Origin of the sequence: Nocardia aurantiaca, from assembly GCF_009708175.1 — a bacterium.
GTDB classification, from domain to species: Bacteria; Actinomycetota; Actinomycetes; order Mycobacteriales; family Mycobacteriaceae; genus Nocardia; species Nocardia aurantiaca.
On record NZ_WMBB01000001.1, the window covers coordinates 1 to 55,908 of the forward strand.

Here is a 55,908-nt window from a genome sequence, read left to right on the forward strand (position 1 = left end):
GGTCCTTCTCACCGGGGATGATCACCAGCCGCGCGGCGAAATCGTCCATACGCAGATACAGCGCGTCGGGGTTGGCCCCGTCGCCCTCCATCATGCCGAGCACCTTCAGGCCGTACTCGCGCCAGGCTGCCATATCGGTGGCCTCGATGCGCATGTAGCCGAGCGCCTTGATACTCATGCTCACTTCTCCTTGACGCCGAGCAGGAAGTCGGTTGCCAGGCGGTTGAATTCGTCGAACTTCTCCAGTTGTGCCCAGTGTCCACAACCGCCGAAGACGTGCAACTGCACGCGCGGCACCATCTTCAGGGCGACCAGGGCGCCGTCGATCGGGTTCACCCGGTCCTCCCGGCCCCAGATCATGAGAACCGGCTGGCGCAGCTTGAACGCGTCGCGCCAGATCATGCCCTTGGCGAAATCAGGTCCGGCGAAGGACTTGCCCATGGCGCGGGTCGCGGCCAGCGACTCCGGCTGCGAGGCCGAGGCGAAGCGCTCCTCGACGAGTTCCGGGGTGATGAGCTTCTGGTCGAAGACCATGATCCGCAGGAACGCCTCCAGGTTCTCCTTCGTGGGTTCGAAGTTGAACTTGGACAGCAGCTTCACGCCCTCGGTGGGGTCCGGCGCGAACAGGTTGGTGGACAGCCCGCCCGGGCCCATGAGCACCAGCTTGCCGGCGCTGTCCGGGTAGTCCAGCGCGAAGCGGGTGGCCGCGCCGCCGCCGAGCGAATTGCCCAGCAGGTGAACGCGTTCGGTGATGCCGAGGGTGTCGAGCAGGTCCTTCAGCGCCGAGGCCGAGTGCACGAAGTACTGCGGGTGCTCGGTCGGCTTGTCGGACAGGCCGAACCCGGGCTGGTCGACCGCGAGGACGTGAAAGTCCTCGGCCAGCACCGGAATGTTCTTGGCGAAGTTGGACCACGAGCTCGCGCCCGGGCCACCGCCGTGCAGCAGCACGATGGTGGGGCCGTTGCCGACGCCGGCTTCGTGATAGTGCAGCTTCAGATCCGGTCGCACCTGCGCGTAGCGCGAGGTGGACTCGAAGGTGATTTCTCCCACTGCGGTCATGGATTACACCATCGTGTCGGTGATCGGCAGACCGAAGGCGTGCGTGCCGAACATGGCGTAGGCGCGCTCCGGATCCTGCGAGGCGTGCACGCGTCCGGCGTGCGCGTCACGCCAGAACCGCTGCAGCGGGGTGCCTTCCACGAGCGCGGTGGCGCCGGAGGCCTCGAACAGGCGGTCGATGGAGGCGATCACGCGGCCGGTGGCGCGCACCTGGTCGCGGCGAGCGGCAACCCGCAGGTCGAAAGGAACTTCCTTGTCCGCCAGGATGTACGCGTATTCCTCGGCGATATTGCCAGACAGCTGACGCCACGCGGCGTCGATGTCACTGGCGGCCTCGGCGATGCGCACCTTGCCGAACGGGTCGTCCTTGGCCTTCTCGCCCGCGTAGGCGGCGCGCACGCGCTTGCCCTGATGCTCGACGTGAGCCTCGTAGGCGCCATAGCCCATGCCGATGATCGGCGTGGTGATGGTCGCGGGGTGGATGCTCCCCCACGGCATCTTGTACAGCGGGTCGGTATTCTGCTCCAGGCCAGGCGATTTCAGGTCGCCCATGGTCTTCATGCTGAGGAAACGGTGCCGGGGTACGTACACATTCTCGACCACGACGGTGTTGGAGCCGGTGCCGCGCAGGCCGACCACATGCCACACGTCGTTGATCTTGTACTCGCTCCGGGGGATCAGGAACGAGCCGAAGTCGACCGGCTTGCCGTTCTTGATGACCGGGCCGCCGACGAACACCCAGTCGGCGTGGTCGCAGCCGGAGGACCAGGCCCACGAACCGTTGACGATGTAGCCCTCGCCGTCGTCGGTCACCACACCCGCGCCCATCGGGGCGTAGGAGGAGGAGATCCGGACCTCGGGGTCGTTGCCCCACACCTCTTCCTGCGCGCGCTGGTCGAACAACGCCAGGTGCCAGTTGTGGATGCCGAGGATGCCGGCGCACCAGCCGGTCGAGCCGCACGCGCTGGCGATCTTGCGGACGGTGTCGTAGAAGATCACCGGATCCGCGGCGTAGCCACCCCACTGCTTGGGCTGCACGAGCTTGAAGAAGCCGGTCGCCTGCAGATCCTTGACGGTCTGGTCGGGAAGGCGGCGCAGATCCTCGGTCTCCTGGGCCCGCTCACGCAGGGTGGGCAGCAGCGCCTCGACCCGCTCAACTACTTCTTGCGTCATCTCGCCAGTTGCTCCTGCCTGGTGCTGGTACGGGAAGCGGTCTTCGTTTGTCCCTGAGAGTAGAACACGTTCTTATTCCTGTCGAGAACGCGCTACAAGCGCAGCTCAGAGCGCCCCCATCCAGGTAGTGGGACCTATCGCTGGCCAACCGTCGGCCAATTTTGTAACGTGTTCTAGTACATCCATAGGAGGATCAACGATGGCGACAACCCCCCAAGGGCCCCGCGGGAAGGTCCGCGAGATCGACGTGGGCTCCATGCCCACCCGCTACGCCCGGGGCTGGCATTGCCTGGGCCTTGCCAAGGACTTCAGGGACGGCAAGCCGCACGCGGTCAATGTATTCGGCACCAAGCTGGTTGTCTTCATGAACAGCCAGAACGAGCTGAAGGTGCTGGACTCCTACTGCCGCCACCTGGGCGGAGACCTCTCCATGGGTGAGGTGAAGGGCGACTCCATCGCGTGCCCGTTCCACGACTGGCGCTGGGGCGGCGACGGCAAGTGCACCGGCATCCCCTACGCGCGGCGCGTGCCCCCACTGGCCCGCACCCGCTCGTGGATCACGCTCGAACGCAACGGCCAGCTGTTCGTCTGGCACGACCATGAGGGCAACCCGCCGCCGGACGAGGTGACCATCCCCTACATCGAGGGTCCCTTCACCAACGCGGACGGCACCGGGTCGGAGACGCTCAATGACGGCTGGACCGAGTGGACCTGGCACTCGCTGCTGATCGAGGGCTCCAACTGCCGCGAGATCATCGACAACGTCGTGGATATGGCGCACTTCTTCTATATCCACTACGCCTTCCCCACGTACTTCAAGAACGTGCTCGAGGGCCACGTCGCCACCCAGTACCTGGAGACCAAGGGCCGCCCCGACATCGGCCAGGCCGCCGAGGCGGGCATCGACGTGCTGCTCAAGTCCGAGGCGTCGTACTTCGGGCCGTCGTACATGATCAACCCGCTGCTCAATATCTACAGCGGCTTCGAGGTCAAGACGGTCCTCATCAACTGCCACTACCCGGTCAGTCAGAACTCCTTCGTGCTGCAGTGGGGCGTCTCGCTGGAGAAGCCGAAGGGGCTGCCGGAGGAACAGGCCCAGGCGTTCGCCGCCAAGATGACCGAGGGCGTGTCCGAGGGCTTCCTGCAGGACGTCGAGATCTGGAAGCACAAGTCCAAGATCGACAACCCGCTGCTGACCGAGGAGGACGGCCCGGTCTACCAGCTGCGCCGCTGGTACGACCAGTTCTACGTGGACGTCGCCGATATCGACCCGAAGTCGGTGCAGCGCTTCGAATTCGAGATCGACACGTCCAAGGCCATCGAGTCCTGGACCGCCGAGGTCGAGGAGAATCTGCGCAGGAAGCGGGAAGACAAGGAGGCGGAGGCCGCCGCGGCCGACTCCGCTCCGGAGGAGGCTGGAGTCTGATGACCAGCTGGGCGAAGGCACCGGATTTCGCGGACCGTCCGGAACGGCGTGAGCAGGTGCGCGCCCAGACGGTCCTCGACAAAGAGCACTACATGGAAGCGGGCATGACACCGATCACGTGTCAGTCCTGCGGCACCGAAGTGCTGGTGCGCAAGCACTCGAGCAACCAGAAGACCGTGCAGTGGCGGACCAATCCGGCCGACCACTGCCCGGTGTTCCGCAAGCTGGCGGAGGCGGGGCCGGTCTTCGGCAAACCCGACTCATGCCCCAGCCTCGAGAAGACCATCGACCACGCGGTCGCCGAGGGAATTCTCGAAGTCGATCGCTGAGGGCGGTCGAAACACCGACTTCCGCCGGCCACGTGCCCGCCGCGCACAGCGCGACCGGCACGAGATGCGAAGAGCGCGGACGCGGCTCAGCTGAGCCGGAAGTCGGCGAAATCGAAACCGGGGGAGACCACGCAGCTCACCAGGCTGTAGTGATCGCCCGCCGGTCGGGCGGACTGGGAAATCCCGCCGGGGACCACCGCCTGGGGGCGCTGCCCCTGCTCGACATCGGGTCCGAGGACGATCTCCTCACCCCCGATGTTCAGCAGCAGGGGCCCACCCCGATGCCAGAACCAGATCTCGTCCGACATCACCGTGTGCGGCGCGGACTTCTCACCCGGCAGCAGCAGGAAATAGATGGCCGTGGCGCTCGCGCGCGGGCCCGCGTAGCCTTCCGGCTCGAATTCGACACCGCTGCGCCAGGTCTCTCGATACCAGCCGCCCTCAGGATGCGGCTCCATATCCAGTTCAGCGGCCAGCTTCGGACGGTCGTCGCTCATGGGATCACTGTATTGCCGGGCGCGTACGGGCGCGGCGCGGTGCGAGCGTGTCCCGGTGGCGGTCAGCGCCCGCGCCGTCTCAGGCGGCGGTGATTGTCCACGTGATGCCATGGGGCGCAAGCGAGTTCAGGAAATCCGCGGCGTCGAACGCTTCGGACGGGGCGAGCGCGCCCGCTTTCGTGCCACCGCGGGCGAGCCGCGCCGCCGCTTCGACCGCGAGGAGGCCGGAGTCCCGGTAGGAGTCGACGCCGCTGACCACGCCGCGCAGCCCGCGGCCGTCCGCTCCGGTGGCGTCCACCACCATGTCGTAGCGCAGATCCGAAGCGGCGCTGGGCTTTTCCGGCAGACCGGCGACCAGTTCGGGGGTCAGGCCGGTGATGGTCGAGCGGAACACGCTGTCGACGGCGCCGGTGACGGCGGCGGCATCGGTGTGGCGCGGAATGGTGAGCACGGCCGGGAAGGCGAACTTGGCCACCTCGGTCGGCTCGGTGTCTCCGGGGTACAGCATGGGCGCCGGATCCACCGGTCCGGTGCGGAACTCGCCCTCGACGTAGTGCCAGCCGCCCGCTCGGAACCAATCAAGGCTGGCCAGTATGGTTTTCGCACTGCCGCGCGAGCCGTCGCCGCCGCTGCGGCTGTGGTGGCTGATCACGAAGCCGACCGGTCCGGTGAGGCGCTCGGCGAGAAGATCGGCGAGCAGATCGGCGGGCAGATTGCTGTCGGTCACCGCGGAAAGTACCGTCACCCCGGCCCGCTCGGCGCGCGGGCCGTACTCGTCGAGGACCCGGCGGAGGAACAACTGCTCGCCCGAGATATCCACGTAGTGCGCGCCCGCGTCGATGGCGGCGGCCAGGATGGGCTCGCCGATGTCCACATAACCGGGCAGGCTGCTGATCACCACGTCCGCACCGGTGAACGCCGCGACCAGGGCCGCGTCATCCTCCGCCGCGGCGATCCGGATCTCGGCGTCCGGCAGGTGCGCCGCGACCGCGGCGTCGCGCAGCCGATCGACATTGCGGCCCGCCAGGATCGGGGTCAGGCCGCGACGGTGCAGTTCGGACAGGATGTAGCCGCCGGTGTGGCCGCTGGCTCCGTAGACCGCGATAGTGGCGGGCCGGACGTTCTCGTTCTTTGTCATGCCTTCGAACTTATTCGGATAGGGTGAGCGTATTAATGGCTGATTTACTCACTTCTATGCTCAAAACACTCATAAGGTGAGCTGTATAGTCCGATTTGTGGACATCCTCAGCGAGACCATCGGCGCCATCCGTACCGGCCGGCCGGCCTCCGGGCTCTTCATCCGGCACGCGCCGTGGGGCCGCCGCTATCCGAAAGTGCCGGGCGCGGGTTTTCATGTGGTGCTTCAGGGTTCGTGCTGGCTGCTGCCGCCGGGCGGGGAGCCGGTCGCACTGGGAGCCGGTGACGTGCTGTTCATGCCGCGCGGGGAGGACCACGATCTGGTCGACGCGCTGGGGACGCCGATCAGCGAGATCGCGGAGCCGGGGGAGCCACGCGAGATCGTCGGTCCGGGCGCGCGGACCGCGCTGGTGTGCGGTGCGTACGAACTCGGACGACACCGCGGCCACCCCCTGCTCGACGACCTGCCGGAGTTCATCCATCTTCCGGCCCGGCCCGGCCGGCATCCGGCGCTGCGGTCCGCGGTCGACCTGCTCGCCGCGGAGACCGCCGAACCCCGGCCGGGCACCGACGCCGCCATCCCCGCGCTGCTCGACACCCTGCTGCTGTTCATGCTGCGCGCCTGGTTCGACGAACAGTCCACCGCGCCGACCGGCTGGGCCGGAGCCTTCGGCGACCCCGCGGTCTCCGAGGCCTTGCGTGCGATTCATGCTGCGCCGCAACGGGCTTGGACGGTCCCGGAGCTGAGCGCGGTCGCGGGCGTCAGCCGTGCCACCCTGGCCCGTCGCTTCCTCGCCACGGTCGGGGAGCCGCCGCTGTCATACCTGACCCGCTGGCGCATGCTCACCGCGGCGCGGCTGCTGCGCGAGACCGACATCCCACTGGCGAGCGTGGCCCGGAAGGTCGGCTATCAAAGCGAATTCGCCTTCGCCAAGGCCTTCAAGCGCCAGTACGGCTCGGCCCCCGGCCGCTATCGGCGCGCCGATGAACAGCTCGCCGACCTGGCGGTGTAAAACGAACCCGGTCGGCGGGTTCGGCCTAGGCTGGACAGCGTGACGGACTGGCGTGCACGCAAGGGACCGATCGGGGTGCTCACGGGGGCGGGGATTTCGACGGACTCCGGGATTCCGGATTTCCGTGGGCCGCGCGGGGTGTGGACCGAGGATCCGATCGCGGAACTGCTGTCGACGTATCAGAACTATGTGGCCGACCCGGAACTGCGGACACGAGCCTGGCTGGCGCGCCGGGACAATCCGGCCTGGCACGCGACGCCCAACAGCGCGCACCAGGCCCTGGTCCGGCTGGCCGCGTCGGGACGGCCCGTCGGCATCATCACCCAGAACATCGACAGGCTGCACCAGCGCGCCGGGTCGGACACCGTGGTGGAGATCCACGGCAATATGTTCGAAGTCGTCTGCATCGACTGCGATTTCACCGATTCCATGGCCGCCACGCTGGAGCGCGTGGCGGCGGGCGAACCGGATCCGGCCTGCCCGGACTGCGGCGGCATCCTGAAGGCGGCCACCGTCATGTTCGGCCAGCAACTCGACGGCGCCGCCATCCGCGCCGCGGTGCAGATCGCCGAGAATGCCGAAATCTTTCTGGCCGTGGGCAGTTCGCTCCAGGTCGAGCCCGCCGCGTCCATGTGCGCGGTGGCCGTGGACGCGGGGGCCGACCTTGTCATCGTGAACGACGAGCCGACCCCCTACGACGACTACGCCGCCGAGATCGTGCGCGACCCGATCGGGGCGGCGCTGCCCCGGCTGGTGTCGGAGATCCTGGGGGACTGAGGGTTTCAGCTGAAGGGCGTCTTGGGTCGCGGCATCATCTCGCCGTCCACCCAGATGTCGACCTTCTCGTTGTAGAACGACGCGAGCCCGGCGATCTTCTGGCTCTCCGGCAGCGGGGTGCGGTAGATCCACACCAGGTCCGGGTAGCTGGTCTCACCCAGCTGGACATTCCAGTATTCGGCGTGGCCCTTGTAGGGGCACGAGGTCCTGGTCGCCGACGGCCGCAGCAGATCCATGCGGATATCGGTGAGCGGCAGGTAGTAGCGGGCGGGCAGCCCGGTCTCGAACAGGATGCGCGGGGTGTGCGAGTCGGCCAGGGTCTCGCCGTCCAGCTCGACCCGGATGTGGCGGGAGCTGGCCAGGATGTCCACGCGGGTGTAGGGGTCGCGCGGGTGGACGTAGATGGGCTCGTCCTCCTCGAACCACTCGTCCATGGCGTGGAAGTCCAGCTTCACCAGGTCGCGCAGTTCCGGAATCGGGGAGTCGAGGTGGCGCACGGCCGCGCCCCCCGCGGTGGTGCCATCGGCCACCACATCGAATTCGGTGCCCTCTCCGCGGCTGGGCGAGGGGCGGGTCCTGCCGTTGGGTTCCAGCTTCACCCGCAGATCGGCGACCGGCAGATAGTAGGTGGGGTAGTGGGGTCCCTCCCACACCAGCGTCGGATGGACGGTGTCGGCGGCCAGGTGACCGCCCAGATAGGCGCGCACCCGTTTGGCGCTCGGCTCGACGCGCACCCGGCCACGCTGTGTCTCGGTCATACCTCCCGACGGTACGCCCATGGGTAAACCCCTGTCGGGGACCAGGATTCGCGTATCGGCGGCATATCCGAAAACGCGCGGCGGATCGGCGATTTTCCCGGCCTGACCAGGCTCGATATGGTGTTCGGGCAAAACTCGAGCAACACAAGAAGGTGGCGGTCAGATGTCGGAACCCGGCAGTGCCCAGCTGACGGAACCGGGCAACGTCGAGCCCCAGGGATTGCGCACCGGACTCCGCCGCCGGCACATGACGATGATCGCCATCGGCGGCGCGATCGGCGCGGGCCTGTTCGTGGGCAGCGGCTCGGTCATCCAGACCGCCGGCCCAGCCGCAGTCCTGTCCTATGCGGGCGCTGGACTGGTCGTGCTGTGCGTGCTGCGCGCACTCGGCGAAATGGTGGTCGCCCGCCCGGTCGCCGGATCCATGGGCGGGTACGCGCGCATGGCCATGGGACCGTTCGCGGGATTCACCGTGGGCTGGGTGTACTGGTACCTCTATGTCATCCTGGTCGGCGCCGAGGCGGTCGCGGGCGCTGCCATCCTCGGCAGCTGGATCGACCTCGACCAGTGGATCCTGTCCGCCGGGCTGCTGATCGTCATGACCGCGGTCAACCTGGTGTCGGTGCGGTCCTTCGGCGAGTTCGAGTTCTGGTTCGCCTCCATCAAGGTGGTGGCGATCGTGGCATTCCTGGCCGTCGGACTGGCCTGGGTATTCGGGCTGTGGCCGGGCGCGGAGGCGGGCTTCGCCAATCTGACCCAGCACAGCGGGTTCGCGCCCCATGGTCTCGGCGGCGTCTTCTCGGCCATCGTGGTCGTGATGTTCGCCTTCGGCGGCACCGAGATCGTGACCGTGGCGGCCGCGGAATCCGAGGAGCCGGGCCCGGCGGTGGCCCGCGCCACCAACAATGTGCTGTGGCGGGTCGGCCTGTTCTACGTGGCCTCGATCTTCCTGGTGGTGACGATCCTGCCGTGGAACGACGCCAAGGTGCTGAAGAGCCCGTTCGTGAGCGCGCTCGAGCACATCGGGATTCCGGCGGCGGGCGCCATCATGCAGGTCGTCATCCTGACCGCGGTGCTGTCGGTGCTGAACTCGGCCATCTACGTGTCGTCGCGGATGCTCTACGTGCTCACCCGCGACGGCGACGCCCCCGCCTCCCTGGTGAAGCTGAACAAGCGCGGCGTCCCCGCCCGGGCCGTGCTGCTGGGCACGGTCGCCGCGTGGGGCGCGGTCATCGCCTCCTATGTGTCCCCGGACAAGGTCTTCACCTTCCTGGTGAACTCCATCGGCGTGGTGCTGGCCTTCGTGTACGTCGCGATCATGCTCTCCCAGTTGCGCCTTCGCGCCCGCCTGCGCCGCGAAGACCCCTCGGCCCTCACCTACCGCATGTGGGGCTACCCCTACATCAGCTGGGCTGTCGTGGTCGCCATCCTCGCCGTCTTCGTGGCCATGGCCCGCAACCCCGACCAGCGCAACCAGCTCTTCGCCTCCGCCATCAGCCTGCTGGTGGTCATGGCGATCTACCCCCTGCGCGCCAAATTCGGCCGAAAGAAGCCGGTGCGCGAGGTCGAGGTACTCCACCATTGACCAAAATCCCTTGCGCCACAACGATTCTCGCGAAAATCGGGCGATTTCGGTCGAGATGGCCGGTTCTCAGACATGCATTCGAGAACCTGCTTTACCGTCTCGCTCATGGTCAGCTCGAAACACGAAGCGATGCACCGACGACGCCCTGATCTTCGCTGAACTCACCGAACTCGGGTTGGGCAAGAGCCCGGCCGCACAGACATGGAGGCAGTTGATGACCGTGGATCTCTCGTTCTTCCGCTCCGAGACTTCTCAGCGGCTCCGTGCCGAAGGCCGGGTCGAAGGCCGGGTCCAGACCCTCATCGACGCGATTCTCCGCAGCCTGCGTGCGCGCGGCATCGAGGTGTCGCAGGAGGCTCGGCAGCGCATCGAATCGTGCCGTGAGCTGGATACCCTCGATGCCTGGTTCGATCGTTCGCTCACCGCGAGCTCGATAACCGAGATTTTCGACAAGGAGGGATAGCTCTCGAGCCCGGTGCCTACTGCGCCGGTTTGACGACGACGGCGGTGCCGTAGGCGGCGACCTCGCTCATGGTGTTGGCGATCTCGTTGCAGTCGAAGCGCATGGCGATCACCGCGTTCGCGCCATAGGCCATGGCATGTTGGCACATTCGCATGATGGCCTCGTGCCGCGACTGGTACAGCAGTTGCGTGTATTCGTGGATCTCGCCGCCGCCCAGGGCGCGGAATCCGGCCGCGAAGTTGGCGCCCAAGCCGCGACTGCGCACGGTCAGGCCCGCGACCTCGCCGATCACCTTGACGATTTCCTGGCCGGGGACATCGTTCATGGTGGACACCAGGATCGGGAACTGCGGCCCCGGCTGCTGCTGAGGCTGCGGCTGACCCTGCTGCGGGTAGGGCGCCTGGCCCTGCGGGGGATACGGGGTCTGGCCCTGCTGCGGGTACCCGGGCTGCGACTGGCCCTGCGGCGGGTACGGGTATTGCCCTTGTGGCGGCGTGGGTTGGTTCATGAGCGGGATCGTACGGGGTGAAACCGAACGCGGACCGCACTCGGTGGGAGCGGTCCGCGAACGGCGGGCGATCAGTCGTCGCCGGGGGTTATGCCCCGCAGCCTCGGCCGGGGGTTTGGGTGCCAAGGGCGTGGTCGTCCATGTGGGCCAACAGCTTTCGGCCGGAGGTCGGCACGACGACCGCGCCGGCCGTGCGCCGCCGCACCGAGGCCCTAACCACGGAACTAAGCCGGGCGGGCCAAGGGGCGGGCGGGAGCGCCGAAGAGCTGGGCGTCGGCGTGGGCGCGTTTGAAGAACAGGTGCGCGTCGTGCTCCCAGGTGATGGCGATGCCGCCGTGCATCTGAATCGTTTCGGACACCACCGCGTTGAAGGCGTCGATGGCGTGCAGGCGGGCGGCCTGCACGTCAATCGCCTCGACCGCGCCGTCGGCCAGGCCCGCGATGGCCAGATAGGCCAGCGAGCGGGCCGATTCGACCAGCACGTACATGTCGGCCATGCGGTGCTTGAGCGCCTGGAAGCTGCCGATGGGACGGCCGAACTGCACGCGGGACTTGGTGTACTCGACGGTCATGTCCAGGCATTGCTCGGCCGCACCGACCTGTTCGGCAACCACTGCCGCCCAGGCGATTTCACGTAGACGGGCGACATTCAGCCGACCCAGCGGACGGGCCTGGACCGCGTCGAAGTCGATGCGGGCCAGCGTGCGGGTCGGGTCCTGGGTGACGACCGCGGTGCGGGTGACGCCCGCGGCGTCGCCGTCGACCTCGAAAAGGCCGTCGGCGGTCAGGACCAGCAGCGTGTCGGCCTGCACGCCGTCGAGTACGTAATGCGCCGAGCCGGAGAGGTTTTCGCCTGCGGCACTGACACCGAACGAGTCCCAGCCGCGCGGCCCGGCCCAGCACAGCGCCAGCGTGCGGACGCCCTCGGCGACCTCGGGCAGCAGCCGCTCATTGGCCTCGGTGTTCCCGGCCAGCAGCAGTGCCTGCACACCCAGCACGGCGGAGCCGAGCATGGGCGGCGCGACCAGCGTGCGCCCGAGTTCCTCGACCACCAGCAGGGATTCGACCAGCCCGACCCCGACGCCGCCGAATTCCTCCGGAATGGCCAGGGCCGCGACGCCGACCTGCTCGCACAGCAGCTTCCACAGCTGCTCGTCATAGCCGCGCTCGCTGTCGAGCCCGCGCCGCATGGCCGCGCTGTCCCCGTGCTTGGCCAGCACCGCGCGCACGGTGGTGGCGAGTTCCTGCTGTTCGGCAGTGAGGCTCATGCCTTCGCTCCCATGTCGTAGAAGTGGTTCGAGTCGGTCGCCCGGCGGCCGGACGGGCTGTCGCCATAGAGGGCGGGCAGCGAGCGCGCCACGAACATGAATTCGCCGCCCGCGCAGGGGCGTTCACGCCCGCTGGTCGAACCGGCCGCCGGGGTGCTCATGCGGTGTTCCCGGCGCGCAGGGCGGCGGCGATGCGAGCGCGGTGCTCGGCCGGGGCGCCCCAGGCCGAGCGCAGCGCGGTGACCTTGGTCAGCCACAGGGACAGGTCGCATTCGGCGGTGTAGCCGATGGCGCCGTGCACCTGCAGGGCGATGCGGGCGGCCTGGTAAGCGGCCTCCCCGCAGGCCAGCTTCGCCGCGGAGACGTCGCGGCCGCGAGTTTCGGCGTCCGCGTCCGACTCCAGGGTCAGGGCGGCGCGGTAGAGCAGCGGTCGCGCCATGTCCAGCCCGATGTGGGCATTGGCCACGTGGTGCTTGATGGCCTGATTGCGCCCGATCGGGGTGCCGAACTGCTGACGCTGCTTGACATACTCGACGCTGGTGTCCAACAGTGCACGGCCCGCGCCGAGCAGTTGCGCGGCGGCGGCCAGGGCGGCGGTGTCGAAGGCGAGATCGATTGCGGCGCTCACGCCTTCGCCCTCGGCGAGCGTTTCGCCCGCGGTCACGGTGAACAGGCGGCGCGCGGCGTCCACCGACTTCACCAGATCACCTGCGATGCCCAGCGTGATGCGGTCGCGCTCGGCGATCAGCACCAGGTCGGCGACGTCGGCGTCCAGCGCGGTGGGCGCGCCCCCGGCCCGGCCCGCACTGGCGCCGGCCGCGGTGGTCACCGCGAGGGTGCCCAACTTCGCGCCCTCGGCCAGTTCGGGCAGCCGCTCGGCGGCGAGCGCCGAATCCGGAAGCGCCTGCAGCAGCGCGGGAATGGCGGCGGCGGTCTCCACCAGCGGACCCGGCACCGCGGCCCGGCCGATCTCGGTGAAGGCCACGATCATCTCGACCGGGCCCGCGCCGAAGCCGCCGTTCTCCTCGGTGATGGTCAGGCCCAGCGCGCCGGCCTCGGCCAGCTGGCGCAGGAGCGCGCGCCCGGCGGCGGGCTCGCCCTCGCCCCAGGCGCGCACGACGCCCGGGGTCTTGGCGGCCTCGGTCATCTTGCGCAGGCTCGCGGCGAAGTCGTTCTGTTCTGCGGTCAATGCGAATCGCATGTCGTCCTCCGGGTGGCTATCGCGGCAGGCCGAGCAGGCGTTCGGCGATGATATTGCGCTGGATCTCGTTGGTGCCGGCGTAGATCGGGCCCGCCAGCGAGAACAGGTAGCCGTCGGTCCAGGCCGATTCCTGTTCGGCGGCCGCACCGTGCAGATCCAAGGCGGTCTCGTGCATGGCGATGTCGAGCTCGGACCAGAACACCTTGTTCACCGAGGATTCCGCGCCCAGCTGGCCGCCCTCGGCCAAGCGGGTGACGGTGGCCCAGGTGTTGAGGCGGTAGGCCTCCGCGCCCACCCACGCGTCGACCACGCGGTCGGCGAGGGCGGTGTCGGACTCGGAAGTCGTTGCGCGCCACAGCTCGATGAGCTTGTTGGCGGTGGCGTTGAACCGGCCCGGCGAGCGCAGCGACAGGCCGCGCTCATTGCTGGAGGTGGCCATGGCGACCTTCCAGCCGTTGTTCGCCTCGCCGATCACGTCCTGATCCGGCACGAACACATTGTCCAGGAAGATCTCCGCGAAGCCCGGCTCGCCGTCCAGCTGCGGGATCGGGCGCACGGTCACGCCGTCGGCGGTGAGCGGGAACATCAGGTAGGTGAGCCCGCGGTGCCGCTCGGCCTCCGGATCGCTGCGGAACAGGCCGAAACCCCAGTCCGCGAACGAGGCTCGCGAACTCCAGGTCTTCTGGCCGTTGAGCAGCCAGCCGCCCTCCGTGCGCTTGGCGGTGGAGCGGATGCCCGCCAGGTCGGAGCCGGCCTCCGGCTCGGACCAGGCCTGCGCCCAGATGTCGTCGGCGCGTGCCATTCTCGGCAGGATACGGGCCAGCTGCTCGGGAGAGCCGTGCTCGAACAGGGTGGGCGCGAGCAGGAAGATGCCGTTCTGTGAGACGCGGCCCGGCGCTCCCGCGGCGTAGTACTCCTCCTCGAAGATGACCCATTCGGTCAGCGAGGCGTCCCGGCCGCCGTACTCGGCGGGCCAGGCCACACAGGACAGCCGCGCCGCGGCCAGCGTGGCCTCCCACTCGCGGTGCGCCTCGAAGCCCGCCTTGGTGTCCATGGACGGCAGGGGGGTGGCGGGCACATTGGCCGCCAGGAAGTCACGCACCTCGGCGCGGAATTCCTGGGTCTTGGCGTCGAATTCGAGATCCACTTATTTCGCCCCGTCGTTGTTGGCGGATTCTGATTCGCGGCTCGCCGCGGCAGCGGCGTTGGTCGCGGCGGCCTTCATGGACTTGGCGTTCATCCCGCCCAGCGAGTCCGTGCCCACCTCGGCATTGTGGGCGTGCGCGAAATGGTGCAGCCCGAACACCGAGTCCATGCCGGCCCGCATGCCCATGAGGTCCTCGCACTGGTTGACGGCCTTCTTGGTCAGCGCCAGCCCGAACTGCGGCATCTCCGCGATCTTGTCGGCCAGCGCGAAGGTCTCGGTCTCCAGGTCCGCGCGCGGCACCACGCGATTGACCATGCCCCATTCGTAAGCCTGTGCGGCGGTGAAGCGTTCACCGGTGAACAGGATCTCCTTGGCGCGGCGCGGCCCCAGCACCCACGGGTGCGCGAAGTACTCGACGCCCGGAATGCCCATGCGCACAACCGGATCGGAGAAGAACGCGTCCTCGGAGGCCACGATCATGTCGCAGGACCAGGCCAGCATGAGAGCACCGGCGATGCACGCGCCCTGCACCATGGCGATGGTCGGCTTGGGGATCTCGCGCCAGCGACGGCACATGCCCAGATAGACCTCGGACTCACGGGCGAAGCGCTGGTCGCCGCCCACGCGATCGGTGTGGTCCCACCACAGCGCGGCCTTGTTCTCGTAGCTGATGTGGTGGTCGCGGCCCGGCGTGCCGATGTCGTGCCCCGCGCTGAAATGCTTTCCGGCGCCGCCCAGCACGATGACCTTGACCTCCGGATCCTCGACCGCCCGCACGAAGGCGGCGTCGAGCGCGTAGGTCATGACCGAGTTCTGCGCATTGCGATAGTCCGGCCGGTTCAGCGTGACGACCGCGATCGGCCCGCGCTTCTCGTAGAGGACTACCTCGCCCTCGTCGGGAATGGGTCCCGGTTCCTGGTTCACACTGTCTCCTTTACGCGTGGTCGAGAGCCCTGCGTTGTCACGCTGCGCGAGCGCTGAGGGGAGGAGCGGAGCCTCCGGGCTCGACTCGCTCACGCGGTCTCCTCACGTAGTTGCCGCTTGAGAACCTTGCCGGCGGCGCTGTAGGGCAGCTGATCGCGGAATTCCACGAATGTCGGCACCTTGAAGTTGGCCAGCAGCGTCCTGGCGTGGTTCTTGACGTCCTCCGCGGTCAGCTCCGACCCCGGTTTGCGCACCACGAAGGCCTTGCCGACCTCTCCCATGCGCTCGTCCTGCACCCCGATGACCGCGGTCTCGGCGACGCCGTCGAGCCGGGCCAGAGCCTGTTCGATCTCGGCGGGGTACACATTGAAGCCGCCGCAGATGTACATGTCCTTGAGCCGGTCGGTGATCTTCACGTATCCGCGCTCGTCGATGGTGGCGACATCGCCGGTGTGCAGCCAGCCGTCGGCGTCGATGGTCTCCGCGGTGGACTGGAGGTCGTCGAGGTAGCCGAGCATCACCTGCGAACCGCGCAGCAGCAGTTCGCCATTGTCGGCCAGCTTGATTTCGAAGTCGCCGATGGCGCGGCCACAGGTATTGGCGATCGTCTCCGCGCTGTCATCGGGGCGGCACATGGTGCCGAAGCCGCCGGACTCCGACAGTCCGTACGCCGTGAGCACCACGTCGAATTGCAGCTCCTCGCGCATTCTTTCGATCAGCACGACCGGAACGGTGGCCGCACCGGTAACCGCGACCCGCAGGGTCGACAGATCGGCGTCGTGGCGTGCCGGATGCTCGAGGATGGTCTGGTAGATGGTCGGCGGACCGGTCAGCACCGTGATGCCCTCGTCGTGCACCAGCCGCATGGTCTCGGGCACGTCGAAGACGGCCTGCGGAATCACGCTCGCTCCGGTGACGAGGCACGCGATGATGCCGGCCTTGTATCCGAAATTGTGGAAGAACGGCGGCACCACCAGGTACCGGTCCGAGCTGTTCAGCGTCGCGCACTCGGCCCAGGCCCGCGCGCCCGCCAGCGCCTGCCGGTGCGCGATCAGAGTGCCCTTGCTGCGACCGGTGGTGCCGGAGGTGAACAGGATGTCGGAAAGGTCGTCCGGCGACACGGATTCGGCGCGCGCCAGCGCCTCCTCCAGGCTCACGGCCTCGGCCAGCTTGCCGAGTTCCGACCAGACGACCGCGTCTTCGACCGGCTCCTCCCTTTCGGAGGGGATGACGATTACCGTCTCGATGCCCAGTTCCGGTGCGGCGGAACGCAATTCGGCCAATCGGTCGCGGCCGAGGAAGGTGCCCGCGATGAACAGCGCCTTGGCGTTCACCCGCGACAGCACATCCGCCGCCTCGTCGGCCACGTACCGCGTGTTCAGCGGGACGATCGCCGCGCCCACGTAGTGGCTGGCCAGGACCGCGGTCACCCAGTGGTGGGTGTTGGGCGCCCAGATGCCGATGCGGTCACCGCGCTGAATGCCGCGGGCCATGAGCGCACGGGCGGTCTCACGCACCGAGTCCAGCAGTTGCGACCAGCTCAGTCGCACGGCGCCGTCGCCGACGGCCGGCGCGTCACCGTAGGTGCGCGCCGCCTCGTGCAATGCGAGCGGTGTGGTCTGCGGAGGAGATGTCACAGGGCTTCCTCGCTGTCCGGGAATGGGTCTAACAAAGCAAGTGCTTGGTAGGTTACTCTACGGACGTGAGCATGATCCAGACCCCCGAACCGGCCAGCGGGATTGAGCCACCCGAGGACGCCGAATTCCGTACTGAGGTGCGGGAATGGCTGGCCGAGAACCTGAACGGCCAGTTCCGCGAGCTGCGCGGTCTGGGTGGTCCCGGGCGCGAGCACGAGGCCTTCGAGGAGCGGCTCGAATGGGACCGCGCCCTCGCCGCTGCCGGGCTGACCTGCTTGGGTTGGCCCAAGGAGTGGGGCGGCCGCGACGCCACACTGCGCCAGCAGGTCATCTTCCACGAGGAGTACGCCAAAGCCGATGCGCCGAGCCGGGTTTCGCACCTCGGTGAGGAACTGCTCGGCCCCACGGTCATCGCCTTCGGCACCGAAGAGCAGAAGAAGCGCTTCCTGCCGGGCATCCGCAATGTCACCGAGCTGTGGTGCCAGGGTTATTCGGAGCCGGGCGCGGGTTCGGACCTGGCCGCCGTCAGCACCTCCGCCCAGCTCGAGGGCGACGAATGGGTCATCAACGGCCAGAAGATCTGGACCTCGCTGGCGCACCTGTCGGACTGGTGCTTCGTGGTCGCCCGCACCGAGAAGGGCTCGACCCGCCACCACGGGCTGTCCTACCTGCTGGTTCCCATGAAGCAGCCGGGCGTCGAGGTGCGGCCCATCATCCAGCTCACCGGGACCGCGGAATTCAACGAGGTCTTCTTCGACAATGCCCGCACCGCAGCCGATCTGGTGGTCGGGCAGCCCGGCGACGGCTGGAAGGTCGCCATGGGCACGCTCACCTTCGAGCGCGGCATCTCCACCGTCGGCCAGCAGATCCGCTACGCGCGCGAGCTCGCCGACCTGGAGGCCGTGGCCCGGGAGAACGGCGCCATCGAGAATCCGGTCATCGCGGACCGTTTGGACAAGGCGTGGGTCGGCCTGCGGGTGCTGCGCGCACATGTGCTGCGCACCCTGGAGTCCGGCCACGACGGGGCCTCCGTCGATGCCCGCACCGCCGCCGGGCAGGCGTCGGTGACCAAGCTGCTGTGGGCCAACTGGCATCGCGGCCTGGGCGAGTTGGCCATGGAGGTGCTCGGTGCGCCAGGCCTGATCGCCGACGGCCCGGGCGATGACCTCAATGCCTGGCAGCGCATGTTCCTCTTCACACGTGCGGACACCATCTATGGCGGTTCGAACGAAGTGCAGCGCAATATCATCTCCGAGCGCGTGCTCGGACTTCCCCGAGAGGCTCGACCGTGAGCGAACGTCAATCGAACGCCGTGGACCTGTCCATCGCGCCCGAAATCACCCCCGGCCACAACCTGCTCGCGGGCAAGATCGCGGTGGTGACCGCCGCGGCGGGCACCGGCATCGGCTCGGCCACCGCGCGCCGCCTGCTCTCCGAGGGCGCGGATGTGGTGATCTCCGACTGGCATGAGCGTCGCCTGAAAGAGACCGAGGCGGCCCTGCAGGCCGAATTCCCGGACCGCCGAATCGCTTCCGTGCCGTGCGACGTCAGCTCGACCGAGCAGGTGGACGCCCTGATCGCCGGTGCGGTCGAGGCGCTGGGCCGCATCGACATCATGGTCAACAATGCCGGTCTGGGTGGCGAGGTGCCCGTCGTGGACATGACCGACGAGCAGTGGGACAAGGTCCTCGACATCACACTGAACGGGACCTTCCGGGCAACTCGGGCGGTGCTGAGGTACTTCCGCGAGGCCGGCCACGGCGGCGTCATCGTCAACAACGCCTCGGTGCTCGGCTGGCGCGCCCAGCACGGCCAGGCTCACTACGCCGCGGCCAAGGCCGGCGTGATGGCGCTGACCCGCTGCAGCGCGGTCGAGGCCGCCGAATTCGGCGTGCGCATCAACGCGGTGGCCCCGTCCATCGCCCGCCATGCCTTCCTGGACAAGGTCACCTCGGCCGACCTGCTCGACCGCCTGGCCGCGGGCGAGGCCTTCGGCCGCGCCGCCGAGCCGTGGGAGGTGGCCGCCACCATCGCCATGCTCGCCAGCGACTACACCACCTACCTGACCGGCGAAGTGGTTTCCATTTCCAGTCAGCGCGCCTGACGAATATCCGATTCAGTCGGAATTTCGCTCCGGCCCGCCTGAAAATCAGGCGGGCCGGACGTTTTGACAATTCTCGAATGCTCCGCCACCGGTTCGCGAGCACGGGGAGACGGAGCGCTCGTTCTCGACCGCGGCTCGAGAGATCTACCGCAGGAGCCGGCTCCATGGACCTGCGCCTTGGGGAGGGAATAACGAAACCTCCAGTGCCGCGACCGTCTCCACCCCTGCGGCTCGCCCGCAGCGGCGCGGAGAGCAATTCGACACCTTAAATGGCTGGCGCGTCGAGGGTGGCATTGTGCGATGCTGGTTTAGGCCGGTACCGCTAGTCGAAGGGCGCGACCCATGGGTCCGGATCGCCGACAACAAGCAGCCCCAGAACAAGCCCGCGAGCAATTGGAACTCGAGCTGGTGCGCGAGGTCGTTCTAGCGCGCCGAAGACTCGACAATGTCGTTCTGGCCGCACTGACTTTGGGTGCGGAATTACTCGAGCACGACTCGGAGCGTGCCGCCGCCATGCGGGCGGCGCAGATCCTGGAACAACACGCCGTGGACGAATCCGACGTGACACGCGATCCGCGTGCCGCGTTACGGCGGGACATGATTCGTGATCGCGATCGCGCCCGCCGCCTCGGCCTGTCTCGGACGACCGGGCACTCCGACCCCGAGGCCGATCAGCGCCGCCGCAAACGGACGGCCCTGCTCTGCGAGGTCCGCGCCGATCTCCTGGAGGTGGTCCGCAATTGCCGCCGCCTGCGTTACGACCATGTCGCGTTCGCCGACCGGATCGCGCAGGGATTATGCGCTGCCACGGACAAATTGGTGGTGGGCGCCGATATGGAGACCTATCGGGCCTGGCAGCGGGGAATGGTCTTGAAGATCATCGAGGAACCCGATCGCGATGGCGGAGTGCCCCGGGTCATGGCCACCGTGGACGCCGGACCCGGTCGCGATCCGCTCACCGTTGAATGGGACAGCCCCGAAAGGCGGCTGGCGCTGGTGGCGCGCATGGCGCGGGCGGGGGTCTCGCCCGTGGTCATCTGTGACCGGCTGCTGGCCGACCTGTCCGTCTCGTCACCGCTGCGCTACTCGGTGCGTTGAGGACGACCGCTGGTAGCGCCGCACGGGAGGCGGCTAGACCAAGCAAATGCTTGGTTGTATATTGACGGTGTGACCCAACCTGACCCCTCCAAATCGGCACGTCGCAACGAGCTGCTCGGCCTGGCCGCGAATCTGTTCGCGGAGCGGGGACTGCGCGCCACCACGGTTCGTGACATAGCCGACGCGGCGGGGATTCTATCCGGGAGTCTGTACCACCACTTCGATTCCAAAGAAGCCATGGTGGACGAAATCCTGCGCGGGTTCCTCGACGACCTCTTCGGGCGCTACCGCGAGATCGTGGCGGCCGGCCTGCCGGCACGCGACACGCTGGAAGCCCTGGTCACCGCTTCCTACGAATCCTTCGACCGGTTCCACGCGGCCGTCGCCATCTACCAGGCCGAGGCCAAACGGCTCAGCGGCACACCACGATTCGAATACATCGCGGAGTACAACAAGGAGTTCCGCGAGCTCTGGCACCAGGTGCTGACCCAGGGCGTCGCCGACGGCAGCTTCCGGCCCGAGATGGATATCGAGCTGGCCTACCGGTTCCTGCGCGACACCGTCTGGGTGTCGGTGCGCTGGTACCAGCCCGGCGGCCGGATCACCGTAGACAACCTCGCCAAGCAGTATCTGACCATCGTGCTCGACGGGCTCACGAATCCCGAGCAGCGCGCATAACCCAACTCTCGGGACTCTCGGGGGCCTCGCCCCCGAAACCCCAACAGCACTAGGAGTTTCGACATGTCAGCACCGTCCCGCCGCCAGTATTCGCCGATGCGTGAGGCGTACGTGATCGACGCCGTGCGCACCCCGGTCGGCAAGCGGGGCGGTTCGCTGTCCGCCGTGCACCCGGCCGATCTGGGCGCCGCCGCCATCAAGGGGCTCATCGAGCGCGCCGATCTCGACCCCGCCGCGGTGGACGACGTGGTGTTCGGCTGCTGCGACACCATCGGCCCGCAGGCCGGCAATATCGCGCGCACCTCATGGCTGGCCGCGGGTTACCCGGAGTCGGTGCCGGGCGTCACCGTGGACCGGCAGTGCGGCTCCTCGCAGCAGGCCATCACCTTCGGCGCGCAGGCCATCATGTCCGGCACCGCCGAGGTGATCGTGGCCGGCGGCGTGCAGAACATGAGCGCCATCCCGATCTCGGCGGCCATGCTGGCCGGGCAGGCGTACGGCTTCGACTCGCCGTTCGTCGGCGCGCAAGGCTGGGACCACCGCTACGGCACCGGTGAGGTGTCGCAGTTCAATTCGGCCACCATGATCGCCGAGAAGTGGGACATCTCCCGCCGCGACATGGAGGAGTGGGCGTTGCGTAGCCATGAGCGCGCTCGCAAGGCGACCGTGGACGGCAAGTTCGACCGCGAGATCGTGCCGGTCGGCGACTTCTGGATCGACGAGTGCCCGCGCGAGACCAGCCTGGAGAAGATGGCCGGGCTGCAGCCCCTCGCCGAGGGCAGCCGCATCACCGCCGCCCTGGCCAGCCAGATCTCCGACGGCTCCAGCGCCACCCTGCTGGCCTCGGACTGGGCGGTGCGGGAGTACGGACTCACCCCGCGGGCCCGCATCCACCATGTGAGCGCGCGCGGCGCGGACCCGATCTACATGCTCACCGCGCCGATCCCGGCCACCAGGTGGGCGCTGGAGAAGACCGGACTGACCATCGACGACATGGACGTCATCGAGATCAACGAGGCCTTCGCCTCGGTGGTGCTGGCCTGGATCAAGGAGACCGGCGCCAACCCCGACAAGGTCAACGTCAACGGCGGCGCCATCGCGCTGGGCCACCCGCTCGGAGCGACCGGTGCGAAGCTGTTCGCCACCCTGCTCAACGAGCTGGAGCGGGTGAACGGCCGCTACGGTCTGCTCACCATCTGTGAGGGCGGCGGCACCGCCAACGTCACCATCATCGAGCGTTTGAGCTAGTCCGGCCGCCCCCCCGGATACCGCGTTTCCCGGCAGCCGCGCACCGAGTTTCGGTGTGCGGCTTTCGTGTTCATGGGCGGGGAAGGTCGGTTATCGTCGAAGGAAAGCCCGGTCGACGGCGGGCGGTTTTCCGGGCGGGGACTGGATGAGGAACGAGAGCCTGCCGAGAAGGGGTTTCCTGCTGGGGATCCTCGGGCTCGCGGGCATGGGCTACCTGGCTTCGGCGTCGGCCGATCCGGTGCCATTACCGCCACCGCCCGTGCCCATTCCACCGCTGCCCGCGCCCACGCTGACGCCGCTCAACTACCACTCACCGGCCTTGCAGCCGTATGTCGACGAGCTGCCCATTCCGGAAACCCGCAGGGCTGCAGGGGAATTGGCGGCCATCTCGGGAACCCATCGCTACCACCGGGACCTGCCGGAGACCCGAAGCTGGGGCTTCGGGCAGCCGGTCCTCGGCCCGAACCTCGAGGCGTACCGGGATCACGTGGCGCGCATCAGTTTTCGCAACGAGCTCGGGACCCATGTGCTCGCCCCGCATGTGGATCTCACCATGCACGGCGTCACCGAGCTGGACCGCACCGATCCGCGCTTCACCGTGCACCTGCACGGCGGCGCGAATTCCCCTGACTCCGACGGGCATCCGCTCATCGGTTGGCGCAATGGCGGCGGGCCGAGTCTCGCGTACGACAACCGGCAGGAGGCGGCCACCCTCTGGTACCACGACCACGCCATGGGCATCACGCGGCTGAACATCCAGGCCGGACTGGCCGGGTTGTATTACCTGCGAGACGAATTCGACACCGGCCGCGATGACAACCCGCTGGGGCTGCCCAGCGGTGAGTTCGAGATCCCGCTCATCGTGCAGGACCGCACCTTCAATGCCGACGGCAGCCTGCAACCCATGGTGGCCACCTATATTCCGGAGGGCTACAACCAATCCGGGCAGCTGGGCGACGTGTGCTGCGTGAACGGGGTGGCGTGGCCGCGGCTCGCGGTCCGGCGCACCGTGTACCGGTTCCGCCTGCTCAACGGATCCAACTCGCGGCCGTACGTTTTCGAGTTCTCCAACGGCATGCTGTTCTTCGCCATCGGCGGCGATCTGGGCCTGCTGGACGGGCCGGCGCCGACGCCGTCGATCCGGGTGAGCCCCGGCGAGCGGGTGGACCTGCTGGTCGATTTCAGCGGGATCAAGGACGGCGAGACCGTCGATCTGGTCAATACCGCATGGAACGACCTGGGCAACACCGTGTTCATGGTGCCCGAACTGCGGCCCATCATGCGGTTCACGGGTGCGGGCGACGGACCGGCCGCGTCCATCCCCTGCACCCTGCGCGGCGGTCCCGGCCAGCCCGACGCGCTGGAACCCACCCGCCGGCCCGGTTCGGTGCGGACCGTGACGCTGCTCGGCCTCAATGACGATTCCCGGGCCGCGGCGGTCTTCCCGACCATGATGTCGCTGAACAACCTGCCCTTCCTGAGCTCGGACGTCGACCGGGCGCGAGCCGGGACCGTGGAGCAGTGGGACATCGTGAACACCACCCCGTTCGACCATCCCATCCACCTGCACCTGGCCCGGCTGCGGGTGATCGGCCGCCAGCCCATCCTCACCTCCGCGTATTTCCTCGCGAACTACCCGCCCAAGTTCGGCACCCGCTGGGCGCCTTCGGCCGACGGGTTCGCCATCGGGCCCGAACAGGACCCGCCGCCGTGGGAAGCCGGTTGGAAGGACACCATCGAGTGCCGTACCGACACGATTACGCGGATCCTGGTGAAGTGGCCGTCGGTGCAGGAGCTCGGCTTCGATCCGGACACCGTGGTCCCGGTGCCGCCGGGCGCCGAGGCCATGTCGCCGACGGGGGAGGGGACGGCGGGCGGCATGGCGGACACCCCGGAGATCCGCGGTTACGTGTGGCACTGCCACAACCTCGACCATGCCGACCACGACATGATGCAGCAGATCCGCGTCCAGCCCTGACTGTCAGGGGTGCGAAGTTGCCTATGCCCCACGGTATCTCGTCGCGAAACCCTAAGCTGCGCTCATGCAGGGATCGGTGGATGCCCGGTTCGAAGAGATAGCGCGCAGAGCGCGGCACGTGCAGGATGCCGTCGACCGGGTGCGCGCCCGCGCCGTCGTCGACGGCGTGCGCGTCGAGGTGACTGCGGACGGTCGGATCACCGCCTTGTTCCTACCGGATTCGGTGAGGGCACAGTCGGTTTCACGTGCTCACGAGTGCGCTCGCGGTCGCGCGCAGGCCCGGGTCGCTACCCTTCGACACGAGTTCACGGCCGATCCGCTGGTTGCGGCCGCTCTACGCCGCCTTCTCCTGCCCGGCCCCGAGCGGGCGAACCTCTGTGTACCGCAGGAAATTTCCGACTCACTTCCGGCGGACCCTCCGAATCCGTACGCCCTACCGCCCGCCGTCCGGCACCGCTACGGATTGGCCTGACCCGGTCACGGTCGCGGGGTTTCGAGGGTTCGCGGTGCATCTCCCGGCAGTCACCTCGTGGAGTCAGCGACATCACCAGACTTCCCTCCAGGATCTCGACGCGGAGTCCGGTGGCGCGTTCGATCGGCTCGGCGACATCGCGCAGATTACCTGGGTGCGGGTGCGTGGCAGGGGCGGTTACGGACGAGCACTCCAACCCTTGCCAACGATTGTGTCCAACGTGGCTCGGGCGGTTGACGCGAGGCGCACTCGACAGCCGTCGGGAATGCGCGAAGCCGCCCCCGGGCGAGAGGTTCCGGGGACGGCTCGGCGCGCCGGACAGGCGGCGCGCGATGGATCCGATGTGTGCGGATCCGGGGTGCGCGGTCGGGCTGTGGTGGCCGCGCACGTTCAGGGCGTCAGGCGGTGGTGGTGACGCGGTATTGGTTGAGGCTGTCGATGCGTTCGATGGCCCCGGCGATGATGCGGTCGATCAGGTCCGCGACGGTCGGGAGGTCCTCGATGATGCCCGCGGCCTGACCGGAGGCGAGCACGCCGGCGTGGGTATTGCCCTCCACCAGACCGGCTTTCAGCAGCATCGGGGTATTCGCGGCCATGATGACCTGGGACCAGGTGAGGTCCTTCTGCTTGCGCATGCCGATGCCGTCCTTGATCATGGTCGACCACTTCATGCCGGTCATGCTCTTGAACTTGAAGGCGTTGGCGACGGCGGCGGTGAGGCCGCGCACACCGCTGGAGTGCTCCAGCTTGTCCACCAGTTCGGTGTTCAGCACGCGGTGCGGCATGCCGTCGACCTTCTTGGAGACGACGGTGTCCTGCAGTCCGCGCTTGAGGTACTCCTGCTTGACCGAGTCCGGCACGCTCGAGTCCTGGGTGAGCAGGAAGCGGGTGCCCATGGCGACTCCGGCCGCGCCGTAGGACAACGCGGCGGCCAGGCCGCGGCCGTCGAAGAAGCCGCCACCGGCGACCACCGGGATGTCCACGGCGTCGAGGACGGACGGCAGCAGCAGCGTCGTGGCGACGGAACCGGTGTGACCGCCGCCCTCACCGCCCTGCACGATCACCGCGTCCGCGCCCCAGGAGGCGACCTTGACCGCGTGCCTGGCCGCGCCGATGGACGGCATGACCACCACGCCGTTGTCCTTGAGCTTGGCGATGAGCTCCTTCTTGGGAGCCAGTGCGAAGGAGGCCACCTTCACGCCGTCGCGGATCATCATGTCGATGCGGTCCGGCGCGTCGGACAGATCGGCGCGAATGTTGACGCCGAAGGGCTTGTCCGTCTTGGCCTTGGTCTTGGCGATGGCCACCTCGAGCTCGTCGAGGGTCATGGTCGCCGAGGCGAGAATGCCGAGGCCGCCCGCATTGGCGGTGGCCGCGACCAGTCCCGGACCGGCGACCCAGCCCATGCCGGTCTGCACGATCGGGTGCTCGATGCCGACCAGTTCGGTCAGCGGCGTCTTCAGACGTTGTGCGGTCATGCCGTCACTTCCTTCTCACGGAAGCCCTTGGGGTCCAGCACGGTCCGGATGATGGTGAGCTCTTCCTCGGTGGGCAGACGGGTCTCGCCCGCCTCGGCCAGCCCGGCGATCTCGAAGGAGGTGTTCTCCGCGACCTCGTCGGCGCTCACACCCGGGTGCAGCGACAGCGCCCGCATGGTGTGGTCCGGCCCGTTGAAGTCGAACACGCCCAGGTTCGACACTACCCGGTGCAGGTGGTGGAACCGGTAGGCCGGGTTCTCGGGATCGACCTTGTCGTAACCGATTCCGGAGACGATGTCGACGGTCTCGGTGAACACCCGCTTGTTGTGTTTGGGCACGAAGTAGCTGGTGGCATGGTTGATGGTGTTGCCCGGCGCGCCGCGCACACCGAACATCTGCCGGGTCGGCCGCTGCAGCGGACCGAAGGCCGACAGGTTCTGGTTGCCGTACTTGTCGAGCTGGTTCGCGCCCATGACCACATGGCGGCGACCGGAATTCACGACATCGAAGACCTTGGAGAACGGAATCCAGCCCTCGATGGGCGCCTTGCCGCCGATCGGCGGGATCTCGGCGAAGAACAGCGCCTCACCGTCGGAGAGCAGCAGATCCGGCTCGAAGGTGAGTCGCGCCAGCCGCGCGCCGATGGTGGTGACGGTGGACATCGGGGAGGCCATGATCTCGCCCGCGCCCCGGAAGATCTCGGCCGCGGCGACGACGCAGATCTCGGCCCGCGTAATGGGCCCGCCCGTCTCCACGCCGCCACCCCGGACGGAATCGCGGTGCGATGCAGTGTTGTTCTCGGTCATTACTTCTGCTCCTCGGCGAAAGCCTTGACGGCGGCCTGGTATTCGTCCTCGGACACGTCCAGGTAGCGAGCCTTGAACTCGGCCCACGACTCGGGCGTCTTGGCGGCCTCGACATAGTGGCGCTGGAACTTCTCGTCGCGGCCGTAGCTGCCGGAGAAGGTGAAGTGCGCGCCGCCGGGGGCCTCGACCACGCCGTCGACCATCATGCGGTTGAGGATGAGGGCTTGCGTCGGAACGGATTTCACCAGTTCCTCGGTTTCGACGAGGCGGTCCACCGACAGGTAGCGCTTCTCGGCGGAGAGCATGTAGAGGTCGTCCATGTACGGGTCGACGCCGGTGTAGGCGGCATTGCCGTGCTTGTCACCGAGGTCCAGGTGGACGAAGGCGGCGTCCAGGTTCAGCGCGGGCATGGCGACCAGGGTCTCGCTGCGGCCGTCGGCATCGGTGTACGGGGACTGGACGGTCTTCAGCTCGCCCTCCCAGAAATCGATGACGGCCGAACCCAATCCGGCGCGAATGGGCAGGAACGGCAGCCGGGCCGCGGCGGCCTGCAGACCGCACTTGACCATGCCCTCGTCCATCTCGCGCACGGTGATCGCGCCCTCGGTGCGGGCCTTGGCGAACCACGGGTCGTAGAACGGCGCGGAGTCCAGCGACACGAAGCCGTAGTAGGCCTTGCGCACCTTGCCCGCCGAGCACAGCAGGCCCAGATCCGGGCCGCCATAGGTGACCACGGTCAGATCGGTGACGTCCGAACGCAGCAGCGCGCGCACGAAGGCCATCGGCTTGCGCCGCGAGCCCCAGCCGCCGATGCCGATGGTCATTCCGCTGCGCAGTTCGCCGACGACCTCGTCGAGCGTCATTCGCTTGTCGCGCATATTATTTCGCCCCTTCTACTGTGCTTTTTTCTGCGCGGCCAGGTCATCGTCGAAGCGCGCCCGGATCTCGTCGGCGACACCGGCGAGGTTGAGCTCCATGGTGAAGCCCTGCTCGAAGCGGTACGAGCGGTGCACGTCCTGCACGTCGATGCCGTTGAGCGCCTTCTTGGCGGCGCGGATGACGCGGCCGTCCTTGTTGGCGATGTTCTTGGCGACTTCCATTGCGGCGGCGTCGAGTTCGGCACGAGGCACCACCTTGAAGACCGAGCCGTAGTGGTGCAGCTGCTGCGCGGTGAGGGTGCCGGCGGTGTAGAACATGGTCCGCATCAGATGCTGGGGAACCAGGCGCGCCAGGTGGGTGGCCGCGCCGAGCGCGCCGCGATCCACCTCGGGCAGGCCGAAGGTGGCGTCGTCGGAGGCCACGATGACGTCGGAGTTGCCGACCAGGCCGATGCCGCCGCCCAGGCAGAAGCCGTTCACGGCGGTGACGACAGGGACCTCGCAGTCGTAGACGGCGGCGAACGCGGCGAAGCAGCCGTGGTTCGCGCGGATCAGGGCGGTGTGCCCGACATCGCGGTTCATCTCCTTGATGTCCACGCCCGCGTTGAAGCCGCGCCCCTCGGCGCGCAGCACGACGACCCGGGTCTCCGGGTTGCGGCCGGCCTGGGTGACGGCGTCGGCCAGGGCGAACCAGCCGTCGGAAGGCAGAGCGTTGACCGGCGGGTAGTCGACAGTGACGACTTCGACGCCCTCGGTTTCGGTGTGACGGTTGATCCCCATCGCGTGTCCTCGGAGTTGTAGGAGCCCATCGTTGGCAAAACAAGCAAGTGCTTGGTAGGTTAGCACGGTGGGAATCGAAGTGAACCTCTCCGGCTCGGTCGTCTTGGTCACCGGCGGAGTGCGCGGTGTCGGGGCCGGTATCAGCCGGGTCTTCCTGGACGCGGGCGCGACCGTCGTGGCCTGTGCGCGCCGCCCCGCGGACAGCCCGGTCGAGAGCAACGGGCGCGGTATCGACTTCCTGCCGTGCGATGTGCGCGAGCCCGACTCCGTGCGCGGGCTGATCGAGCAGATCGTCGTGAAGTACGGGCGGCTGGACACCGTGGTGAACAATGCCGGTGGTGCGCCCTTCGCCTTGGCCGCCGACGCCGGCGCCAACTTCCACGCCAAGATCGTGCAGCTGAATCTGCTGGCGCCGCTGCTGGTTTCGCAGGTCGCCAACGAGGTCATGCAGAAGCAGGAGACCGGCGGGTCCATCGTGATGATCTCCAGCGTCTCCGGGCATCGGCCCTCGCCGGGCACCGCGGCCTACGGTGCGGCCAAAGCCGGTGTGGACAGCCTGGTTTCGTCGCTCGCGGTGGAATGGGCGCCGAAGGTCCGGATGAACTCGGTCATCGTCGGCCTGGTCAACACCGAGTCCTCGCACCTGCACTACGGCGACGAGGACGGCATCGCGGCGGTCAGCCGTACCGTGCCGATGCAGCGCATGGCCGCGCCCGAGGACATCGGCCGCGCCGCCGTTTTCCTGGCCTCGCCCCTGGCCGCCTACATCACCGGCAGCGCGCTTCTGGTGCACGGCGGCGGCGAGAAGCCGGCCTTCCTCGCAGCGTCCACCGCAGACGTCCCCGCCGTCTCCGGCCACTAGAGGCCGGCCCGCCCCCGTCCGCCTTTCACACCAGTGAGGTAATTGATATGACCGACAACAAGATCTGCGACGGCCGCGTCGTCATCGTGACCGGAGCGGGTCGCGGCATCGGCCGTGCCCACGCCCTCGCCTTCGCCGCCGCCGGGGCGAAGGTCGTGGTGAACGACCTCGGTGCCGAACTCGACGGCGCGCCCAGCCCCGACTCCCCGGCCGCGCAGGTCGTCGAGGAGATCAAGGCGCTCGGCGGCGAGGCCGTCGTGAACGGCGACGACGTCTCCGACTGGGAGGGCGCGCGCCGCCTCATCCAGACCGCCGTCGACGCCTTCGGACGCCTGGACGTGCTGGTCAACAATGCCGGTATCGTGCGCGACCGCATGCTGGTCAACCTCGGCGAGGACGAGTGGGACGCCGTCATCAAGGTGCACCTGAAGGGCCACTTCGCCCCCATGCGGCACGCCGCCGAGTACTGGCGCAACGAGGCCAAGGCGGGTCGCACCCCCGAGGCCCGCATCATCAACACCAGCTCCGGCGCGGGTCTGCTCGGCTCGGTCGGCCAGGGCAACTACGCCGCCGCCAAGTCCGGCATCGCGGGCCTGACCCTCACCGCCGCGGCCGAATTCGCCCGCTACGGCATCACCGTCAACGCCATCGCCCCGGCGGCCCGCACCCGCATGACCGAGACGGTCTTCGTCGACATGATGGCCGCCCCCGAGGAGGGCTTCGACGCCATGGCACCGGAGAACGTCTCGCCGCTGGTGGTCTGGCTGGGCAGCGCCGATTCCGCCGGTGTCACCGGACGCATGTTCGAGGTCGAGGGCGGCAAGGTGACCGTCGCCGACGGCTGGCGCCACGGCGCCTCCATCGACCGGGGCGCCCGCTGGGAGCCGGCCGAGCTGGGTCCCGTTGTGCGGGATCTGCTCTCGAAGGCCACCACCCCGGAGCCCGTCTACGGCGCCTAGGCACACCCTCGTCATCCCGGCGCTCTTTCGGCCGGAGTGACGGTGCGATACCGGCAACATAGGGCGGGTCAGCAGGCCTGCGGCTCTCGAGCACCCCTGATGCGATCGGGACTTGTGCGAATTGCGGTAGCGGCCGGTACGATGACCGCGTTCCGCAACGGTTCGGCAATCGGGGCGACAGGTGAGCTCGAGACCTGTCCCGATCTGCCTGGGGCGGATCGGGATTCCGTACCCCCGGTGCGGAGAATCGCGCGGTATCGATGAGGGGATGGCTGTCGCATGATCGTCGATCGTGCAATGCGCCTGGTGGCAGTGATCGCAGCTGTCGCCGGTTCGGCGCTGCTCGGGCCCGCTGCCGCGCAGGCGCAGCCGGGCGGCATCCCGCTCGATCCCGCGCCCGCCGAACAGGATCCGACCCTGCCCGCGCCTTCCGGTGCGCAACCGCGATCCGTTGACGCCGCTGCGCCCCAGCCCCTCACCCCGGTGGCCGGGCCGCATGATCTGCTGTCCATTCTGCTCGCTCTCGGAACCGGCTCGGCCGGTGTCGGTTCCGCCGGTGTCGGCTCGGCCGCGGCCGGTTCGGCCGTGCTGGGCGGCACCGGCTCCGCCGTAACCGGTTCCGCCGGGGTGGGATTGGGTTCGGCCGTCGCCGGTACCGGTTCGGCTGGAGCCGCCACCGGCTCGGCCGCTCTCGGCACCGGTTCGGCCGCAGTAGGTTCCGCCGGGATCGGCGCCACGGGCGTGCTCGGCCTGGGTTCCGCGGGCGTCGGCTCGGCGGGTATCGGGACCGGCTCCGCGCTGCTGGGCCTGCTGCTCGGCACCGGTTCGGCCGCAACGGGTTCCGCCGCCGTGGGCTCGGCCGCGGTCGGTTCGGCCGGGCTGGCCGCGCTGTGCACCGGTTCGGCCGCGGTGGGTTCCGCCGGAATCGGTTCCGCCGGTGCGGGTTCCGCGATCGGCGGCCTCGCCGGTCTGGGCTCGGCGGGTTCCGGCGTCGGCTCCGCCGCGACGGGCTCCGGCGTCGGTTCGGCCGGAGCGGGTTCCGCGGCCGGTTCGGCCGATCTCGGTTCCGCCGCATTGGGTTCCGCGGCGGTGGGCTCGGCGGGCCTCGGTTCCGTCGTCGTCTGCGCCTCGCCACTGCTGCTGTTGCTGATTCCGCCTCCGGCCGCCCCCGCCGAGGTTCCGCCGGTGCCGCTGGAGATTCCGCGGCCGCCGGCCGCGGCGCAACCGCCCGCAGTGGTGGCCCCGGCGGCCGCGCTGCCGGAGCCGGAGGTCGCGCCCGCCGCGCCCCCGCCCCCTTCGCCACCCGCGTCGGCTCCCGCTCCCGTTCTGGCCCAGCCGAATCCGGACGTGAGGCCGACCTCGAACAACACGCCGCTGCCGCCGATTCCGGTGCTGTCGGTGATCGGCGGGCTGATCGCCATGGCGCTGCTGGGCACCGGCTCGGGCGCGGTGAGCTTCCAGAGCGCGTCCGCGGCCCAGGCACGCGTCGATGCCGCACGCGCTGCTTTCTTCGGACCGAGGGCATGAGAGGACCGCGATGACCCAGAGCAAGGCTCATAGCATCGGGTCCTACCGCCGGGTGGCCGCGGCGGTGGACGCGGTGTGCGCGGTGGCCGCCGATTTCGACGCCACCGACCTGGACGAGGTGGTGCTCGCCATCTCGGCCGAGCGATGCCGCCCCATCGAGATCGCCAGTGCCCAACTGGGTCCCGGCGTGTGCGGCCAGCGACGCAGCTACCCGGACCGGGATGTGATCGTGCTGGCGCAGGCGCTGCCCAGCCGCGAGCACACTCTCGCGCACGAGCTGGGGCACATCGTCTTCGATCATCCGGGCGAGGCGGCGACCGAGGTGGTGCTGGAGGCCAGCGACGATCTCATCGCCTACATGCTCAGCCAGCGCGCGCATCAGAAGGCCATCGATCTGGGCGACGACGAGCAATGTGAGTGGGAGGCAGAGACCTTCGCCAGCATGCTCATGACCCGGTTGCGGGTCTTCAACAGCCGGGGCGCGGGCGTCTCGGTTCTTCGATTCGATGAGGCATTGGGATGACCGAGTCAGGCCTCGGAGGAGGCAGCTTGCGTAACCACGTAGGGGCCCTCGGGCATCCCCGAGAGGACGCGGCATGACCGAGTCGGGCCTCGGAGGAGGCAGCTTGCGTAACCACGTAGGGGCCCTCGGGCATCCCCGAGAGGACGCGGCATGACCGAGTCAGGCCTCGGAGGAGTCGCTGCACCTCTGTGCGCTTGCTTGCGTAATGACGGAGCGGCCCTGGGTCATCCCCGAAAGGATGCGGCATGAGCTTCTGGTTGACGGCCATGCTGGTATGGATGGCCTCGGGTGCGCGCGTCGGTCGCGTGCTGGTGAAACCGGCGACCACCGCGCGGGTCGCGATCGTGGCCGCGGTGGCCGCGGTGGCGCTGGCGGTGACCGTAGGCGTGCCGGAAATCGGTCTGGCCGTTGACCATGCGGCACCGAATGGGTTGCACGGCATGTGGCTGGGCGACCGGGTGGTGACCGCGGCTTGGATCATGTTCGCCACCGCCACCTCGGTGGTGGCGGCCGCCGCGTGGCCGGTGGTGTCGCGCGTCAATCTGCGCCAGATCGGTATGACGATCTACGCGGCCGGCGCGGTCGCCGTGATCCTGACGCTGCTCTGGTCGGTCATCTTCGGCTGGGCGATCGTGCTGCTGGAGTGCGTGTTCATCGTGATTACCGGTGTGCGCAACCTGGATTGGACCACTCTGGGACGAGGCATCGCGCTCTACACCATGGGCACCGCGGTGGTCGGGCTCCTGGCCGCGTTGTCGATTCGCCGCTCGGCGCGCGACGAGCCGATGCCGGAACCCGGCGATGCGGGCTGGTTCTGGCCGATGTGGCAACTCGCCGCGCTGCTCGTCGCGATCGGCGCGGTGTGGATCGTGATCGAGCTATGGTGGCGAGCCCGTATGCTGCTCAAGCAGATTCGCACCCTGCACCGGGTGCTGATCGCGCGCTTCCCTGAAGTGGTGGCGCATGAGCAGACCGGATCGGGTACGCAGCTCAAGGCTTCCGACCAGGTGGCGCAGATCATGGACGCGCTCTACCTGCAATCCGGCAGCGGTGTGGAGCTCGCCGCGGCGGGCGCGCCGCCGGCCTCGGTGGCCGAGCGCGCGCAACGGGTGGCCGAGTGGGCGCGGAATCCGTTCGGCGAGGTGGTGATCGACGGCCGCTGGATCTCGCCGCCGGCGGCGGTCAGTCCGCGTGGCTGGGTGCAGGCGATCGCCCGCGCCTATGACGCGGCCGCGTCACCGAGCGCGATTCAGGGCTCCGCGCAACGGTAGTCATTACTCTTCCATTACTATTCGGGAGAGCTGCGTATTACTCTGCGTGCACTCCCGCGTTGATCACGCGAAGATCACCGACCCTTTTGCGACCTTGTCGCAAAAGCGCAAGTCCCGTACCGCGCGTGATTGCCAAGGGCGTGGCATTCCGGTGGGTCTTCTCGATCAGACTTCGTATCCGAGGTTTCGTCTCATCGAACCCGCCGTGCGCAGTACGGGACTTTACTTGTCACTCGATGTGTCACGCTTGCTTGTCGCGGAGGTGCATTGGGGCGGAACACTCACAGTGCACAAAACGACATAGTGCACAAACAAACCCATTCGACCGCCCGGCTGCACCCGGGCGGCCTTATGTCAGATTTGTGCATGCTGCACCAGCGCAGGGGTCTACGCCACATGGCCTCAGCATCGCTGAGGCCGGTGCAACATCCTTCACTCGAACCGAATGGTCCGGCGGGGCATCGGCGCTGCCCTGCAAGCAGTACCGGCGACCCGCCCTATGTCGAGTCCGGAGCAAGCTCTGCGGCAAACCAACACAGTGCGGCCTCCGAGTGAACCGCACTGTGTTGCTCTGTGGCAGTGCCTATTCCGTGCCGTCCGGAGGAATTTCGGGCAGCCCTTCGCTGGCCCGCAACTTCTCCGCCATAGAGGTGAGGAGGTTCTGAGATTCTTCGGACAGGTCAAACGCCCTACTCGACAGACGACGCAGCCCGTAGCCCTGCAGCTGGGACAGCAGCTCGAGATCGTGATCGATCTTCGCAGCATAGATGTCGTTGAAGAAGTAGTCCGGCTTGACCTTGAAGAACTTTGCCAACGCTGCCACCGTCTCATCCGACGGGTTCGTGCGCTGTCCCGACCGCAACTGCGACAGATACGGTTTCGAGATCGGATGGCCGGAGGCCGTCAAGGCAGCCGCCACCTCTGCGTTCGTGTGCGGCTTACGCCCCGGGGGATGCACGGTTTCGAACAGCTTGTTCAGCCGCGCCGCGAAATCAGCCATTGTGAGCCGCCCAATTCCCTTCGCTGTACTAACAGTCGTTATCTCGGATACGTATCATTGATATTAGCGGCTCAGTAACTGAAAACCTACGCCTGATTCGTGATTTCCTTGAAGCTTCGAGGCGGTGATCCGCTTCACCGACTGCGGCTTGGGCGTTTGCGGGCCAACCTCACGGGTTCTTGCCGAGCGCTCGAGAACCCCGGTTCTGGCCCGTCGCGAGGGTCTTCCCGGACGGGCCTCGGGTAGCCATAAGATAGCTGATGTCTCATCTTCCAGTCTGTACCGATGATCGTGTGGCGTACGCCACGTTTTGCGGCAAGACGGATGAACGTTCAACCTCGCCCAAAATCATTGAGGTACTAGATCCGTTCGATGATCGTGCCCGTCGCGAGGGCGCCGCCGCAGCACATCAGGACCATTGCCGTGCTCTTGTCCGAACGCTCCAGTTCGTGCAAAGCCGTTGTGATCAAGCGGGATCCGGTGCTGCCGACCGGATGGCCCAGTGCGATGGCGCCGCCGTTGACATTGACGCGATCGAAGTCCGGCTTGTGCACCGAGGCCCACGACAGCACCACGGACGCGAAAGCCTCGTTGATCTCGAACAAGTCGATGTCGGAGATGCTCATGCCGCTGCGCTCGAGCAGGCGCTCGCACGCCTGAACCGGACCGTCGAGGTGGAATTCGGGCTCGCCGCCCACCAGGCACTGCGCCACGATGCGGGCGCGCGGCCGCAATCCCTCACGCTGCGCGGCCTTTTCGTCCATCAGCAGCACCGCGGCCGCGCCGTCGGAGATCTGCGAGGAGGTGCCGGCGGTGTGAATTCCACCCTCCAGCACCGGCTTCAGCTTCGCCAGGCCCTCGCGGGTGGTCTCGCGCAGGCCCTGGTCGCGGCTGATGTCGGCGGTCTCGCCGGTCAGGTTGCCTTCCTTGTCGACCTGCGGCGCGTTCTTGATGGTCAGCACCTCGCGGTCGAAGCGCCCCTCGGCCCACGCCTGTGCGGCCAGTCGCTGCGAGCGCACGCCCAGCTCCTCGACATCGTCACGAGTGATGCCGCGCCGCTTGGCGATTCGCTCGGCGGCCTCGAACTGGTTGGGCATATCGATGTTCCACGAGGCCGGGCGGCGCGGGCCCGCGTGCGTTCCGACGTTGGCGCCCAAGGGAACATGGCTCATGGACTCGATGCCGCAGGCCAGGCCGACCTCGATGGCGCCGGTGGAGATGAGCCCGGCCACCAGGCCCGCGGCCTGCTGCGCCGAACCGCACTGGTTGTCGATGGTGGCCGCGCCGGTCTGCCACGGCAGCCCGGCGTGCAGCCACGCGGTGCGGGTGACATTGTTGCCCTGCTCGCCCACCTGCATGACGCAGCCGCCGATGACCTGTTCGACCAGGGCCGGATTCAGCTCCGCGCGTTCGAGCACGCCCTTCTGCGCCGCACCCAGCAGCTCCGCGGCGTGCAGGCCGGCCAGCCAGCCATTGCGCTTGGCGATGGGGGTGCGCGCGGCCTCGACGATGACGGGAGTACCCATGTCTTTCCTCTCGGATTAGAAGTGCAACGAGTTCACTGCAAGTAACGTAAGACCCTTTCGGGTCAATTACCTAGTCCCTTCTCTTGTTCTACCTCCTGTGCTTCAATAACGGTAGAACGTGTTTCAGTTTGGTCAAAGGAGACAGCTGGTGGAGGACACCCAGGCCCGGCCGCACGTGCCGAACGGATTCGACATCACCGACCCGGACATGTGGGCGCACCGGGTGCCGGTGGAAGAACTCGCTGAACTGCGCCGCACCGCCCCCATCTGGTGGAACCCCAAGTCTCCGGAGGTCGGCGGCTTCCATGACGACGGCTTCTGGGTGCTCACCAAGCACGCGGACGTCAAGACGGTGTCCCGTCGCGACGACGTGTTCTCCACCCATGAGAACACCGCCATACCGCGGTTCCAGGACGACATCACTCGCGAGCAGATCGAACTGCAGCGCTTCGTCTTGCTGAACAAGGACGCCCCGGAGCACACCAAGCTCCGCAAGATCATCTCGAAGGGCTTCACCCCGCGTGTCATCAACGGCCTGCGCGCCGAGCTGACCGCGCGCGCCGAGAACATCGTGAAGGCCGCCGTGGCCGCCGGTACCGGCGACTTCGTGGAGCAGGTGGCGGCCGAGCTGCCGCTGCAGGCCATCGCCGAACTGATCGGCGTGCCACAGGATGACCGCAAGAAGCTCTTCCAGTGGTCCAACGACATGACCAGTTACGACGATCCGGAGAGCACCGCCGACCCGGTGGTCGCCTCCACCGAGATCCTCGGCTACTCCTACCAGATGGCCGAGGCCCGCCGGGCTTGCCCGGCCAATGACATCGTCACCGAGCTGATCAACGCCGATGTCGACGGCGAGGCGCTGCTGCCCGAGGAATTCGGCTTCTTCGTCATGATGCTGGCCGTCGCCGGCAACGAGACCACGCGCAATGCCACCACCCACGGCATGATCGCGTTCCTGGAGAACCCCGACCAGTGGGAGCTCTTCAAGGAGCAGCGGCCCAAGACCACCGCCGACGAGATCATCCGCTGGGCCACCCCGGTCAGCTCCTTCCAGCGCACCGCGCTCGAGGACATCGAGGTCAGCGGCGTGCAGATCAAGAAGGGCCAGCGGGTCATCCTGTCCTACCGCTCGGCCAACTTCGACGAGGAGGTGTTCGACGATCCGTTCACCTTCAACATCCTGCGGGACCCCAACCCGCATCTGTCCTTCGGCGGCACCGGCGCGCACTACTGCATCGGCGCGAACCTGGCGCGGCTGGAGATCGAGATCATCTTCAATGCCATCGCCGACCACATGCCCGACATCTCCAAGCTGGGCGACCCGCGCCGCCTGCGCTCCGGCTGGCTCAACGGCATCAAGGAATTCCAGGTCGACTACAAGACCTGTCCGGTGAAGCACTGAGTCCCGGATGATTTGATCCGCCCCGCACCCTCTCACTCCTCGGGGCGGAGACAAAAGGAAGCGGGCGGCTGGATAATCCAGTCGCCCGCTTTATCTTTGGCCGATGCGCCGGCCGCCGTTCAGCGAGATTTCAGTGTCGCCATCGCACGATCGGTTTCCCAAAAGGCGCGCAGGGCGAGGATTTTGCCGTCCTCATCGACCTTGTAGGTGAAAACACCTTCGGCGTCGACGATATGGCCGCCGCCCATGGTGGTGCGAATGCGGCCGGTGAAGGCCACCTCCCGACCGCAGGCGAAGGAGTCGTCGAAGAGGAATTCGATGGACTCGGTCGGGGCGATGGCCTTGTCCCAGAACGCCGCGATGGCTTCCGCCCCGCGGTGCCCCACACCCTCCGGATCGAAGAAGGACGGACCGATGGGGTCCTCCACGATGCCGTCGGCGGCGAACAGCGCCACCCAGGCATCCTTGTCCTTGGCGCGGACCGCGGCCTGGGAGGCGGCGCCCGCCACCCGGGCCGGGTGTTCGGTGGTGGTCACGGCTGTTCACTCCCGACGACCCACATCGAGAAGTACTGCGAGCCACCGCCGTACGCGTGTCCGAACGCCTTGCGCGCGTTCTCGACCTGGTAGTCGCCCGCGCGATCCATGACCTGCTTGGCGGCCTCGGCGAAGCGGATCATGCCGGACGCGCCGATCGGGTTGGAGGAGAGCACGCCGCCCGACGGGTTGACGGGCAGCTTGCCGCCGATGGCGGTCTCGCCCGCGTCGGTGAGCTTCCAGCCTTCGCCCTCGGGCATGAAGCCCAGGTTCTCCAGCCACATGGGCTCGAACCACGAGAAGGGGACATAGATTTCGGCCGCGTCGATCTCTTCCAGCGGATTGGTGATCCCGGCCTGCTGCCACAGCGCCTTCGCGGCCTGCCGGCCGGCCTGCGGATTCACCTGGTCGCGGCCCGCGTAGGCGAGCGGCTCGGTGCGCATGGCGGTGCCGTGCACCCACGCCACCTTCCTGCCCTGCGCCTCGACCGCCTTGGCCGACGCCTCATCGCCGATCACGATGGCGCACGCGCCGTCCGAGGACGGGCAGGTCTCGTCGAAACGAATGGGGTCCCACAGCATTTGGGACGCCATCACCGATTCCAGGGTGATGTCGGGCTGGTGCAGGTGCGCGAGCGGATTGCGCGCGCCATTGCGGCGATCCTTCACCGCCACCATCGCGCCGACGTGCAGCGGCGCGTTGGAGCGGCGAATATAGGCGCGCACGTGCGGGGCGAAGTAGCCGCCCGCGCCCGCGCCGACCGGCATGGTGAACGGCACCGGATTCGACAGCGCCCACATGGCGTTGGACTCCGACTGCTTCTCCCATGCGATGGCCAGTACCCGGCGGTGCACGCCCGCCTGCACGTGATTGGCGGCCACGATGGCGGTGGAGCCGCCGACCGAACCGGCCGTATGCACCCGGAGCAGCGGTTTTCCGGTGGCACCCAGGGCATCCGCGAGGAACAGCTCCGGCATCATGGAGCCCTCGAAAAAGTCGGGGGCCTTGCCGACCACGACGGCGTCGATATCGGCCATGGTCAGACCGGAGTCCACCAGCGCGCGGTCGATGGCCTCGCGGACCATGCCCGCCATGGATACGTCCGACCGTTTGGTCACGTGATGAGTCTGTCCGGTGCCGAGCACCGCGGCGGGGTAACTCACTTTGCCTCCAGGGTGGCGACCAGGTTCTGCTGCAGCGCCGGACCGGAACTGGCATGGGCCAGTGCGCGATTCGCGGTGCCATTGATGATTTCGGTGGCGGCGAAGCCGATGCGCTCGAGACCGGCCGCGAACATCGGGTTGCCGGACAGCGGGCCGCCGGACGGATTGATCCGGGTAGTCGCGTTCAGGCCGATGGCCTGCTTCAGGATCAGCTCCTCGTGGCTGTACTGCGTGTGCAGCTCGGCGACATCGAAGCCGCTCGCGTCGCCGCCGGTGACGGCATCGGCCGCCTTCTTGGCCGAGGCCGAGACCGCCAGGTCGCGCGCGCCCAGGACCGGGGTGTCGATGTAGTGCGCCATGCCGGTCAGCCAGGCCGGACGCTCGCACAGCTCACGGGCGCGATCGCCCACGGCCAGCACGATGGCGGCCGCGCCGTCGGTGATCGGCGCGATGTCATGGGCACGGAACGGATCGGCGACCTTCGGTGCGGCCAAGAGCTTTTCGGCGTCGGCGCCGGTGCTGCGCGCGGCCACGGCGGCCATCTCGGCCTCGGTCCAGAGGCCCGCCTCCAGGCCCGCGCGGGCCTGGAGGCCGGCGATGGACACCGAATCCGGCCACAGCGGGGCGACCAGGTATGGGTCTGTCTGCAGGGCCAGAATCTGGCGCAGGGTACCGGCGGAGGACTTGCCGAACCCGTAGACCAGCGCCGTCTTCGCCTGTCCGGAGCGGAGTTTCACCCACGCCTCGTACAGCGCCCACGCGCCGTCCATCTCCACGTGCGACTCGTTGATCGGCGGCACCGCGCCGATGGAATCGATGGCCGAGATGAACGAGAAGGCGCGTCCGGCAAGGTAATCCGAGGAACCGGAGCACCAGAAGTCGATATCGGAGACGCCGATGCCGAGCTCGGCGTACAGCTCCTGGAAGCACGGCGCGAGCATTTCGACGCCATTGGTGGTGCCGAAGGTCTCCGGCACGTGCGGCGCGTGCGCGAAGCCCACCACCGCGATATCGCTGGTGAAATCGCCTCGCGATGCAGTGTTTGTCATTTCAGCGCCTCTCTACAGGTGGTGCGCGAAGCTGTCGTAGTCGGCATCCGGTTCGCCGGTCGGCCGGAAGTGGTCGATATTGGCCATGGACAGGCCCCACTCCTCGCGTGGCTTCCATACCGCCTCGACCCGCATGCCCATCCGGACCTCGCTCGCCTCGATGCCGAGCACCAGGTGCAGGAACGGGATGTCCGCGCCATCGAGCAGCACGTACGCGGCCACATACGGGGGCTTGAGTCGTTGACCCATGAACGGCACGTTCACGATGCAGAAGGTGGTCACGATGCCCTTGTCGGACACCTCGACGTAGTCGTCGGTCGGGGAGCCGTCGCGCGGGTCCGCGCCGCGCGGCGGGAAGTACACCTTGCCGTCCATGCGAGCACGCGCGCCCAGCAGGCGGCCCTCCATGAGCGCCTTCAGGAAGACCGCTTCCTGCGGGGCGGCGGTGTGCTTGATGGAGAAGTCGATCGGCGTCACGATGCCGGTGATCGGTTCGGCGTCCACGATGGAATCGGCCGGGGCGGCGGAGGTTTCACCGGGCTCGAAGGCGGCGATGTCGTGGATGTCGCCGGTGCGCTCGGCGGCCCAGCGTGCCCGCACCCGCATGCCGGTCGAGATGTCGGCCGGGGAGGCCACGTCCACGGCGTGCAGGATGGCGGTGTCCGCGCCGTCCAGCTTGATGAGCGCGTAGGCAAAGGGCCGGTCGAAGGGTTGGCCCGGCAGCGGTTCGGCCACCCAGGACCAGGTCTGGACCGTGCCGACGTCGGAGACCTGCACGAACTCCGAGAGCGGTTCGCTGGTCTTCGGATCGTATTCCGCGGGCGGCACGATCACGCGCCCATCCGAACCCCGCACCCCGACGACCTTGCCGGATCGCAGTTCCGTGAGGAAGCGACCGATGATCGGACCGGTGGAGCGGGTGTAGTCGAATTTCATCCGCAGCGGTGCGGACAGTATTTCGCTGTTCCCCAGAGTCACGAGATCGAGTAGAACAGGTTCTAGTGGCGGTGGCAAGAGTCGGGGCCCAGCCCCTGCCGACCGGCCCCGGATGTTCTAGGAAGGAACGCGGAAATGCGCTTTGGCTTGCAACTGGGATATTGGGGCGCACAGCCGCCCGGCAATACGCGCGAACTCGTACTGGCCGCCGAGGAAGTCGGCTTCGACGCCGTCTTCACCGCGGAGTCCTGGGGATCCGACGCCTTCACGCCGCTGGCGTGGTACGGCTCGGACACCAGCCGGATGCGACTGGGCACCTCCGTCGTGCAGATGTCGGCGCGCACCCCCACGGCCACCGCCATGGCCGCGTTGACCCTGGACCACCTCAGCGGCGGGCGGCACATTCTCGGGCTCGGCGTCTCCGGTCCGCAGGTGGTCGAGGGCTGGTATGGGCAACCGTTCGCCAAGCCGCTGGCGCGCACCCGTGAATACGTCTCGATCGTGCGCCAGGTGTTGGCCCGCGAGGCCAAGGTGACCAGTTCGGGCCCGCACTACCCGCTGCCCTACTCCGGGCCCGGCGCGACGGGATTGGGCAAGCCGCTCAAGCCGATCACCCACCCGCTGCGCGCGGACCTGCCGATCTGGCTCGGCGCCGAAGGCCCCAAGAACGTCGCGCTGACCGCGGAGATCGCGGACGGCTGGCTGGCCATCTACTACACGCCGCGGCTGGCCGACATGTACAACGAATGGCTCGACGAGGGCTTCTCGCGCCCGGGTGCGCGGCGTTTGCGCGAGGACTTCGAGATCGCCGCCACCGCACAGGTGATCCTGACCGACGATCGCAAGGCCGAACTGGATCGACTGCGCCCGTTCATGGCGCTCTATATCGGCGGCATGGGCGCGGAGGAGCTCAACTTCCACGCCGAGGTGTACCGGCGCATGGGCTATGGCGAGCAGGTCGACGAGATCACCCGGCTGTTCCGGAGCGGTCGTAAGGACGAGGCGGCGGCGGTGGTGCCCGACGAGCTGATCCTCGACACCACCATCATCGGCACCGAGGCGCAGGTGCGTGAGCAGCTGAAGGTGTGGGAGCAGTCGGGGGTCACCATGATGCTCGTCGGTGTCCGCGACGCCGCGCAGTTCGAGCGGTTGCGGCCCCTTATCGAGTCATAGAACTCGTTTCAGAATTTCGGACCGCGGCGGAGGGTGTCGCGGCCTGCTGAAAAGGGTGCGCCCCACTGAGCGGGGCGCACCCTTTCTCATCTGTTCCAATTTCGCGTAAGTCGCCGTAATGTGTGACGCGGGGCACATCCGGTCGCTCGACCAAAGCTGATTTGTGGCTTGTCACACACAAGAACACGTTCTATTTTGATCCAGTGAGCTACAACATTGCGGACCTTGTCGAGCACACCATCGACCTCATGCCGGACCGAGTCGCGCTGGTTGACGACGCTCGCTCGGTGACCTATTCCGAGCTGGAGGACCGGGCCAACCGGCTGGCGCACTACCTGCAGGATCAGGGTGTTCAGCCAGGTGACAAGGTCGGCGTCTACTCGCGCAACACCGTCGAGGCCGTCGAGGCCATGGTGGCCATCTTCAAGGCGCGGGCAGTCATGATCAACGTGAACTACCGCTACGTTGAGAACGAGTTGCAGTACATCTTCGAGAACTCGGATATGGTCGCGCTCGTTCACGAGCGCCGCTACAGCGACAAGGTGGCCAATGTGCTGCCGAACGTGCCGACGATCAAGACGGTCATCACCGTCGAGGACGGCACCGACCTGCCGCTGCCTCCCGGCGCGGTCGAATACGAAGCGGCGCTGGCTGGTTCGCGCGGCGGGCGCGATTTCGGTGAGCGCTCGGCCGACGACATCATCATGATCTACACCGGCGGCACCACCGGCATGCCCAAGGGCGTCATGTGGCGCCACGAGGACTGGTGGCGAGTCCTCGGCGGTGGCATCAACTTCTACACCGGTGAATTCATCCAGGACGAGTGGGAACAGTCCAAGGGCGGTGCGAGCGGCAACGCTCCTCTGGTGCGCTACCCGATCCCGCCGCTGATCCACGGCGGCGCGTTCACCGCGACGCTGCACAGCCTGTTCGACGGCGGCAAGGCCGTCATGCTGCCCGAGTTCAGCGCGCACGGCGTGTGGCAGGCCATCCAGCGGCACGGCATCAACATGATCTTCATCACCGGCGACGCCATGGCTCGTCCAATGCTCGACGCGCTCGCGCAAGGCCACCCGGAAACTGGTGAGCCGTACCAGCATTCGAGCCTGTGGGTGCTGGCCAGCAGTGCGGCGCTGTTCTCGCCCGCGCTGAAGGACCAGTTCATCGAACACTTCCCGAACGCGCTCATCACCGACTCGATCGGCTCCTCGGAGACCGGCTTCGGCGGTCTGGCCGTGGCGGCCAAGGGCGCCACCCACACCGGCGGGCCGCGCGTGAAGATCGACGGTTCCACCAAGGTGCTCGACGAGGAGGGCAACGAGGTCGTGCCCGGCTCCGGTCAGATCGGCATGCTGGCTCGAACCGGCAACATCCCGCTCGGCTACTACAACGACCCGGTGAAGACCGCCGAAACCTTCAAGGTGTTCAACGGCGTTCGCTACTCCATCCCCGGCGACTACGCCCGCGTGGAGGAGGACGGCACCGTCACCATGCTGGGCCGCGGCTCGGTGTCCATCAACTCCGGCGGCGAGAAGATCTTCCCCGAGGAGGTCGAGGGCGCGCTCAAGGCGCACCCGGAGATCTTCGACGCGCTGGTGGTCGGCGTGCCCGACGAGCGCTGGGGGCAGCGGGTGGTCGCGGTCGTGCAGTGCCGCGGCGAGTCCCGCCCGACCCTCGAGGAACTGCGCCCGACGCTGATCAAGGAGATCTCCTCCTACAAGATGCCGCGCAGTCTGTGGTTCGTGGACGAGATCAAGCGGTCCCCGGCCGGTAAGCCCGATTACAAGTGGGCCAAGGCGCAGACCGAGGCCCGCGAGGCCGACGACCACGCCCATGCCTCCAACGCCAAGTAGGGGAACCCCAGCTCTGCGAACCTCCCGTGCCGCCTGATTTCACAGGCGGGCACGGCCCCGGGGTGAGGGGTTGTCGCGACCGCCCTTTTTCGCTGGTGGGCACGGCCGTTGGGTTCGGGCGGGCACGGTTGGTCCTGTGGACGGGCCGGCCCAGCGAATTCGCGGGTGTGTCTTGTCGGTGGGCTGTGCGAGGCTTTCCGACATGAGCGAGAAGGTGGGCGGCACCGTTTCGGACGACGTGCTGCGGTCTTTCGAGGGGCACCGACGCGAGTTGTGCGCGTACGCGTATCGAATGCTCGGATCCTCGTTCGAAGCCGAGGACGCGGTGCAGGAGACCTTCACGCGCGCGTGGAAGTCCTACAACTCGTTCGAGGGACGGTCCAGCCTGCGTTCCTGGTTGTACAAGATCGCGACCAATGTCTGTCTGGACATGCTGGACGGTCCCCAGCGGCGCGCCAGACCCATGGACCTCAACGGTCCCTCGGCTCCCGATTCGCACTTGTCCGCACCGGAGCCGGATTACGTGTGGGTGGAACCGATTCCGAACGCGCTCGCCTTCGGTGCGGATCCCGCCGAGGCCGCCAGCGCGAAAGACACGCTGCGCCTTGCCTTCGTGGCCGCGGTGCAGCATCTGCCCGCCAGCCAGCGCGCCATTCTGATCATGCGCGAGGTCCTGCGCTTCTCGGCCGGTGAGACCGCCGACATGCTCAACGTCTCTCCGGCATCGGTGAACAGCGCCCTGCAGCGGGCCCGCGCCACCCTGTCGAAGGTCCAGGAGAAGTCCACGGTCTCGGACGTCTTCGATGAGAACAACGAGCAGCAGCGCAAACTCGTCGACGACTTCGTCAAGGCCTTCGAGGCCTATGACATGAACGCCCTCACCGAGCTGCTGAAAGCCGATGTGGCGCTGTCCATGCCGCCCTTCTCGCTATGGATCTCCGGCCCGGACGATGTGGCCGCCTTCATGCTCGGCACGGGCCACACCTGCCGGGATTCGCGCATGGTTCCGCTGCAAGGCGCCAACGGCCTGCCCGCATTCGGCCACTACAAGCCCGGTGATGAGCCCGGCCTCTGGACGCCGTGGTCCATCACCACCCTGGAACTCGACCGTGATCGTATCTCCGGGCTCACCTTCTTCCTCGACACGGAGAAGCTGTTCCCACTCTTCGGTCTCCCCAGGGAGTTGCGCCCGAACTAGGCCGGGACTTCGGGGAATCCACGATAGGGGCAGCGGTGACGGTGGAGTTGCTCGCGGACGAGCGGTGGGCGGGGAGCCTGCGGGGCATGCTCGAGGGCGTCCGGCACGAGGCGGTCATGGCCATTGCCAGGCCGGTCCGGCCCGAGTCCGAATACCGTTCCGAGGACATGGTTTTCCGGCGGCTGCACGAGGCCGGGAAGCAGGTGCGGTTACTGCTCTCGTCCGCGTATGTGGGCAGCCGCGGTCGCCAGTCCGTATTGCGGCAATTCTCGCTCGGTTCGCGGATCCGGGTCACCGACACCGATTTCTGCAACGTGCTGATCATCGACCGCGAGCGGGCGGCGCTGTGGTCGGCGGTGCCGGGAGCCGAACCGCGCGGCTATCTGGTGGCGGAACCGGCGCTGCTCGGCGTGGTGCACCAATTCGCGGTCCGCACCTGGCATTCGGCGCGGGCGCTGCGTGATCACCTGGAGCTGTGGGACGGCGGGCTCGACGCCGTGGCCCTCGCGGTGGTCGAGCAGCTGAACGCCGGGGCGAAGGATGAGACGGCGGCGCGGGCGCTGGGGGTGTCGCTGCGCACCTATCGGCGCTACGTCGCCGCCCTCATGGCCCGGTTCGATGTCAGTACCCGATTCCAGCTGGGCGTGCGGGTGCGCGAGCTCGGGCTATTGAGCTGAGCGAACGCTTCCGCGGTCAGCCGGGCACGCGCATCGCGTCGGCGTGCGCGGCCGCGTACCGCTTGGCGGCGGGATAGTTGGCCTTGCCGCTGGGCTGCCGCATGACCTCCTCGACCAGCCAATACCCGCGCGGCGCCTTGTACCCCGCGATCTTGGTGCGCAGGTGTGCGTCGAGCTCGTCGAGCGCGAGGGCGGCACCCGGCCGCGGCTGCACCACCGCTGCCACAGCCTGCCCGAACCGTTCGTTCGGGATGCCGATCACCAGTGCGTCGAAGACGTCCGGGTGAGACTTGAGCGCCGTCTCGACCTCCTCCGGAAACACCTTCTCGCCACCGGTATTGACGCACTCCGACCCGCGGCCGAGCAGCGTGACCGACCCGTCGGCTTCATAGCGGGCGCAATCACCCGGTGCCACATAGCGTTTGCCGTCGATCTCGAAGAAGATGGTCTTCGATTTCTCCGGATCCTTGTAATAGCCGATCGGCACATGCCCGGTGCGGGCCATCCGGCCCACGGCTCCGGGCCGGGGCCGCACCAGGTTTCCCTCGTCGTCCAGCAGCGCGGCCTGCGCCCCGAACTTCACCCGCGGACCCTGGGTGTGGTCGGAATCCTTGGTGACCACCGACAACCCGGTGCTGCCGCTCTCCGACGAGCCGATCACGTCGGTAATGAACAATTGAGGGAAGGCGTCGATGTATTGCTGTTTGAGCGAGTGCGAGAACAGCGCGGCGTGGCTGCTGAACGCCCACAGCGACGAAACCTCGTACTGTCCCTCGTGATACGCCGCGAGCAGCGGCTTGGCCATGGCGTCGCCGACCACGGTGAGCACATTGACGCGGTGTTGCTCCACCACCCGCCAGACCTCGTGCGCGTCGAACTGCGGCACCAACACCACGGTGCCGCCGGAATGCAGGGTGAGGAACGCCGCCCACTGCGCCGCGCCGTGGATGAGCGGCGAGAGCGGAGCCATGACGATCCCGCTCGGCGCGGAACCGGCATTGTTCGCCAATTCCCATTCATCCGAGACGTATTCACCCGTCACATGGTTGATGCCGCCACCGAGCGCACGCCATACGTCCTCGTGCCGCCACATGACGCCCTTGGGCATGCCGGTGGTGCCGCCGGTGTAGAGGATGTAGAGATCGTCCCCGCTACGCGGGCCGAAATCGCGGTCCGGCGACTGCGCGGCGAGGGCCGCGTCGTAGCCCGGACCGACCGCGAGCACCTCGGTCAGGCCGGGCGCCGACGACCGGACCCCCGCCACGATGCCGGAGTAGCGCGCTTCGTGCACAAGCGCTTTCAGATCCGCGTTCTCGACGATGTAGCGCACCTCGTCGGCGACGTAGCGATAGTTCACGCACACCGAGACCACCCGCAATTTATAGGTCGCGAGCATCGTTTCGAGCGCTTCCACGCAATTGCGCGAGTAGACGCCGACGTGATCGCCCGCGCCGATACCGCGGGCGGCCAGGTGATGGGCGAGCCGGTTGGCCCGCTCGTCCAGTTCGCGATAGGTGAGCCGCCGGTCCTCGCAGATCAGGGCCGTTCGCGCCGGGACCGCGTCCGCCGCGTGCTCGAACAGGTCTGCAACATTGAAAGCCATGAGCCCACCCTCGCTTTCGCGGCAGTGGAGCGACAGTTCATCGGATGGCAGGATGCTGCCATCCGGCCACTCGCAGGGCTGGTGAACGAATACGGGGTCAGCGGCCCGGGTACGCCATATGGAACGGCTCCCACTGATGGCCGTCGGGGTCGAGGAACGTGCGTCCGTACATGCCCACCTCGGCCTCCTGGGTGCGCCGCTCGGCATGGACCTCCTCGATACCGCCGGCGCGAATCGCCGCCTCGGTGAGGTCGTCGACCTCCTCGGGGCCGGTGAGGGCCAGCGCGTAGAGACCGCAGACGGTGCCGCGGATGTCACCGAGGGGTCGGGTGCTGAAGGTGGTGAAGAAATCGCGGGTCAGCAGCATGACGCAGATATTGTCGTCGATCATGATGCAGGCGGCGTTGCCATCGGTGAAGTCCTGGTTCACCTTCCAGCCGATGGCCTCGTAGAAGCGCTTGGAGCGGTCCAGGTCGGCGACCGGCAGATTGATGAAGATCATCTTGCTCGGCATGGTGGTTCGTCCCTCTCATTCGATGTATTCGTGGGGACGAAGCGGGTGCGGGAAACTCATCGGTCGTGCAAGAGTGGCTGATGGAGGTGCCCGATGAAACACAGCTACCTGCTCGCTCTCACCGGTGACGGTGGAACCGTGCCGCCCGAACTGGGTGTGGTGCGACGGCTGGTGCGGCGTGGACATCGGGTGACGGTGCTCGCCGAGGAATCCCTGGCCGGTCCGGTGGCGGCGACGGGGGCGCGGCTGCGGCCGCGCGCGGGGGCGGGATACGCCCGCGACACCGCCGACGAGATCGATGCCGAACGGCCCGATCTGGTGCTGGCCTCCTACTTCGCCTTCGGGGCCATGGTCGCGGCGCAGGCGTGCGAGGTGCCGTTCTCGGTGCTCATGCCCGGCATCTACCCGTTGCCCGTGGAAGGCGGGCCGCCACCAGGTTCCGGGTTCGGCAAGGCACGCGGGCCGGTGGGCCGGTTGCGCGACCGGGTGGTGGGTTCACTGGTGCAGCGGCGCTGGGACGAGGAACTGCTACCCAAGCTCAATGCCCTGCGCGCGGACTTCGGGCTGGAGCGGCTGGCCCACTATCAGGATCAGGCGCGGCTGGCGCGCCGGCAGCTGGTGTTGTCCAGCGCCGCTTTCGATTTCCCGGGGCAGGGCCCCGACGGGGTGCGCTGGGTCGGCCCGATCCTGGACGAGCCGGATTGGGTCGAGGGCACGACCTGGACGCAGCACGACGGCGGCGATCCGCTGGTCCTGGTCGCGCTGTCCACCACCTTCCGCTCCGCTTCCCTGCGCCTGCGCCAAACCGAGTGTCTGCAAAGGATTTCCGAGGCCCTGAGTTTGCTCCCGGTGCGCGGCGTCATCACCACCGGCCCGGCCGTGGATCCCGGTGAGATCCGCGCTCCCCGGAATGTGGCGGTGATGCGCGCCGCCCCGCACAGCGAGATCATGCGCCACTCCAGCCTGGTCGTCACCCACGGCGGCCACGGCACCCTGATGCGGGCCTTCGCCGCCGATCTTCCGGTCGTGGTGCTCCCGCACGGCCGCGACAATGCCGACAACGCCGCCCGCGTGCGCGCCCACCATGCCGGAACGACGTTGCCGCAGACCGCGACTCCGCAGCGCATCGCCCGCGCCGTCCGCCATACCCTGCGCACCCCGGCCTGCTATCGGGCCGCCGCCGAGCTGGGTCGCGCCATCCGCCATGACGCCCGCGGCGAATCCCTGCTGTACGAACTCGAACCCGCCCTCGATCACCCCGACCCGGCCGGTGACCGGATCCTCTCGGTGCGCGAACTGGAATCGTGAAGCGCGCCGGAGGTCAGCTCCGGTTACCGTGGGCCTCATGAATTTCCTGGCCATTTTGAGTGAGAAGCTGAAAGAGTTCGGTGAGCTGCTCACGCCCGGGGCCGATGTGAATACGCCCGTCCCGAGCTGCGGTGACTGGACCCTCTACGACCTGGTCGATCACGTCGGGCAGGGGAATCTGTGGGTGGTCACGGCTGTCGCGGAGGGCCGCGGCGATCTCCAGGGAGAGCCCGCGCCGAAGGATCCGGCCGCATTGCGGGCCTGGTACGACGGCACGGCCGAGGCGATCGTCGAGGCGCTGTCGGTGGATCCCGAGACCCCGGCGTGGACCTTCACCTCGCAGCTGCCGCGCACCGTCGGCTTCTGGCAGCGGCGTCGGGCGCAGGAGACGCTCATGCACCTGTGGGACGCACAGGAAGCGCTCGGCGCCGCCGAGGCGTTCGAGCCGGACCTGGCGGCCGATGGCATCAGCGAGGTCTTCGAACTGTTCGCGCCCCGCATGATCAAGCGGGGCCTGGCCACCGAGCCGGAGGTCGCGGTACGAGTGCGGGCCACCGACACCGGGCAGAGCTGGACCTACGGCCCGGGCACCCCGGTGGCCGAAATCGCCGGTACCGCTTCGGATCTGCTGCTCGCGCTGTGGCAGCGCAAGCCCGCCAAGGACGCGGCGTTCACCTGGCAGGGCAACTGGGCGGCGGGGGAGCGGGTGCTCGCCGGTCCGCTGGTGCCGTAAACAGTTCCAGGACAAGGAAAACGGCGAGGTGGTGGCCGGTATGGAAACCACCGCCTCGCCGTCGGCCGCAGTGCAGGGTCGGCCGAGTCTCCTGAGAGTCGTTACTGCGCCGCGTCGCTCAGCAGCGCCCCGAGGGCCCGCAGGTGGTCGGTCGCGCCGCCCAGCGCGAACTCGTTGTGCTTGGCCGCGGTGAAGTACTGGTTCACGATGTGGTCCCGGTCGATGCCGACGCCGCCGTGTACGTGCACCACGGTGTGGGCGACCCGATGGCCCGCCTCCGCGGCCCAGTACTTCGCGGTGTGGACCTCGGCCGCGGCGGGCAGGCCCTCGGCCAGCCGCCATGCCGCCTGCTGCACCGCGAGCCGGACACCCTGCACGTCGATGTAGCTGTCGGCCAAGCGCTGGGCCACGGCCTGGAAGCTGCCGATCTTCCGGTTGAACTGCTCGCGCTCGCGGGCGTAGTCGGCGACCAGCTCCAGACCCTTCTCGACCACGCCGAGCTGGGTGGCGGCCAGGCCGAGCCAGGCGCGCTCGAGCAGCCAGTTCAGGATCTCGCCGCCTTGGTCTACGGTGCCCACCAATTCGGCGGGGGTACCGGCGAATTCGACCTCGGCCTCGGGGGAGCGGTCGGTGACGATCTGGTCCTCGACACGCACCGAGGCGTGCGACGGGTCGACCAGGAAGACGGCGGGCAGCCCGTCGACACTGGCGGACACCAGGATTCGCGCCGCCTGGCGGGCGAAGGGCACCGTGGTCTTGAGACCGGTCAGCTGCCAGCCGTCACCCGCGATAGCAGTGGTCACCGGGCCGGCGAGCTCCCAATTGCGCTCCTCGCTCAGCGCGGTGGTGAGGATGATCTCGCCGGTCGCGGCCCGTGCGGCCAGCTCGCGCTGGGCCTGCGAGCCGAACCGCGCCAGCGCGCCCGCGCCGAGCACGATCGACCACAGGTACGGCACGGGCGCGACGGACTTGCCGATCTCGCGCAGGATGGCCGTCTGCTCCAGCACGCCGAAGTCGCTGCCGCCCACCGTCTCCGGCAGGGCCGCGGCCAGCACGCCGGTCTCGGCGAGCGAGTTCCACAGTGATTCGTCGAAGCGCACGGTCGGGTTTCCGGCCGCGTCGGTGTTCTTGTCGAGCTCACGCAGCCGGTCGGCGGTAACGAGCTTGCCGGTGACCTCGGCGGTGAGGCGGGCCAGATCCTGCTGCGCCTCGGTAAGGGTGAAATCCATGATGATTACCTTGGTTTCGCGCGATGTGGGTGTCAGACCCGGAGCCGTCGCTCCGCTTCTCCGTGTTGCTCGCGTAACCACGGAGGGGCCCGCTCACATCGCTATCGGACACAGCTAGCGCGCGGCCGCGGGCTGCTTGAGGGCGGTCATGGCGATGATGTCGCGCTGCACCTCGTTGGTGCCGCCGCCGAAGGTGAGAATCAGGCAGGCGCGGTGCATGCGCTCGAGTCGGCCGCGCAGCTGTGAGCCCGCCGAGTCCTGGCGCAGGTAGGCTTGCGGGCCGAGGATCTCCATGAGGGTGCGGTAGGACTCGGTGGCCAGCTCGGTGCCGTACACCTTGCAGGTGGAGGCGTCCCACGGCCGCGGCGCGGCATCCCCGCCGGCGTCGGCGCGGGAGGCGATCTCCCAGTTCAGCAGCTTCAGGTACTCGACCTTGGCGTGCACCTTGGCCAGCGCGATCTGGACCCATTCCTGGTCGATGACGCGGGCGCCGTTGGCGGTCTTGGTATTGCGCGCCCACTCGGTGGTCTGCGCGACGGCCAGTGCCAGCGGCGCGGAGGAGGTCAGCGCGACGCGTTCGTGGTTGAGCTGGTTGGTGACCAGCGACCAGCCGCCGTTCTCCGGGCCCACCATGTCGGAGTGCTTGACCCGCACGTCCTGGTAGTAGGTGGCGGAGGTATCGGGCCCGGCCATGGTGTGCACCGGTGTCCAGGAGAAGCCCTCGGCATCGGTCGGCACGATGAACATCGAGATGCCCTTGTGCTTCTTGGCGCTCGGGTCGGTGCGCGCCGCCAGCCAGATGTAGTCCGCGTAGGCGATCAGCGAGGTCCACATCTTCTGGCCGTTGATGATCCATTCGTCGCCGTCGCGGACCGCGGAGGTGCGCAGCGAGGCCAGGTCGGTGCCCGCGCCCGGCTCGGAATAGCCGATGGAGAAGTGCAGTTCACCGGCGGCGATCTTGGGCAGGAAGAACCTCTTCTGCTCCTCCGTGCCGTAATGCATGATCGTCGGCGCCACCGAGTTGATGGTCAGGAACGGCACCGGGGCGCCGGCGATGGCGGCCTCGTCGGTGAAGATCAGCTGATCCATGGTGGAGCGGTCCTGGCCGCCGTATTCTTTGGGCCAGCCGAGCGCCAGCCAGCCGTCGCGGCCCATTTCCGCGACCACCTCACGGTAGACGTTGCCCTCGCCGTATTCACCGGTCTGCGCCGAGAGCGCTTGCCGCCGTTCGGGAGTGATGAGGCGGGTGAAATAGTCACGCAGCTCGGCACGCAGCTGTTCCTGTTGCGGCGTGTAGGCGATACGCATATCAGTCCGTATCCTTTCTGCCACGCTTGCGGCGCGGCGGTTCGCGGCCCTGGAGGTCCCGTTCTTCCCCCCTCCGCTCCTCCAAGGCGCAGGGAGGTGGAGCCGTTCGCTCCCGTCTCGCTCCGAAGGCGCAGGCTGTGGAGCCGCAGTTCAGAACGAGACGGGCCGCGAGCCTTTGGTATGGGGCGATCATGGCACATGAACTGGAACTTGTTCCAGTATGCGGCCATTCTCGAGATTGATGCCTATCGCATGCCAAGCGTGCTTGTTAGGCTCGGGCAGAACCTGTGGTTAAGGAGAGAACTATGAAGGTCATCGTCGATTTCGATCAGTGCGAAGCGAACGGAATCTGCGTTGGAATCGCCCCTGACGTCTTCGATCTCGATGACGACGACAACCTGCACGTCAACGAGGCCGAGGTCACCGAGGCCAACCGCCGCGATATCGAGTCGGCCGTGGCGCAATGCCCCAAAGCGGCGCTGAAACTGGTCTGAGGCCAGCCTTGCCCGGCGGGTGTAACACGTTCTAGAGTCGGCCCGGTGAGCGATTCTGATGTAAGTCTTTCCGGCCGGGTTGCCATCGTCACCGGCGCGGGCGCCGGGCTCGGCCGGGCCGAAGCCCTCGAGCTGGCCCGGGCCGGCGCGTCGGTCATCGTCAACGACCTCGTCGAAAACGACGCGGTGAGCGCGACCCTCGCCGACATCCGGGCGCTGGGCGTGAAGGCGGAGTTCGTCGGCGGCAGCATTGCCGAGCGCGCCACCGCCGACGCGCTCATTCGCACCGCCGAGGAGACCTTCGGCGGGCTGGACATCGTCGTGAACAATGCCGGGATCACCCGGGACAAGATGCTGTTCAACATGTCCGACGAGGATTTCGACGCGGTCGTCGCGGTCCACCTGCGCGGGCACTTCCTGCTGACCCGCAACGCGGCCGCGTATTGGCGCGGTAAGTACAAGGAGACGGGCGCCGCGGTCTACGGGCGCATCATCAACACGTCCTCCGAGGCCGGTCTGCTCGGCCCGGCCGGGCAGGCGAACTACGGCGCCGCAAAGGCCGGTATCACCGCGCTGACCCTGTCGGCCGCGCGTGCGCTGGAGTCCGTCGGCGTGCGTGCCAATGCCATCGCGCCGCGCGCCCGGACCGCCATGACCGAGAAGGTCTTCTCCGCGGCCCCCGAGGAGGGTCCGGACCCGCTCTCGCCCGATCACGTGGCGCGCCTGGTGGCCTATCTGGCTTCGCCGGCGGCCGAGTCGATCACCGGTCAGCTGTTCGTCGTCTACGGCCCGATGGTGGCGCTGATGGCCGCTCCGGTGGTGGAGCGGCGCTTCGACGCCGAGGGTGAATGGACCCGTGAGGGCCTGGCGGCGGCGCTGGGCGGCTATTTCTCCGAACGCGGTTCGGACGCTACGTTTTCCGCCTCCTCACTGAAGGATCTGGGCTGAGGCCGACCTCGGTTTCCCTGCCCGGGGGCTGTGAGTTTCTGCAGACACGGTCCGGCCCCCGGGATCTGCGGTTGATCACGAGATCGATCGTTGGTATGAAAAGGGTTCAACTATGTGTGTCGCCTCACAGTGCGGCATACCCGCGGCGGTTAGGCTGGGGTGAACATGTTCTCGAAACTGGACACTAGTTCAGAAAGAATACCTGTTCAATACCGTCGAAACCTTCCCGAACCTTATGAGAACGTGTTCTAATCTTCGAGCGGGACCGAGATCACATTCAGATCTCGACTGCTATAGCTAGGCAGGGGCAGGAGGAATAGCGGGAATGAATGAAGTCCTTGCCGTACCGCTGCGGGCGGTCGGAGGGTTCTTCGAACTCGCCGGTGCGGTCGCTCGCGCCGCGGTACGGCCCCCGTTCCAGCGACGGGAATTCATCGATCAGTCCTGGTTCGTAGCCCGGGTCTCCATCTTTCCGACCCTATTGGTCGCCATTCCGTTCACCGTTTTGGTGAGCTTCACCCTCAACATCCTGCTGCGTGAGATCGGTGCGGCAGACCTCTCCGGCGCGGGTGCGGCCTTCGGCTCCGTCACCCAGATCGGCCCCATGGTCACGGTGCTCATCGTGGCCGGCGCGGGCGCGACGGCCATATGCGCGGACTTGGGTGCGCGCACCATTCGCGAAGAGATCGACGCCATGAAGGTGCTCGGCATCGATCCGATCCAGCGCCTGGTGGTGCCGCGCGTGCTGGCCTCGATGTTCGTGGCCTTCCTGCTCAACGGCCTGGTGTCGACCATCGGCATCCTGGGCGGCTTCCTGTTCTCTGTTCTGCTCCAGGGCGTGAATCCCGGTGCGTTCATCAATGGCATCACGCTGCTGACCCACCTGCCGGAGCTCGTCATCTCCCAGGTGAAGGCCACGCTGTTCGGTCTCGTCGCCGGACTCGTCGCCTGTTACCTGGGCCTGAACGTGAAGGGCGGCCCCAAGAGTGTCGGCGACGCCGTGAACCAGACCGTCGTTTTCGCCTTCATGGCGCTGTTCGTCATCAACGTCGTGGTAACCGCCGTTGGCATCAAGTTCACGGCGCGGTGATCAGATGGCGTTCGTGATCCAATCTCGTTTTCCCAAGGTGACCAAGCGCTTTCGGCGCTTCACCGAGGCTCTCGACTCGGTCGGCAAGCACGCGGTGTTCTACGCGCAGTCGATCGGCTCGGTGCCCAAGGCGCTGGTGCACTACCGCACCGAGACCATCCGGCTGATCGCCGAGATCTCGATGGGCACAGGCGCTTTGGCAGTCATCGGCGGCACCGTCGTGATCGTCGGCTTCCTGACGCTGGCCGCCGGTGGCACCATCGCCGTGCAGGGCTACAGCTCGCTCGGCAATATCGGTGTCGAGGCCCTGACCGGCTTCTTCGCCGCGTTCATCAACGTACGCATTGCGGCACCGGTGATTTCGGGCATCGGCCTGGCGGCGACACTGGGCGCCGGCACCACCGCGCAATTGGGCGCCATGCGCGTCTCCGAGGAGATCGACGCCCTGGAGGTGATGGCCATCCGGCCGGTCCCCTTCCTGGTGGGCACCCGGATGCTGGCGGGCATCATCGCGATCATCCCGTTGTACTCACTGGCGGTCATCGCCTCGTTCATCGCCTCGCGTTTCGCGACCGTGGTGATCTACGGCCAGTCGGCCGGT

54 protein-coding genes and 1 pseudogene (1 of these 55 only partly in view) are annotated in these 55,908 nt (G+C 67.8%); 28 read left to right on the forward strand and 27 right to left on the reverse strand.

The window, feature by feature from the left end:
* The 3 genes and pseudogenes from GLP40_RS00005 to hsaA all read right to left on the reverse strand — a co-directional run.
* Positions 1-178: pseudogene (locus tag GLP40_RS00005) on the reverse strand (2,3-dihydroxybiphenyl 1,2-dioxygenase); the annotation flags it as partial.
* Between the two features lie 2 nt (positions 179-180).
* Positions 181-1,059, reverse strand: coding sequence for a 4,5:9,10-diseco-3-hydroxy-5,9,17-trioxoandrosta-1(10),2-diene-4-oate hydrolase (gene hsaD / locus GLP40_RS00010; RefSeq protein WP_154785768.1), 879 nt, complete (start codon positions 1,057-1,059; stop codon positions 181-183).
* A 3-nt stretch (positions 1,060-1,062) separates the two neighbouring features.
* Positions 1,063-2,232: a 3-hydroxy-9,10-secoandrosta-1,3,5(10)-triene-9,17-dione monooxygenase oxygenase subunit gene (gene hsaA / locus GLP40_RS00015; protein ID WP_154785769.1), complete on the reverse strand. Its 1,170-nt coding sequence runs from the start codon at positions 2,230-2,232 to the stop codon at positions 1,063-1,065.
* 199 nt (positions 2,233-2,431) lie between these two features.
* On the opposite strand from hsaA, the gene GLP40_RS00020 reads away from it, so the two are divergent.
* Together GLP40_RS00020 and GLP40_RS00025 are read left to right on the forward strand one after the other, a co-directional pair.
* Positions 2,432-3,658, forward strand: coding sequence for a Rieske 2Fe-2S domain-containing protein (locus GLP40_RS00020; RefSeq protein ID WP_154785770.1), 1,227 nt, complete (start codon positions 2,432-2,434; stop codon positions 3,656-3,658).
* Positions 3,658-3,987 carry a hypothetical protein gene (locus tag GLP40_RS00025; RefSeq protein WP_154785771.1) on the forward strand — a complete coding sequence of 110 codons (330 nt, stop codon included), beginning with the start codon at positions 3,658-3,660 and terminating at the stop codon, positions 3,985-3,987. The genes GLP40_RS00020 and GLP40_RS00025 overlap by 1 nt, the downstream gene beginning before the upstream one ends.
* 86 nt (positions 3,988-4,073) lie before the next feature.
* On the opposite strand, the gene GLP40_RS00030 is transcribed toward GLP40_RS00025, so the two are convergent.
* Together GLP40_RS00030 and GLP40_RS00035 are read right to left on the reverse strand one after the other, a co-directional pair.
* Positions 4,074-4,484 (reverse strand): cupin domain-containing protein, encoded by a 411-nt coding sequence (locus GLP40_RS00030; RefSeq protein WP_154785772.1) that lies wholly within the window; start codon positions 4,482-4,484, stop codon positions 4,074-4,076.
* Positions 4,485-4,563: 79 nt separating this feature from the next.
* Positions 4,564-5,622 (reverse strand): saccharopine dehydrogenase NADP-binding domain-containing protein, encoded by a 1,059-nt coding sequence (locus tag GLP40_RS00035; RefSeq protein ID WP_154785773.1) that lies wholly within the window; start codon positions 5,620-5,622, stop codon positions 4,564-4,566.
* Positions 5,623-5,719: 97 nt separating this feature from the next.
* On the opposite strand from GLP40_RS00035, the gene GLP40_RS34665 reads away from it, so the two are divergent.
* Together GLP40_RS34665 and GLP40_RS00045 are read left to right on the forward strand one after the other, a co-directional pair.
* Positions 5,720-6,634 carry an AraC family transcriptional regulator gene (locus tag GLP40_RS34665; RefSeq protein ID WP_328289488.1) on the forward strand — a complete coding sequence of 305 codons (915 nt, stop codon included), beginning with the start codon at positions 5,720-5,722 and terminating at the stop codon, positions 6,632-6,634.
* 39 nt (positions 6,635-6,673) lie between these two features.
* Positions 6,674-7,411 carry an SIR2 family NAD-dependent protein deacylase gene (locus tag GLP40_RS00045; protein ID WP_328289489.1) on the forward strand — a complete coding sequence of 246 codons (738 nt, stop codon included), beginning with the start codon at positions 6,674-6,676 and terminating at the stop codon, positions 7,409-7,411.
* Between the two features lie 5 nt (positions 7,412-7,416).
* Here GLP40_RS00045 and GLP40_RS00050 read toward each other — a convergent pair whose 3' ends face one another.
* Positions 7,417-8,169 carry a DUF427 domain-containing protein gene (locus GLP40_RS00050; protein WP_154785775.1) on the reverse strand — a complete coding sequence of 251 codons (753 nt, stop codon included), beginning with the start codon at positions 8,167-8,169 and terminating at the stop codon, positions 7,417-7,419.
* Positions 8,170-8,332: 163 nt separating this feature from the next.
* On the opposite strand from GLP40_RS00050, the gene GLP40_RS00055 reads away from it, so the two are divergent.
* Complete coding sequence (locus GLP40_RS00055; protein WP_230329131.1) at positions 8,333-9,754, forward strand: amino acid permease; 1,422 nt, start codon at positions 8,333-8,335, stop codon at positions 9,752-9,754.
* A 214-nt stretch (positions 9,755-9,968) separates the two neighbouring features.
* Positions 9,969-10,217 (forward strand): hypothetical protein, encoded by a 249-nt coding sequence (locus GLP40_RS00060; RefSeq protein ID WP_154785776.1) that lies wholly within the window; start codon positions 9,969-9,971, stop codon positions 10,215-10,217.
* A 16-nt stretch (positions 10,218-10,233) separates the two neighbouring features.
* On the opposite strand, the gene GLP40_RS00065 is transcribed toward GLP40_RS00060, so the two are convergent.
* The 7 genes from GLP40_RS00065 to GLP40_RS00095 form a co-directional block, all read right to left on the reverse strand.
* The gene (locus GLP40_RS00065) at positions 10,234-10,725 is read right to left on the reverse strand and encodes a YbjQ family protein (protein ID WP_154785777.1); all 492 of its coding nucleotides are present in this window, start codon (positions 10,723-10,725) and stop codon (positions 10,234-10,236) included.
* Between the two features lie 224 nt (positions 10,726-10,949).
* Complete coding sequence (locus tag GLP40_RS00070; protein WP_154785778.1) at positions 10,950-11,993, reverse strand: acyl-CoA dehydrogenase family protein; 1,044 nt, start codon at positions 11,991-11,993, stop codon at positions 10,950-10,952.
* Positions 11,990-12,154: a hypothetical protein gene (locus GLP40_RS00075; RefSeq protein WP_154785779.1), complete on the reverse strand. Its 165-nt coding sequence runs from the start codon at positions 12,152-12,154 to the stop codon at positions 11,990-11,992. The genes GLP40_RS00070 and GLP40_RS00075 overlap by 4 nt, the downstream gene beginning before the upstream one ends.
* On the reverse strand, positions 12,151-13,194 hold the full coding sequence (locus tag GLP40_RS00080) for an acyl-CoA dehydrogenase family protein (RefSeq protein WP_154785780.1): 1,044 nt from the start codon (positions 13,192-13,194) through the stop codon (positions 12,151-12,153). Before GLP40_RS00080 ends, GLP40_RS00075 begins: the two co-directional genes overlap by 4 nt.
* Positions 13,195-13,210: 16 nt before the next feature.
* On the reverse strand, positions 13,211-14,341 hold the full coding sequence (locus GLP40_RS00085) for an acyl-CoA dehydrogenase family protein (RefSeq protein WP_328289490.1): 1,131 nt from the start codon (positions 14,339-14,341) through the stop codon (positions 13,211-13,213).
* Positions 14,342-15,265, reverse strand: coding sequence for an enoyl-CoA hydratase (locus GLP40_RS00090; protein WP_328289491.1), 924 nt, complete (start codon positions 15,263-15,265; stop codon positions 14,342-14,344).
* An 89-nt stretch (positions 15,266-15,354) separates the two neighbouring features.
* Entirely contained in the window at positions 15,355-16,902 is a 1,548-nt protein-coding gene (locus GLP40_RS00095) for a FadD3 family acyl-CoA ligase (protein WP_328289492.1), read from the reverse strand.
* Between the two features lie 71 nt (positions 16,903-16,973).
* Between GLP40_RS00095 and GLP40_RS00100 the strand changes: the two genes are divergently transcribed.
* The 6 genes from GLP40_RS00100 (at position 16,974) to GLP40_RS00125 (ending at position 24,008) form a co-directional block, all read left to right on the forward strand.
* Positions 16,974-18,194: an acyl-CoA dehydrogenase family protein gene (locus tag GLP40_RS00100; protein WP_154786285.1), complete on the forward strand. Its 1,221-nt coding sequence runs from the start codon at positions 16,974-16,976 to the stop codon at positions 18,192-18,194.
* Positions 18,191-19,006, forward strand: a complete 816-nt coding sequence (locus GLP40_RS00105; RefSeq protein ID WP_328289493.1) for an SDR family oxidoreductase — start codon at positions 18,191-18,193, stop codon at positions 19,004-19,006. The genes GLP40_RS00100 and GLP40_RS00105 overlap by 4 nt, the downstream gene beginning before the upstream one ends.
* A 342-nt stretch (positions 19,007-19,348) precedes the next feature.
* A complete protein-coding gene (locus GLP40_RS00110) occupies positions 19,349-20,104 on the forward strand; it encodes a hypothetical protein (RefSeq protein ID WP_154785781.1) in 756 nt (251 codons plus the stop codon).
* A gap of 69 nt (positions 20,105-20,173) precedes the next feature.
* Entirely contained in the window at positions 20,174-20,782 is a 609-nt protein-coding gene (locus tag GLP40_RS00115; protein ID WP_328289494.1) for a TetR/AcrR family transcriptional regulator, read from the forward strand.
* Positions 20,783-20,878: 96 nt separating this feature from the next.
* Positions 20,879-22,030, forward strand: a complete 1,152-nt coding sequence (locus tag GLP40_RS00120) for an acetyl-CoA C-acetyltransferase (protein WP_154786287.1) — start codon at positions 20,879-20,881, stop codon at positions 22,028-22,030.
* A 145-nt stretch (positions 22,031-22,175) separates the two neighbouring features.
* On the forward strand, positions 22,176-24,008 hold the full coding sequence (locus tag GLP40_RS00125) for a multicopper oxidase family protein (RefSeq protein WP_154785783.1): 1,833 nt from the start codon (positions 22,176-22,178) through the stop codon (positions 24,006-24,008).
* An 870-nt stretch (positions 24,009-24,878) separates the two neighbouring features.
* Here the strand turns inward: GLP40_RS00125 and GLP40_RS00130 are convergent.
* From GLP40_RS00130 to GLP40_RS00145, 4 genes are read right to left on the reverse strand one after another with little or no spacing between them, the layout of a single operon-like run.
* Positions 24,879-25,958 (reverse strand): NAD(P)H-dependent flavin oxidoreductase, encoded by a 1,080-nt coding sequence (locus GLP40_RS00130; protein ID WP_154785784.1) that lies wholly within the window; start codon positions 25,956-25,958, stop codon positions 24,879-24,881.
* Entirely contained in the window at positions 25,955-26,764 is an 810-nt protein-coding gene (locus GLP40_RS00135; protein ID WP_154785785.1) for a CoA-transferase subunit beta, read from the reverse strand. Before GLP40_RS00135 ends, GLP40_RS00130 begins: the two co-directional genes overlap by 4 nt.
* On the reverse strand, positions 26,764-27,642 hold the full coding sequence (locus tag GLP40_RS00140; RefSeq protein WP_154785786.1) for a CoA transferase subunit A: 879 nt from the start codon (positions 27,640-27,642) through the stop codon (positions 26,764-26,766). Before GLP40_RS00140 ends, GLP40_RS00135 begins: the two co-directional genes overlap by 1 nt.
* Before the next feature lie 15 nt (positions 27,643-27,657).
* Entirely contained in the window at positions 27,658-28,422 is a 765-nt protein-coding gene (locus GLP40_RS00145) for an enoyl-CoA hydratase family protein (RefSeq protein WP_154785787.1), read from the reverse strand.
* 73 nt (positions 28,423-28,495) lie between these two features.
* Between GLP40_RS00145 and GLP40_RS00150 the strand changes: the two genes are divergently transcribed.
* The 5 genes from GLP40_RS00150 (at position 28,496) to GLP40_RS00170 (ending at position 33,564) form a co-directional block, all read left to right on the forward strand.
* Complete coding sequence (locus GLP40_RS00150) at positions 28,496-29,284, forward strand: SDR family oxidoreductase (RefSeq protein WP_328289617.1); 789 nt, start codon at positions 28,496-28,498, stop codon at positions 29,282-29,284.
* A 47-nt stretch (positions 29,285-29,331) separates the two neighbouring features.
* On the forward strand, positions 29,332-30,243 hold the full coding sequence (locus GLP40_RS00155) for an SDR family oxidoreductase (RefSeq protein WP_154785788.1): 912 nt from the start codon (positions 29,332-29,334) through the stop codon (positions 30,241-30,243).
* Positions 30,244-30,522: 279 nt separating this feature from the next.
* Complete coding sequence (locus GLP40_RS00160; protein WP_154785789.1) at positions 30,523-31,770, forward strand: hypothetical protein; 1,248 nt, start codon at positions 30,523-30,525, stop codon at positions 31,768-31,770.
* 10 nt (positions 31,771-31,780) lie between these two features.
* Positions 31,781-32,293 carry an ImmA/IrrE family metallo-endopeptidase gene (locus GLP40_RS00165; protein ID WP_154785790.1) on the forward strand — a complete coding sequence of 171 codons (513 nt, stop codon included), beginning with the start codon at positions 31,781-31,783 and terminating at the stop codon, positions 32,291-32,293.
* Between the two features lie 245 nt (positions 32,294-32,538).
* Positions 32,539-33,564 carry a hypothetical protein gene (locus tag GLP40_RS00170; protein WP_154785791.1) on the forward strand — a complete coding sequence of 342 codons (1,026 nt, stop codon included), beginning with the start codon at positions 32,539-32,541 and terminating at the stop codon, positions 33,562-33,564.
* Between the two features lie 583 nt (positions 33,565-34,147).
* Here GLP40_RS00170 and GLP40_RS00175 read toward each other — a convergent pair.
* Positions 34,148-34,564, reverse strand: a complete 417-nt coding sequence (locus tag GLP40_RS00175) for a helix-turn-helix domain-containing protein (RefSeq protein ID WP_011207048.1) — start codon at positions 34,562-34,564, stop codon at positions 34,148-34,150.
* A 359-nt stretch (positions 34,565-34,923) separates the two neighbouring features.
* Positions 34,924-36,090, reverse strand: a complete 1,167-nt coding sequence (locus GLP40_RS00180) for a steroid 3-ketoacyl-CoA thiolase (RefSeq protein WP_154785792.1) — start codon at positions 36,088-36,090, stop codon at positions 34,924-34,926.
* A 208-nt stretch (positions 36,091-36,298) separates the two neighbouring features.
* Between GLP40_RS00180 and GLP40_RS00185 the strand changes: the two genes are divergently transcribed.
* A complete protein-coding gene (locus GLP40_RS00185) occupies positions 36,299-37,495 on the forward strand; it encodes a cytochrome P450 (RefSeq protein WP_154786289.1) in 1,197 nt (398 codons plus the stop codon).
* 119 nt (positions 37,496-37,614) lie between these two features.
* On the opposite strand, the gene GLP40_RS00190 is transcribed toward GLP40_RS00185, so the two are convergent.
* The 4 genes from GLP40_RS00190 to GLP40_RS00205 are packed head-to-tail and all read right to left on the reverse strand — an operon-like array spanning position 37,615 to position 41,221.
* A complete protein-coding gene (locus GLP40_RS00190; protein WP_328289495.1) occupies positions 37,615-38,031 on the reverse strand; it encodes a nuclear transport factor 2 family protein in 417 nt (138 codons plus the stop codon).
* Positions 38,028-39,194, reverse strand: coding sequence for a thiolase domain-containing protein (locus tag GLP40_RS00195; RefSeq protein WP_328289496.1), 1,167 nt, complete (start codon positions 39,192-39,194; stop codon positions 38,028-38,030). Before GLP40_RS00195 ends, GLP40_RS00190 begins: the two co-directional genes overlap by 4 nt.
* Entirely contained in the window at positions 39,191-40,243 is a 1,053-nt protein-coding gene (locus GLP40_RS00200; protein WP_154785793.1) for a thiolase domain-containing protein, read from the reverse strand. Before GLP40_RS00200 ends, GLP40_RS00195 begins: the two co-directional genes overlap by 4 nt.
* 12 nt (positions 40,244-40,255) lie before the next feature.
* On the reverse strand, positions 40,256-41,221 hold the full coding sequence (locus GLP40_RS00205) for a Zn-ribbon domain-containing OB-fold protein (protein WP_328289497.1): 966 nt from the start codon (positions 41,219-41,221) through the stop codon (positions 40,256-40,258).
* Positions 41,222-41,314: 93 nt separating this feature from the next.
* Here GLP40_RS00205 and GLP40_RS00210 point away from each other — a divergent pair, with 93 nt between their 5' ends.
* From GLP40_RS00210 to GLP40_RS00225, 4 genes are all read left to right on the forward strand, one after another.
* Positions 41,315-42,352: an LLM class F420-dependent oxidoreductase gene (locus GLP40_RS00210; protein WP_154785794.1), complete on the forward strand. Its 1,038-nt coding sequence runs from the start codon at positions 41,315-41,317 to the stop codon at positions 42,350-42,352.
* Positions 42,353-42,555: 203 nt separating this feature from the next.
* The gene (locus tag GLP40_RS00215; protein ID WP_328289498.1) at positions 42,556-44,205 is read left to right on the forward strand and encodes an acyl-CoA synthetase; all 1,650 of its coding nucleotides are present in this window, start codon (positions 42,556-42,558) and stop codon (positions 44,203-44,205) included.
* Positions 44,206-44,407: 202 nt separating this feature from the next.
* Positions 44,408-45,403, forward strand: coding sequence for a sigma-70 family RNA polymerase sigma factor (locus tag GLP40_RS00220; protein WP_154785796.1), 996 nt, complete (start codon positions 44,408-44,410; stop codon positions 45,401-45,403).
* A 35-nt stretch (positions 45,404-45,438) separates the two neighbouring features.
* Positions 45,439-46,080 (forward strand): response regulator transcription factor, encoded by a 642-nt coding sequence (locus GLP40_RS00225; protein WP_154785797.1) that lies wholly within the window; start codon positions 45,439-45,441, stop codon positions 46,078-46,080.
* 16 nt (positions 46,081-46,096) lie between these two features.
* Here GLP40_RS00225 and GLP40_RS00230 read toward each other — a convergent pair whose 3' ends face one another.
* Together GLP40_RS00230 and GLP40_RS00235 are read right to left on the reverse strand one after the other, a co-directional pair.
* Positions 46,097-47,683 carry an acyl-CoA synthetase gene (locus GLP40_RS00230; RefSeq protein WP_154785798.1) on the reverse strand — a complete coding sequence of 529 codons (1,587 nt, stop codon included), beginning with the start codon at positions 47,681-47,683 and terminating at the stop codon, positions 46,097-46,099.
* A gap of 97 nt (positions 47,684-47,780) precedes the next feature.
* A complete protein-coding gene (locus GLP40_RS00235) occupies positions 47,781-48,197 on the reverse strand; it encodes a VOC family protein (protein ID WP_154785799.1) in 417 nt (138 codons plus the stop codon).
* Positions 48,198-48,290: 93 nt separating this feature from the next.
* Between GLP40_RS00235 and GLP40_RS00240 the strand changes: the two genes are divergently transcribed.
* Both GLP40_RS00240 and GLP40_RS00245 read left to right on the forward strand, forming a co-directional pair.
* Positions 48,291-49,505, forward strand: a complete 1,215-nt coding sequence (locus tag GLP40_RS00240) for a glycosyltransferase (protein WP_154785800.1) — start codon at positions 48,291-48,293, stop codon at positions 49,503-49,505.
* Between the two features lie 37 nt (positions 49,506-49,542).
* Entirely contained in the window at positions 49,543-50,238 is a 696-nt protein-coding gene (locus tag GLP40_RS00245; RefSeq protein ID WP_154785801.1) for a maleylpyruvate isomerase family mycothiol-dependent enzyme, read from the forward strand.
* Positions 50,239-50,339: 101 nt separating this feature from the next.
* Here GLP40_RS00245 and GLP40_RS00250 read toward each other — a convergent pair whose 3' ends face one another.
* Positions 50,340-51,467: an acyl-CoA dehydrogenase family protein gene (locus tag GLP40_RS00250; protein ID WP_154785802.1), complete on the reverse strand. Its 1,128-nt coding sequence runs from the start codon at positions 51,465-51,467 to the stop codon at positions 50,340-50,342.
* A gap of 114 nt (positions 51,468-51,581) precedes the next feature.
* Entirely contained in the window at positions 51,582-52,775 is a 1,194-nt protein-coding gene (locus tag GLP40_RS00255) for an acyl-CoA dehydrogenase family protein (protein WP_154785803.1), read from the reverse strand.
* A 305-nt stretch (positions 52,776-53,080) separates the two neighbouring features.
* On the opposite strand from GLP40_RS00255, the gene GLP40_RS00260 reads away from it, so the two are divergent.
* The 4 genes from GLP40_RS00260 to GLP40_RS00275 all read left to right on the forward strand — a co-directional run.
* Positions 53,081-53,269, forward strand: a complete 189-nt coding sequence (locus tag GLP40_RS00260) for a ferredoxin (RefSeq protein WP_040854753.1) — start codon at positions 53,081-53,083, stop codon at positions 53,267-53,269.
* Positions 53,270-53,314: 45 nt separating this feature from the next.
* A complete protein-coding gene (locus GLP40_RS00265; protein WP_328289499.1) occupies positions 53,315-54,217 on the forward strand; it encodes a 3-oxoacyl-ACP reductase in 903 nt (300 codons plus the stop codon).
* A 325-nt stretch (positions 54,218-54,542) separates the two neighbouring features.
* Positions 54,543-55,307, forward strand: a complete 765-nt coding sequence (locus tag GLP40_RS00270; RefSeq protein ID WP_154785804.1) for an MlaE family ABC transporter permease — start codon at positions 54,543-54,545, stop codon at positions 55,305-55,307.
* A gap of 4 nt (positions 55,308-55,311) precedes the next feature.
* Positions 55,312-55,908, forward strand: the 5' portion of a protein-coding gene (locus GLP40_RS00275; protein WP_154785805.1) for an MlaE family ABC transporter permease. It continues 255 nt past the right edge of the window; 597 of the gene's 852 nt are visible here — the first part of the coding sequence; it begins with the start codon at positions 55,312-55,314; its stop codon lies off the right edge, out of view.

What these genes read in the sequence shown, in the direction of transcription:
- hsaD (WP_154785768.1), bottom strand. Translation starts at nt 1,059, where the DNA reads ATGACCGCAGTGGGAGAAATCACCTTCGAGTCCACCTCGCGCTACGCG.
- hsaA (WP_154785769.1), bottom strand. Translation starts at nt 2,232, where the DNA reads ATGACGCAAGAAGTAGTTGAGCGGGTCGAGGCGCTGCTGCCCACCCTG.
- GLP40_RS00020 (WP_154785770.1), top strand. Translation starts at nt 2,432, where the DNA reads ATGGCGACAACCCCCCAAGGGCCCCGCGGGAAGGTCCGCGAGATCGAC.
- GLP40_RS00025 (WP_154785771.1), top strand. Translation starts at nt 3,658, where the DNA reads ATGACCAGCTGGGCGAAGGCACCGGATTTCGCGGACCGTCCGGAACGG.
- GLP40_RS00030 (WP_154785772.1), bottom strand. Translation starts at nt 4,484, where the DNA reads ATGAGCGACGACCGTCCGAAGCTGGCCGCTGAACTGGATATGGAGCCG.
- GLP40_RS00035 (WP_154785773.1), bottom strand. Translation starts at nt 5,622, where the DNA reads ATGACAAAGAACGAGAACGTCCGGCCCGCCACTATCGCGGTCTACGGA.
- GLP40_RS00050 (WP_154785775.1), bottom strand. Translation starts at nt 8,169, where the DNA reads ATGACCGAGACACAGCGTGGCCGGGTGCGCGTCGAGCCGAGCGCCAAA.
- GLP40_RS00055 (WP_230329131.1), top strand. Translation starts at nt 8,333, where the DNA reads ATGTCGGAACCCGGCAGTGCCCAGCTGACGGAACCGGGCAACGTCGAG.
- GLP40_RS00060 (WP_154785776.1), top strand. Translation starts at nt 9,969, where the DNA reads ATGACCGTGGATCTCTCGTTCTTCCGCTCCGAGACTTCTCAGCGGCTC.
- GLP40_RS00065 (WP_154785777.1), bottom strand. Translation starts at nt 10,725, where the DNA reads ATGAACCAACCCACGCCGCCACAAGGGCAATACCCGTACCCGCCGCAG.
- GLP40_RS00070 (WP_154785778.1), bottom strand. Translation starts at nt 11,993, where the DNA reads ATGAGCCTCACTGCCGAACAGCAGGAACTCGCCACCACCGTGCGCGCG.
- GLP40_RS00075 (WP_154785779.1), bottom strand. Translation starts at nt 12,154, where the DNA reads ATGAGCACCCCGGCGGCCGGTTCGACCAGCGGGCGTGAACGCCCCTGC.
- GLP40_RS00080 (WP_154785780.1), bottom strand. Translation starts at nt 13,194, where the DNA reads ATGCGATTCGCATTGACCGCAGAACAGAACGACTTCGCCGCGAGCCTG.
- GLP40_RS00100 (WP_154786285.1), top strand. Translation starts at nt 16,974, where the DNA reads ATGATCCAGACCCCCGAACCGGCCAGCGGGATTGAGCCACCCGAGGAC.
- GLP40_RS00110 (WP_154785781.1), top strand. Translation starts at nt 19,349, where the DNA reads ATGGGTCCGGATCGCCGACAACAAGCAGCCCCAGAACAAGCCCGCGAG.
- GLP40_RS00120 (WP_154786287.1), top strand. Translation starts at nt 20,879, where the DNA reads ATGCGTGAGGCGTACGTGATCGACGCCGTGCGCACCCCGGTCGGCAAG.
- GLP40_RS00125 (WP_154785783.1), top strand. Translation starts at nt 22,176, where the DNA reads ATGAGGAACGAGAGCCTGCCGAGAAGGGGTTTCCTGCTGGGGATCCTC.
- GLP40_RS00130 (WP_154785784.1), bottom strand. Translation starts at nt 25,958, where the DNA reads ATGACCGCACAACGTCTGAAGACGCCGCTGACCGAACTGGTCGGCATC.
- GLP40_RS00135 (WP_154785785.1), bottom strand. Translation starts at nt 26,764, where the DNA reads ATGACCGAGAACAACACTGCATCGCACCGCGATTCCGTCCGGGGTGGC.
- GLP40_RS00140 (WP_154785786.1), bottom strand. Translation starts at nt 27,642, where the DNA reads ATGCGCGACAAGCGAATGACGCTCGACGAGGTCGTCGGCGAACTGCGC.
- GLP40_RS00145 (WP_154785787.1), bottom strand. Translation starts at nt 28,422, where the DNA reads ATGGGGATCAACCGTCACACCGAAACCGAGGGCGTCGAAGTCGTCACT.
- GLP40_RS00155 (WP_154785788.1), top strand. Translation starts at nt 29,332, where the DNA reads ATGACCGACAACAAGATCTGCGACGGCCGCGTCGTCATCGTGACCGGA.
- GLP40_RS00160 (WP_154785789.1), top strand. Translation starts at nt 30,523, where the DNA reads ATGATCGTCGATCGTGCAATGCGCCTGGTGGCAGTGATCGCAGCTGTC.
- GLP40_RS00165 (WP_154785790.1), top strand. Translation starts at nt 31,781, where the DNA reads ATGACCCAGAGCAAGGCTCATAGCATCGGGTCCTACCGCCGGGTGGCC.
- GLP40_RS00170 (WP_154785791.1), top strand. Translation starts at nt 32,539, where the DNA reads ATGAGCTTCTGGTTGACGGCCATGCTGGTATGGATGGCCTCGGGTGCG.
- GLP40_RS00175 (WP_011207048.1), bottom strand. Translation starts at nt 34,564, where the DNA reads ATGGCTGATTTCGCGGCGCGGCTGAACAAGCTGTTCGAAACCGTGCAT.
- GLP40_RS00180 (WP_154785792.1), bottom strand. Translation starts at nt 36,090, where the DNA reads ATGGGTACTCCCGTCATCGTCGAGGCCGCGCGCACCCCCATCGCCAAG.
- GLP40_RS00185 (WP_154786289.1), top strand. Translation starts at nt 36,299, where the DNA reads ATGTGGGCGCACCGGGTGCCGGTGGAAGAACTCGCTGAACTGCGCCGC.
- GLP40_RS00200 (WP_154785793.1), bottom strand. Translation starts at nt 40,243, where the DNA reads ATGACAAACACTGCATCGCGAGGCGATTTCACCAGCGATATCGCGGTG.
- GLP40_RS00210 (WP_154785794.1), top strand. Translation starts at nt 41,315, where the DNA reads ATGCGCTTTGGCTTGCAACTGGGATATTGGGGCGCACAGCCGCCCGGC.
- GLP40_RS00220 (WP_154785796.1), top strand. Translation starts at nt 44,408, where the DNA reads ATGAGCGAGAAGGTGGGCGGCACCGTTTCGGACGACGTGCTGCGGTCT.
- GLP40_RS00230 (WP_154785798.1), bottom strand. Translation starts at nt 47,683, where the DNA reads ATGGCTTTCAATGTTGCAGACCTGTTCGAGCACGCGGCGGACGCGGTC.
- GLP40_RS00235 (WP_154785799.1), bottom strand. Translation starts at nt 48,197, where the DNA reads ATGCCGAGCAAGATGATCTTCATCAATCTGCCGGTCGCCGACCTGGAC.
- GLP40_RS00240 (WP_154785800.1), top strand. Translation starts at nt 48,291, where the DNA reads ATGAAACACAGCTACCTGCTCGCTCTCACCGGTGACGGTGGAACCGTG.
- GLP40_RS00245 (WP_154785801.1), top strand. Translation starts at nt 49,543, where the DNA reads ATGAATTTCCTGGCCATTTTGAGTGAGAAGCTGAAAGAGTTCGGTGAG.
- GLP40_RS00250 (WP_154785802.1), bottom strand. Translation starts at nt 51,467, where the DNA reads ATGGATTTCACCCTTACCGAGGCGCAGCAGGATCTGGCCCGCCTCACC.
- GLP40_RS00255 (WP_154785803.1), bottom strand. Translation starts at nt 52,775, where the DNA reads ATGCGTATCGCCTACACGCCGCAACAGGAACAGCTGCGTGCCGAGCTG.
- GLP40_RS00260 (WP_040854753.1), top strand. Translation starts at nt 53,081, where the DNA reads ATGAAGGTCATCGTCGATTTCGATCAGTGCGAAGCGAACGGAATCTGC.
- GLP40_RS00270 (WP_154785804.1), top strand. Translation starts at nt 54,543, where the DNA reads ATGAATGAAGTCCTTGCCGTACCGCTGCGGGCGGTCGGAGGGTTCTTC.